General features: G+C 66.2%; 51 protein-coding genes and 1 tRNA gene (2 of these 52 only partly in view). 26 read left to right on the top strand and 26 right to left on the bottom strand.

All coding sequences use genetic code 11. The features are described 5' to 3' along the window. A protein-coding gene (uvrC, locus tag RSE14_RS14645) for an excinuclease ABC subunit UvrC (protein WP_324074912.1) crosses the window boundary here: on the bottom strand, window positions 1-1,781 show its 5' portion. It extends 181 nt beyond the left edge of the window; the window shows 1,781 of its 1,962 coding nt (coding positions 1-1,781); it begins with the start codon at window positions 1,779-1,781; the stop codon falls past the left edge of the window. Window positions 1,782-1,869: 88 nt separating this feature from the next. Here uvrC and RSE14_RS14640 point away from each other — a divergent pair, with 88 nt between their 5' ends. From RSE14_RS14640 to RSE14_RS14625, 4 genes are all read left to right on the top strand, one after another. After that, window positions 1,870-3,192: an APC family permease gene (locus RSE14_RS14640; protein WP_324074910.1), complete on the top strand. Its 1,323-nt coding sequence runs from the start codon at window positions 1,870-1,872 to the stop codon at window positions 3,190-3,192. Continuing rightward, the gene (locus tag RSE14_RS14635; RefSeq protein ID WP_324074908.1) at window positions 3,179-4,387 is read left to right on the top strand and encodes a BaiN/RdsA family NAD(P)/FAD-dependent oxidoreductase; all 1,209 of its coding nucleotides are present in this window, start codon (window positions 3,179-3,181) and stop codon (window positions 4,385-4,387) included. Before RSE14_RS14640 ends, RSE14_RS14635 begins: the two co-directional genes overlap by 14 nt. A gap of 164 nt (window positions 4,388-4,551) precedes the next feature. Beyond that, window positions 4,552-6,036 carry a WS/DGAT/MGAT family O-acyltransferase gene (locus tag RSE14_RS14630; RefSeq protein ID WP_324074906.1) on the top strand — a complete coding sequence of 495 codons (1,485 nt, stop codon included), beginning with the start codon at window positions 4,552-4,554 and terminating at the stop codon, window positions 6,034-6,036. After that, complete coding sequence (locus tag RSE14_RS14625) at window positions 6,033-6,842, top strand: esterase/lipase family protein (RefSeq protein ID WP_324074904.1); 810 nt, start codon at window positions 6,033-6,035, stop codon at window positions 6,840-6,842. Before RSE14_RS14630 ends, RSE14_RS14625 begins: the two co-directional genes overlap by 4 nt. 16 nt (window positions 6,843-6,858) lie before the next feature. Here the strand turns inward: RSE14_RS14625 and RSE14_RS14620 are convergent, their stop codons facing one another. Then, complete coding sequence (locus RSE14_RS14620; protein WP_324074902.1) at window positions 6,859-10,155, bottom strand: TonB-dependent receptor; 3,297 nt, start codon at window positions 10,153-10,155, stop codon at window positions 6,859-6,861. Window positions 10,156-10,402: 247 nt separating this feature from the next. On the opposite strand from RSE14_RS14620, the gene infA reads away from it, so the two are divergent. From infA to RSE14_RS14580, 8 genes are all read left to right on the top strand, one after another. After that, entirely contained in the window at window positions 10,403-10,648 is a 246-nt protein-coding gene (gene infA / locus RSE14_RS14615) for a translation initiation factor IF-1 (protein ID WP_007163491.1), read from the top strand. An 18-nt stretch (window positions 10,649-10,666) separates the two neighbouring features. Further along, entirely contained in the window at window positions 10,667-11,239 is a 573-nt protein-coding gene (locus tag RSE14_RS14610) for a Maf family protein (protein ID WP_324074873.1), read from the top strand. Next, window positions 11,232-12,182, top strand: coding sequence for a ribonuclease E/G (locus RSE14_RS14605; protein ID WP_324074871.1), 951 nt, complete (start codon window positions 11,232-11,234; stop codon window positions 12,180-12,182). Before RSE14_RS14610 ends, RSE14_RS14605 begins: the two co-directional genes overlap by 8 nt. Beyond that, window positions 12,179-12,361, top strand: a complete 183-nt coding sequence (locus RSE14_RS14600) for a DNA gyrase inhibitor YacG (protein WP_324074868.1) — start codon at window positions 12,179-12,181, stop codon at window positions 12,359-12,361. The genes RSE14_RS14605 and RSE14_RS14600 overlap by 4 nt, the downstream gene beginning before the upstream one ends. A 130-nt stretch (window positions 12,362-12,491) precedes the next feature. Further along, window positions 12,492-12,566: transfer RNA gene (locus tag RSE14_RS14595), tRNA-Phe, on the top strand. 39 nt (window positions 12,567-12,605) lie between these two features. Next, window positions 12,606-13,409: a phosphoribosylaminoimidazolesuccinocarboxamide synthase gene (gene purC / locus RSE14_RS14590; RefSeq protein ID WP_324074866.1), complete on the top strand. Its 804-nt coding sequence runs from the start codon at window positions 12,606-12,608 to the stop codon at window positions 13,407-13,409. A gap of 114 nt (window positions 13,410-13,523) precedes the next feature. Further along, a complete protein-coding gene (locus RSE14_RS14585) occupies window positions 13,524-15,584 on the top strand; it encodes a DUF3857 domain-containing transglutaminase family protein (RefSeq protein ID WP_324074864.1) in 2,061 nt (686 codons plus the stop codon). Window positions 15,585-15,673: 89 nt separating this feature from the next. After that, the gene (locus RSE14_RS14580; RefSeq protein WP_324074862.1) at window positions 15,674-18,547 is read left to right on the top strand and encodes a M16 family metallopeptidase; all 2,874 of its coding nucleotides are present in this window, start codon (window positions 15,674-15,676) and stop codon (window positions 18,545-18,547) included. Between the two features lie 71 nt (window positions 18,548-18,618). On the opposite strand, the gene RSE14_RS14575 is transcribed toward RSE14_RS14580, so the two are convergent. Next, window positions 18,619-20,838: a TonB-dependent receptor gene (locus RSE14_RS14575; protein ID WP_324074861.1), complete on the bottom strand. Its 2,220-nt coding sequence runs from the start codon at window positions 20,836-20,838 to the stop codon at window positions 18,619-18,621. Window positions 20,839-21,136: 298 nt separating this feature from the next. Here RSE14_RS14575 and purS point away from each other — a divergent pair, with 298 nt between their 5' ends. Together purS and purQ are read left to right on the top strand one after the other, a co-directional pair. Beyond that, the gene (purS, locus tag RSE14_RS14570) at window positions 21,137-21,385 is read left to right on the top strand and encodes a phosphoribosylformylglycinamidine synthase subunit PurS (RefSeq protein ID WP_324074858.1); all 249 of its coding nucleotides are present in this window, start codon (window positions 21,137-21,139) and stop codon (window positions 21,383-21,385) included. Window positions 21,386-21,389: 4 nt separating this feature from the next. After that, on the top strand, window positions 21,390-22,079 hold the full coding sequence (gene purQ, locus RSE14_RS14565) for a phosphoribosylformylglycinamidine synthase subunit PurQ (protein ID WP_324074856.1): 690 nt from the start codon (window positions 21,390-21,392) through the stop codon (window positions 22,077-22,079). Window positions 22,080-22,082: 3 nt separating this feature from the next. On the opposite strand, the gene RSE14_RS14560 is transcribed toward purQ, so the two are convergent. Both RSE14_RS14560 and glmS read right to left on the bottom strand, forming a co-directional pair. Then, window positions 22,083-24,437, bottom strand: a complete 2,355-nt coding sequence (locus RSE14_RS14560) for a putative bifunctional diguanylate cyclase/phosphodiesterase (RefSeq protein WP_324074854.1) — start codon at window positions 24,435-24,437, stop codon at window positions 22,083-22,085. Window positions 24,438-24,523: 86 nt separating this feature from the next. Beyond that, window positions 24,524-26,359 carry a glutamine--fructose-6-phosphate transaminase (isomerizing) gene (gene glmS / locus RSE14_RS14555; RefSeq protein ID WP_324074852.1) on the bottom strand — a complete coding sequence of 612 codons (1,836 nt, stop codon included), beginning with the start codon at window positions 26,357-26,359 and terminating at the stop codon, window positions 24,524-24,526. Between the two features lie 247 nt (window positions 26,360-26,606). On the opposite strand from glmS, the gene RSE14_RS14550 reads away from it, so the two are divergent. Continuing rightward, complete coding sequence (locus RSE14_RS14550) at window positions 26,607-28,154, top strand: TadA family conjugal transfer-associated ATPase (protein WP_324074850.1); 1,548 nt, start codon at window positions 26,607-26,609, stop codon at window positions 28,152-28,154. Window positions 28,155-28,331: 177 nt separating this feature from the next. On the opposite strand, the gene RSE14_RS14545 is transcribed toward RSE14_RS14550, so the two are convergent. Then, window positions 28,332-28,574, bottom strand: coding sequence for a hypothetical protein (locus tag RSE14_RS14545; protein ID WP_324074848.1), 243 nt, complete (start codon window positions 28,572-28,574; stop codon window positions 28,332-28,334). Between the two features lie 65 nt (window positions 28,575-28,639). Between RSE14_RS14545 and RSE14_RS14540 the strand changes: the two genes are divergently transcribed. Together RSE14_RS14540 and RSE14_RS14535 are read left to right on the top strand one after the other, a co-directional pair. Further along, window positions 28,640-29,563 carry a DMT family transporter gene (locus tag RSE14_RS14540; protein WP_324074846.1) on the top strand — a complete coding sequence of 308 codons (924 nt, stop codon included), beginning with the start codon at window positions 28,640-28,642 and terminating at the stop codon, window positions 29,561-29,563. A 45-nt stretch (window positions 29,564-29,608) separates the two neighbouring features. Continuing rightward, a complete protein-coding gene (locus RSE14_RS14535) occupies window positions 29,609-29,740 on the top strand; it encodes an Entericidin EcnA/B family protein (protein ID WP_324074845.1) in 132 nt (43 codons plus the stop codon). Window positions 29,741-29,922: 182 nt separating this feature from the next. Here RSE14_RS14535 and RSE14_RS14530 read toward each other — a convergent pair whose 3' ends face one another. Then, the gene (locus RSE14_RS14530; protein WP_324074844.1) at window positions 29,923-30,333 is read right to left on the bottom strand and encodes a MerC family mercury resistance protein; all 411 of its coding nucleotides are present in this window, start codon (window positions 30,331-30,333) and stop codon (window positions 29,923-29,925) included. Between the two features lie 83 nt (window positions 30,334-30,416). On the opposite strand from RSE14_RS14530, the gene RSE14_RS14525 reads away from it, so the two are divergent. The 3 genes from RSE14_RS14525 to RSE14_RS14515 are packed head-to-tail and all read left to right on the top strand — an operon-like array spanning window position 30,417 to window position 33,756. Beyond that, window positions 30,417-31,661 carry a GTP-binding protein gene (locus RSE14_RS14525; protein WP_324074843.1) on the top strand — a complete coding sequence of 415 codons (1,245 nt, stop codon included), beginning with the start codon at window positions 30,417-30,419 and terminating at the stop codon, window positions 31,659-31,661. Continuing rightward, complete coding sequence (locus RSE14_RS14520) at window positions 31,648-32,982, top strand: TonB-dependent receptor plug domain-containing protein (RefSeq protein ID WP_324074841.1); 1,335 nt, start codon at window positions 31,648-31,650, stop codon at window positions 32,980-32,982. Before RSE14_RS14525 ends, RSE14_RS14520 begins: the two co-directional genes overlap by 14 nt. Next, the gene (locus RSE14_RS14515) at window positions 32,983-33,756 is read left to right on the top strand and encodes a TonB-dependent receptor domain-containing protein (RefSeq protein WP_324076941.1); all 774 of its coding nucleotides are present in this window, start codon (window positions 32,983-32,985) and stop codon (window positions 33,754-33,756) included. Between the two features lie 112 nt (window positions 33,757-33,868). Here the strand turns inward: RSE14_RS14515 and RSE14_RS14510 are convergent, their stop codons facing one another. From RSE14_RS14510 to RSE14_RS14440, 15 genes are all read right to left on the bottom strand, one after another. Next, window positions 33,869-34,477 (bottom strand): DUF938 domain-containing protein, encoded by a 609-nt coding sequence (locus RSE14_RS14510; RefSeq protein WP_324074840.1) that lies wholly within the window; start codon window positions 34,475-34,477, stop codon window positions 33,869-33,871. Beyond that, on the bottom strand, window positions 34,477-36,039 hold the full coding sequence (locus RSE14_RS14505) for a long-chain-fatty-acid--CoA ligase (protein ID WP_324074838.1): 1,563 nt from the start codon (window positions 36,037-36,039) through the stop codon (window positions 34,477-34,479). The genes RSE14_RS14510 and RSE14_RS14505 overlap by 1 nt, the downstream gene beginning before the upstream one ends. Window positions 36,040-36,107: 68 nt before the next feature. Further along, window positions 36,108-36,560 (bottom strand): ABA4-like family protein, encoded by a 453-nt coding sequence (locus tag RSE14_RS14500; protein ID WP_324074836.1) that lies wholly within the window; start codon window positions 36,558-36,560, stop codon window positions 36,108-36,110. After that, window positions 36,557-37,285, bottom strand: coding sequence for an NAD(P)H-binding protein (locus tag RSE14_RS14495; protein ID WP_324074835.1), 729 nt, complete (start codon window positions 37,283-37,285; stop codon window positions 36,557-36,559). Before RSE14_RS14495 ends, RSE14_RS14500 begins: the two co-directional genes overlap by 4 nt. Continuing rightward, window positions 37,278-38,450 carry a deoxyguanosinetriphosphate triphosphohydrolase gene (locus RSE14_RS14490; RefSeq protein WP_324074834.1) on the bottom strand — a complete coding sequence of 391 codons (1,173 nt, stop codon included), beginning with the start codon at window positions 38,448-38,450 and terminating at the stop codon, window positions 37,278-37,280. Before RSE14_RS14490 ends, RSE14_RS14495 begins: the two co-directional genes overlap by 8 nt. Before the next feature lie 369 nt (window positions 38,451-38,819). Then, window positions 38,820-39,524, bottom strand: a complete 705-nt coding sequence (locus RSE14_RS14485; protein WP_324074833.1) for an aspartate/glutamate racemase family protein — start codon at window positions 39,522-39,524, stop codon at window positions 38,820-38,822. A gap of 86 nt (window positions 39,525-39,610) precedes the next feature. Beyond that, a complete protein-coding gene (locus RSE14_RS14480; RefSeq protein ID WP_324074831.1) occupies window positions 39,611-40,603 on the bottom strand; it encodes an alpha/beta fold hydrolase in 993 nt (330 codons plus the stop codon). Continuing rightward, complete coding sequence (locus RSE14_RS14475) at window positions 40,600-41,613, bottom strand: SO2930 family diheme c-type cytochrome (protein ID WP_324074829.1); 1,014 nt, start codon at window positions 41,611-41,613, stop codon at window positions 40,600-40,602. Before RSE14_RS14475 ends, RSE14_RS14480 begins: the two co-directional genes overlap by 4 nt. Beyond that, window positions 41,610-42,809, bottom strand: a complete 1,200-nt coding sequence (locus RSE14_RS14470; RefSeq protein WP_324074827.1) for a parallel beta-helix domain-containing protein — start codon at window positions 42,807-42,809, stop codon at window positions 41,610-41,612. Before RSE14_RS14470 ends, RSE14_RS14475 begins: the two co-directional genes overlap by 4 nt. A 65-nt stretch (window positions 42,810-42,874) precedes the next feature. Beyond that, window positions 42,875-43,216 (bottom strand): hypothetical protein, encoded by a 342-nt coding sequence (locus RSE14_RS14465; protein ID WP_324074826.1) that lies wholly within the window; start codon window positions 43,214-43,216, stop codon window positions 42,875-42,877. A 13-nt stretch (window positions 43,217-43,229) separates the two neighbouring features. After that, window positions 43,230-44,690: an NAD(P)(+) transhydrogenase (Re/Si-specific) subunit beta gene (locus tag RSE14_RS14460; RefSeq protein ID WP_416379353.1), complete on the bottom strand. Its 1,461-nt coding sequence runs from the start codon at window positions 44,688-44,690 to the stop codon at window positions 43,230-43,232. 2 nt (window positions 44,691-44,692) lie between these two features. Then, window positions 44,693-44,974, bottom strand: coding sequence for an NAD(P) transhydrogenase subunit alpha part 2 (locus RSE14_RS14455; RefSeq protein ID WP_069309790.1), 282 nt, complete (start codon window positions 44,972-44,974; stop codon window positions 44,693-44,695). Between the two features lie 13 nt (window positions 44,975-44,987). Beyond that, entirely contained in the window at window positions 44,988-45,782 is a 795-nt protein-coding gene (locus RSE14_RS14450; RefSeq protein ID WP_324074823.1) for a hypothetical protein, read from the bottom strand. Beyond that, complete coding sequence (locus RSE14_RS14445) at window positions 45,779-46,900, bottom strand: NAD(P) transhydrogenase subunit alpha (RefSeq protein WP_324074822.1); 1,122 nt, start codon at window positions 46,898-46,900, stop codon at window positions 45,779-45,781. Before RSE14_RS14445 ends, RSE14_RS14450 begins: the two co-directional genes overlap by 4 nt. A gap of 12 nt (window positions 46,901-46,912) precedes the next feature. Further along, window positions 46,913-47,035, bottom strand: coding sequence for a hypothetical protein (locus RSE14_RS14440; protein ID WP_324074820.1), 123 nt, complete (start codon window positions 47,033-47,035; stop codon window positions 46,913-46,915). A gap of 283 nt (window positions 47,036-47,318) precedes the next feature. On the opposite strand from RSE14_RS14440, the gene RSE14_RS14435 reads away from it, so the two are divergent. After that, entirely contained in the window at window positions 47,319-48,755 is a 1,437-nt protein-coding gene (locus RSE14_RS14435; RefSeq protein WP_324074818.1) for a sigma-54-dependent transcriptional regulator, read from the top strand. A 46-nt stretch (window positions 48,756-48,801) separates the two neighbouring features. Further along, window positions 48,802-49,563 (top strand): SDR family NAD(P)-dependent oxidoreductase, encoded by a 762-nt coding sequence (locus RSE14_RS14430; protein WP_324074816.1) that lies wholly within the window; start codon window positions 48,802-48,804, stop codon window positions 49,561-49,563. Window positions 49,564-49,662: 99 nt separating this feature from the next. Here RSE14_RS14430 and RSE14_RS14425 read toward each other — a convergent pair whose 3' ends face one another. The 4 genes from RSE14_RS14425 to RSE14_RS14410 form a co-directional block, all read right to left on the bottom strand. Then, window positions 49,663-50,820, bottom strand: a complete 1,158-nt coding sequence (locus RSE14_RS14425) for an alkaline phosphatase D family protein (RefSeq protein ID WP_324074814.1) — start codon at window positions 50,818-50,820, stop codon at window positions 49,663-49,665. 80 nt (window positions 50,821-50,900) lie between these two features. After that, window positions 50,901-52,013 (bottom strand): dihydropteroate synthase, encoded by a 1,113-nt coding sequence (gene folP / locus RSE14_RS14420; protein WP_324074813.1) that lies wholly within the window; start codon window positions 52,011-52,013, stop codon window positions 50,901-50,903. Window positions 52,014-52,027: 14 nt separating this feature from the next. Beyond that, the gene (locus RSE14_RS14415; RefSeq protein WP_324076937.1) at window positions 52,028-53,053 is read right to left on the bottom strand and encodes a site-specific DNA-methyltransferase; all 1,026 of its coding nucleotides are present in this window, start codon (window positions 53,051-53,053) and stop codon (window positions 52,028-52,030) included. 357 nt (window positions 53,054-53,410) lie between these two features. After that, window positions 53,411-54,034, bottom strand: coding sequence for a ribonuclease HII (locus RSE14_RS14410; protein WP_324074812.1), 624 nt, complete (start codon window positions 54,032-54,034; stop codon window positions 53,411-53,413). Here RSE14_RS14410 and RSE14_RS14405 point away from each other — a divergent pair. The 4 genes in view from RSE14_RS14405 to RSE14_RS14390 are tightly spaced (at most 42 nt apart) and all read left to right on the top strand, a layout consistent with a single transcriptional unit that may run on beyond the window. Beyond that, window positions 54,033-55,196, top strand: coding sequence for a PQQ-dependent sugar dehydrogenase (locus RSE14_RS14405; RefSeq protein WP_324074811.1), 1,164 nt, complete (start codon window positions 54,033-54,035; stop codon window positions 55,194-55,196). The two genes, RSE14_RS14410 and RSE14_RS14405, sit on opposite strands and share 2 nt — an antisense overlap. Beyond that, complete coding sequence (locus RSE14_RS14400; RefSeq protein ID WP_324074809.1) at window positions 55,196-55,738, top strand: GNAT family N-acetyltransferase; 543 nt, start codon at window positions 55,196-55,198, stop codon at window positions 55,736-55,738. The genes RSE14_RS14405 and RSE14_RS14400 overlap by 1 nt, the downstream gene beginning before the upstream one ends. A gap of 42 nt (window positions 55,739-55,780) precedes the next feature. After that, the gene (locus RSE14_RS14395) at window positions 55,781-56,335 is read left to right on the top strand and encodes a DUF1285 domain-containing protein (protein WP_324074807.1); all 555 of its coding nucleotides are present in this window, start codon (window positions 55,781-55,783) and stop codon (window positions 56,333-56,335) included. After that, a protein-coding gene (locus RSE14_RS14390) for a CoA pyrophosphatase (RefSeq protein ID WP_324074805.1) crosses the window boundary here: on the top strand, window positions 56,332-56,800 show its 5' portion. The gene runs 158 nt beyond the window's last position; the window shows 469 of its 627 coding nt (coding positions 1-469); the start codon lies at window positions 56,332-56,334; the stop codon falls past the right edge of the window. The genes RSE14_RS14395 and RSE14_RS14390 overlap by 4 nt, the downstream gene beginning before the upstream one ends.

Here is a 56,800-nt window from a genome sequence, read left to right as displayed (position 1 = left end):
ATCGCCTTCGAGCGCTTGGCCCGGTGCGCGCCGATGACATAGCGGTGCACCTCGTCGCGCAGGTTCTGCAAGTGGAACAGCAGCGGCGAATTCACCGGAAGCATCTTCTCGCGCCCGTCGGGGAAGTGGAACACCTCGCGGCCCTCGCGCCCGTGATGCGGCCCCTTGGCGATGCCGATCACCGCGATCTCGTTGGCAATGCCGATATCCTCCAGCACCGCCATGACGCTGGAGAGCTGGCCCTTGCCGCCGTCGATCAGGATCAGATCGGGCAGGATGGTCTCGTGGCCGCCCGCCTTGGCCTCGGGGTTCTCCTCGCCTTCCGCAAAACTACGGAACCGCCGCGCCATCACCTCGCGCATCATCGCGAAGTCGTCGTTCGATTGCGCCTCGCGGATGTTGAACTTGCGATACTGGCCCTTCTCGAAGCCCTCCGGCCCGGCGACCACCATCGCGCCGACCGCCTTGGCGCCCTGGATATGGCTGTTGTCATAGATCTCGATCCGCTGCGGGGCTGCGTCGAGATCGAGGAATTCGGCCAGTTCGCGGTTGAGGCGCGCCTTGGTGCCGGTCTCGGCCAGCCGCCGCTCCAGTGCCTCCACGGCATTGCGCTGGGCCTGCGCCATGAGCTTGCGCCGGTCACCGCGCTCGGGGACAGAGAGCCGCACCTTGCGGCCCGCAAGCTCGCTCAGTGCCGCTTCGATCAGCTCTGCCTCGGGCAAGATGCGGTCAACCAGAATGGTCGGCGGCGGCGGCACTTCCTCGTAGAATTGCAGCATGACGTCGGCCAGCACCTGCGCCTCATCGACATCGGCCGTGTGGCGCGGGAACAGGGCGCGGTGGCCCCAGTTCTGCCCGCCGCGGATGAAGAAGGACTGGACGCTCATCTGCCCGTTCTTGGCGGCGAGAGCGAAGACATCGGCATCGCCCAAACCTTGCGCATTGATCGCCTGCGAGCCCTGAATGAAGGTCGCCGCGCGCAGCCGGTCACGCAGCATCGCGGCGGTCTCGAAATCGAGGTTCTCCGCCGCCTCGGCCATCTGCCGCTCGAGATCGGCCTGCACCGCGCCCGATTTGCCCGAGAGGAAATCCTTCGCCTGCCGCACCAGCGCGTCATAGCCGCCCTCGTCGATCCGGCCGACGCAGGGCGCCGAGCAGCGCTTGATCTGGTAGAGCAGGCAGGGCCGGTCACGATTGTTGAAGAAGCTGTCGGTGCAGCTTCTCAGCAGGAACAGCTTCTGCAGCGCATTCAATGTGGTGTTGACGCTCCCCGCGCTGGCAAACGGCCCGTAGTAATTGCCCTTGGCCCGCCGCGCGCCGCGATGCTTCTGGATGCGCGGATAGGCATGGTCGGCGCGCAGCAGGATGAAGGGGAAGCTCTTGTCGTCGCGCAGCAGCACGTTGAAGGGCGGGCGAAACCGCTTGATCAGCTGCGCTTCCAGCAGCAGCGCCTCGGCCTCGGAATTGGTGGTGATGATCTCCATCGAACGGGTCTGGCTGACCATCCGCTGGAGCCGTCCGGAGAGCTGGGCGATCTGGGTGTAGTTGGCAACGCGGGCCTTCAGCGAGCGCGCCTTGCCCACGTACAGCACCTCGCCCCGGGTATCGAGCATGCGGTAGACGCCGGGGACGGGCTTCAAGACCTTCACCGTCTCGCGGATCGCCTGCACCCCGCCCTCCAGATCGGGCTGGGCACTGGCGACCGTATAGGCGGCGCGCTCCTCGTTGAAGCGATCGCCCCCTCGCGGATCATGGGGAGTGCCTGCGGGAGTTCTGGCCATGGCGGCGGAGATAGGAAAGCCGCGCGCATTTGGCAAAGCTTGTGCTGGCCGGATGGCGGGCTAAGGTGGGCAAAAGCAGCCGGGGGGTGTGCAAATCATCGAAAATCAGGCGGAACTGCCGCGGACGGTCGGCTTCTGGGGTGCGGCGCTGCTGCCGGTCAATGGCATGATCGGTGCCGCTATCTTCGCCCTGCCGGCCTTGCTTGTCACCGGGGTGGGCAGTTTCGCGCCGTGGATGATGCTGGTCGGCGCGCTGCTGGTGCTGCCGATCGCGCTGGTCTTTGCCGCGCTGGCAGGGCGCTTCGAGGCGCATGGCGGGCCGGTGCTCTATGCGACGCAGGCATTCGGTCCGTTCCTTGGCTTTCAGGCCGGCTGGTCGCGCTACGCCTCGGGCGTGGTGTCGGTCGCGGCCAATTCGCACGTCGCCATCGCCTATCTCGCGGTGCTGTTTCCGGTGCTGGCCGACCCGCTCCTCAAGACCGCCGCGGCGGCCGGTTTCATCATCGCGATCACCGCGATCAATCTTGTCGGGATGCGGGCCTCGGTGGGCGTGCTCGGGGTGATCACCACCGGCAAGCTCGTGCCCCTGATCGGCCTCGTCATCCTCGGCCTTGCCACGCGCGATCCGGCCATCGGCTTCGCCCTGCCCGAATTCGGCGATCTCGAGAGTGTGGTGCTCTTGTCCTTCTATGCCTACACCGCCTTCGAGAATGCGACCTTCGCGGCGGGCGAGACAAAGGACCCGCGCCGCACCATTCCAAGGGCGCTGATGGTGACGCTCGTGGCAGTCACACTGTTCTACATGCTGGTGATCTGGGCCTATCTCGCGGTCGGCCCTGTCTCCGGAGAGGGGGAAAACGCCCTCGCCGCCGCCGCGCAGGTGCTGGCCGGGCCTGCCGGAGCGATCGCGCTCGCGGTCGCCGCAGTGTTCTCGATCGCGGGCAACACGCTGGGCGGCGGGATCGTTATTCCGCGCATGACCTACGGCATGGCCGAAAGCGGCCTGCTGCCGTCGGTCTTCGGACACATCTCGCGGCGCTTCCTCACGCCGGACGTGTCGATCCTGTTCTTCGGCGCGGTGGCGGTCGGCTTCAGCCTTTCGGCCGGTTTCGCAACGCTCGCGGTGGCGAGCACATTGTCACGGCTGATCACCTATCTGCTCACCGCTCTTGCCCTGCCGGTGCTCAACCGGCGCGAGACGAGCCCTTCGCCTGCCTGGCACCTGCCGATCGCTGTGCTGGCTGTAATCACGACCTTGTGGGTGGCGAGCCAGGCCTCGGGCGAGGCCTACCGCATCCTCGCGCTGATGCTGGCGGTGGGCTGCGGCCTCTATTTCCTCGCCCGGCGCGGCATCGCACCGGCTGGACAAGCCGCCCACAAGCGGCCAACTGCGCGCGATGGATCAGCATGACGTCATCATCCTCGGCGCAGGTGCGGCCGGGCTGTTCTGTGCGGGGCAGGCGGGGCAGCGCGGGCTCAAGGTCGCGCTGCTGGAGAAGGGCGAGGCGCCGGGCAAGAAGATCCTCATATCCGGCGGCGGGCGCTGCAACTTCACCAATCTGGGCGCAGGGCCGGCCAATTATCTCTCCGCCAACCCGCATTTCGCCAAGAGTGCGCTGGCCCGCTACACCCCCGCAGACTTCATCGCGCTGGTCGAACGCTACGGGATCGCGTGGCATGAAAAGACGCTGGGGCAATTGTTCTGCGACGGCTCTGCGCGCCAGATCGTCGATATGCTGCTGGAGGAATGTCCGCCCGAGCGCGTGACCCTCACCTGCGGGGTCGATATCGCCAGCGTCGCACGCTCGGCTGAAGGCCAGTTCACCGTCGCCGCCGCCGATGGCCGCTCATGGCAGGCCCCTGCGCTGGTGATCGCCACCGGAGGCCCCTCGATCCCCAAGATGGGCGCAAGCGACTTTGCCTATGGCCTCGCCCGCCAGTTCGGCCTCAAGGTGGTCGAGCCCCGCCCTGCCCTCGTCCCGCTGACGCTGGGGGGCGAGGATGTGCTGTTCCGCGAGCTGTCAGGCGTCGCCGCGCCGGTGCTGGCGCGCGCGGGGGCCGACAAGCGCAAGGCGGAATTCGCCGAAGCCGCGCTGTTCACCCACAAGGGCCTGTCCGGCCCCGCGATCCTGCAAGTCTCGTCCTACTGGCGGCACGGCGAGCCGATCGGCATCACCTTCCTCCCCGAGGCGGCCAGCGACTGGCTGCTGGAAGCCAAGCGAGATCGCCCGCGAACGCACCTGCGCTCGCTGTTGCGCGAGCGTCTGCCTGACAGGCTGGCCGATGCGCTGGCGGACCGGCTGGCTATCGAGCGAGAGCTTGGCAATTGCTCCGACAAGGACCTGCGTGCGGCACAGGCGAAGCTGGCCGACTGGCGCTTTTCCCCCAATGGCACCGAAGGCTACGCCAAGGCGGAAGTCACCGCCGGCGGGATCGCGACGGCGGAGCTTTCCAGCCGCACGATGGAAGCGGCGAAAGTCCCCGGCCTCTATGCCATCGGCGAGGCGGTGGATGTGACCGGATGGCTGGGCGGCTATAACTTCCAATGGGCCTGGGCGAGCGGGTATGCCGCAGCAGAGGCAGTGGCGGAGAGCCTCCACGCGTAACATTGTTACGCACAACCTTCCCTCACGGCAATTCCTGCCGTTCGCGTCAGGTTGCTTTGCGCGGGCCAAGCGCCTAGCCCTTGTTCCAGAGCCCGAAAACGGGCCGAAGCCGCCTCACCACGCAGGTCGGCCAGCGGGAGAGACCCTTGCGGCAGTTGCAAGGCATGGATTCCTCGTTCGTTGCGCTGGAATCGCCGAATTCGCCGATGCATATCGGCTCCGTCCTGATCTATAATCCGGCGACAGCCCCGGGGGGCTTCGTCCGGTTCAAGGACATTCTCCAGTTCATCGGATCGCGCATGCAATTGTCGCGCACGATGCGCCAGCGGCTGGTGCGCGTGCCCTTCGATCTCGATTATCCCTACTGGATCGAGGATCCCGATTTCGATCTCGAATATCACGTGCGCCATGTCGCCTTGCCCAAGCCCGGTGACTGGCGCCAGCTGTGCATCCAGGCCGCGCGCATCCATGCCCGCCCATTGGATCTGAACAGGCCCCCGTGGGAGTTCACAGTGGTCGAGGGGCTCGATGCGGTGGAAGGCTATCCGCCCGGCTGCTTTGCCTTCGTCACCAAGGTCCACCATGCCGCGATCGACGGGATGAGCGGCATCGATCTGATGGAGGCGCTCCACACGCTCACCCCCGATGCCGGGCCGCCGGCCAAGCCCGATACGTGGAAGCCCGAGCGCGTTCCCGGCCCTGTCGAGCTGCTCGGCAAATCCTATGTCAACGCGCTGCTCAATCCGCTGAAGCAGGCGCAGGTCGCGGCCAAGGCGGTGCCGGGGGTGGCGGGCGTGATCAAGGGGCTGGTGGCGCGCGAGTTCAAGCTCAGCACCGATCTTGTCCCGCCGCGCACGCGCTTCAACCGCACCATCTCGCCGCACCGCGTGGTCGAGGGGCGCACCTTCGATCTCAAGGAATTCAAGGCGATCCGCGCGCTGCTGCCGGAGGCCAAGGTCAATGACGTTGCCATCGCGGTGATCGGCGGGGCGCTCAACAAGTACCTGTCGGCCAAGGGCGATCTGCCCAAAAGCACCATGACGGCGATGGCGCCGATTTCGGTGCGCGCATCGGACGAGAAGGGCGACATGGGCAACCAGGTCGCCGCGATGATCGCCCCGCTCGGCACGCATATTGCCGATCCGGCCGAACGGCTCGCCTATGTCTACAGCCAGACCAACAATTCCAAGGCGATGACCAACGCGCTGGGCGCGCGGCGGATGACCGAGGTGAGCAAGGTCAACCCGCTGTTCTACATGGCGCTGGGGGCGCAATTGTTCAGCCGCGTCAGCCTCGCGCACCGGCTGGCGATGCCGTTCAATACGGTGGTGACCAACGTGCCCGGTCCGCCGGTGCACATCTATTCGAGCGGCGCGCGGCTTGAGAGCATGTCGCTCTCGCTGATCTGCCTGACCGACGGCCTCGGCCTTGCCCATGTCGTGCAGTCCTATGTCGATGAAGCCTATATCAGCTTCACCGCCTGCCGGGACATCCTGCCCGATCCCGAATTCTATTCGCAGTGCTTGCAGGACTCGTTCGACGACCTGCTCGCCGTCGCGCGGGGCGTGGCTTCGCCCGAAGCCGCCGCTCCCAAGAAAACCAGAAAACAGCCCGCGAAGACGGGTCGCAAATCCCAGGAGAAACAATGATGGCCAGCATCGCTATGACACATGGGCCGGATCGGGCCGCAGAGCCGCCGCACCGCTTCTGGACGCTGGCGGAAGGCCGCGCGATGTTCGAGCTTGGCCTGTTCTATGCGGCGCGCCCGTTGATGGCTGCCCTACCCAAGGGTGATGGCCATGCAGTGATGACCCTGCCGGGCTTCATGGCGTCGAATTCCTCGACCGTGCCGATGCGCGGCGTGCTCGGCCGGCTCGGCTATGACGCGCATGGCTGGGCCTCGGGGCGCAATATCAAGGTCGATAATGCACTGCTGATGCGGCTCGAAAAGCAGCTGACAGGGCTGTTCGACAAGAGCGGCCGCAAGGTCTCTTTGGTCGGCTGGAGCCTTGGCGGGGTGTTGGCGCGCGAGCTTGCCAAGCTCCACCCGGAAAAGGTGCGGCTGGTGATCAGCCTCGGCAGTCCGATTTCGGATGATCGCGGCCACACCAATGCCGCGCGCCTGTTCGAGTTTCTCAACGGCAAGGAGCCCGAGCCGATGCAGGGCGGGCGGTTCCGCGGGCTCGATCAGGCGCCGCCGGTGCCGACCACCTCGGTCTTCACCCGCACCGACGGGATCGTCCACTGGCGCGGCTCGGTGCAGCACCCCGACAAGGCGAGCGGCGGCCACCCGACCGAGAATATCGAAGTCCACGCCAGCCATTGCGGCCTCGGCGTCAACCCGAGCGTGATGGTCGCCATTGCCGACAGGCTGGCACAGGCCGAGGGAAAATGGCAGCCCTTCGCGCCCGCACCCACCCATCAATGGATGTTCCCGCGCACCAGCCTAGACTGATGCGCGGGCGCAGGCCCTAGAACAGCTTCCGGAAGTCCAGCCCGACATAAAGCCCGATCGGATCGATCAGGAAGGGCTGGTAGTTGATCGGCGTGTTGCCGGCCTCGTCCCGCACGCGGCGCTGGGCATCGAACAGGTTGTCGGCGCGCAGGGACACGCGGGTGTCCTTCAGGAAGCCTTCGTTCTTGCCGGTGATCTCGCCGATATTGGCGAAGATGCGCAGGTTGAAGGTGACGATATCGTCGAAGAACAGATCGGTGCTGCCCGGCAGGCCCGAACCGTCGATGCGGGTGGTGCCGGTGTAGATGCCCGAAAGGCGGAAGCCCACGCCCTTGCCAAACAGACCCGCTTCAAGCCGGCTCGAATGGCGCGGCAGGCCGAAGGCCCCGGTCGCCTGACCGTCAAGCTGGTCGAGCGGATTGAGGCCGTTGGCGATCAGGATCTCGTTGTCGAGCTCGATCGCATGAGTGAGGTTCACGAAGTAGCGGAAGCCCTGCATGTTGCGGCCGCCCGCCAGCGGGTTGAAGGCCGGAGGCCCACCCGCCGGAGCGCCGCCGCCAGCCGCAGGCGCACCGCCTGCCTGTGCAGGAGCGGGCATCATCGCGCAGAAGCGCTGCTGGAACTGGGCCAGCGCTTCGGGCGGGATCGTGCCATCGGGCGCGCGCGAACGATCGATCGCCATCTTGATGAAGGCCGGATCGACGCCGGGCATCTCGGCCGAGACATCCTCGCCGCGCTCGATCTTGCCGATCAGCTCGGCAATCGCCTTGGTGCCGTCAGGGCCGCAAGCCCGCTCGCGGAAAGCGGCAAGCTGCGGATTGGCCGCAGGCGCACTGCCCGGCGCACCGCCGGGTGCGCCGCCGGGTGCTCTGGCCGGAGCGCCGCTGCCAGCCGGTGCCCCGCCCGGTGCGCCGCCGCCCATCATCATCGACGGATCGAAGCTGCAGATGCGGGTGCGGAAACTTGCCAGACGGGCCGGATCGACCTTGCCGTCCTCACCCCGCAGGCGCGACAGCATCGGCGCGAGGCGCGACGGGTCGATCCCGGGGAATTCGGCCGAAAGGTCCGCGCCGCTGTCAATCGCGGCGACCAGCTTTTCGAGGAAGGCGAGGCCATCATCGGCGCACAGCCGGGTGCGGAAGGCCATGAACTGCTCGCGCTGCTCAGGGCTCGGCATGCCGCCGGCACCGAAGCGCGGCGGGCCGCCCGCAGGCGCTGCACCTGCCGCAGGCGCTGCACCTGCCGCAGGCGCTGGGCCAGTGGTCGGCGGAGCCGGGGTCGCTGCTGCTGGCGCTGCGCCTGCAGGAGGCCCGCCCGCGCCCGCCGGACGACCGCCGCCGGGGCCGCCAAAGCCGCCGCCAGCCGGTGCGCCGATGCTGCCATTGGTCGAGAAGATGAACTGCACCCGGTTCGCCCGCGTCTCGGCAAAGCTCACCGAACGCCGGTCAACCGCGGTCAGGCGGCCCGTCGCATCGCGGGTGACACGGCCCGGGAAGGCCGCCTCGATCTCGGGCGTGATCTGCGGGAAGGCGCTCACCACATTGTCCGAACGGTTGCGGATATACTCCACTGTCAGACGGGTGTTTTCCCAGAACGGCAGCGACCAGTTGGCAGCAAACTTCCAGTCGCGCTGCGTTTCCGCCGGAAGCGCGGGATTGCCGCCGGTGGTGACATCGGCCAGCACAGTCTCGCCGCGGGTGAAATCGAACACCGGCACGTTGAAATTGGTGATCACCGGATTGCCCAGCGCGCCCAGACCCGGTACAACCTCGCGGAAGATATAGGTGGCCGATAGGTCCAGCCCGTCAACCGGCGACCAGTTGAGCCCCGCGTTCCAGTCTCCCAGCACGCCGAAATCGCTGAGATCCTCGATCCCCGCCTGCAGGTTGAGCGTGAAGGTGCCCAGCGCATCGGCCACGCCCGCACGGCGGCTGGTGATCGGGATCACCACGTTGGCGCCGGTCGAAAGGTTACGGCGCGTCAGAGTGACGTTCTGATTGCTGCGGGTGTCGCTGCTCTCGATCTGCTGCCAGTCGAGTCCGGCATCGAAGGTCGCCAGCACTTCGCCTGCCGGAAGCTCGCCCAGCGGCCCTTCGAGCGTGGTGCGCGACTGGCCGGTAATGTTGCGGCTGCGGGCGATATCGAAGCCGGCATCGGCATCGGTCGGCAGCGGACCGGTGGGCGAAAGCGTGCCGGCCAGCGCGGCATTGACGAGCCCGCGCGTGTCGAAGCGGCGGTCGATCTCGGTCTCGCTCTCGGTCAGCGAGGCATCGAAAGTGGTGGTGAGGCGGAAGGAATTGACCGGCTTGGTCAGCGATCCCGCGGTCGAGAAGCGATCGGTCGAATTGCGGCGTGCGAGCGGCGTGTCCTCGCCGAAGGTGCGGGTGATGCCCGGCACCGCCGGATTGCTCGTCAGCACCACGGTGTTGAGACCGTCGAGGCTGCGGGTTTCGTTGCGCTGGTAATTCAGGTTGGCGCTCAGCGCCGTGCCGCTTTCGATATAGGCCTTGGCCCAGCTGACATTGCCTTCAAGCCCGAAGGTGTCGGCAGCAAGGCTGCGATATTCGGCCTGCGCCGGATCACCCGGCACAGTGGAGACCGAACCCGGCGTCTGGCGCACATCGCGCTCGTCTTCGGTCAGCAGCGAGGAATCGCTGATCTCGAAATCGACGTTGAAGCGCCCGCCATCGGCAATGCGCAGCGTGCCGAAATCCTGCTCAGTGCGGGTAAGGCCCCCGCGCGAGGGGGTTTCGAACTCCAGCTCGACTTCGCGGTTGGAGTAGTTTTCCTTGAGGATCAGGTTGATGACGCGGCGATCAGGCGGAAAGCCGAAGCGCTGGGCGACTTCTTCAGGGAACACCTCGACCCGCGCGAGCGCCTCGGGCGGATAGGAGGCGAATTCGCGGAAAGAACCGATGCGGATGCCGTTCACCAGGATCACCGGCATGCCGCCGCCCCCGCGGCCGCGGGCCGAGCCGGTCTGCGCGCTGATCTGGGCGATGAGATCGGTGATCGAGGTCACGCCCTCGGCGGCAATCGCGGCTTCATCGAGCTGGAGCAGCGGGGCCTGTTCGACCAGCAGCTGGCCGCGGATACGCTTGCCGCTGACGATGATCTGGTCGCCGGAGACAGCCGTGCCGCTGGCGCTGTCAGGCTCTTCGTCCGCCGTCGGCTGCGGGACGGCCACCGGCTGGGGCTGGGTCGTCTCGCCAAGGGCGGTGTTGGCGCTGGCGAGCACCGGCATGGCAACAGCAAGGCTGGCAGCGCAGGTGCCGGCGCGCAAGAGAGCGCGGGAGAGCGGCGAGAGGTTCATGGTGTCCCTTCAAATCATAAAAATCGTCTCGGGCCGGCTATTACCGGTCCCGGGTGTTCGGGGCAGGAACGCGGTGCGTCCGCAAACCCTGCATATGTCGCCCGAAATCAGGCCCCGAATCAGACATCGCGCGGCCCTTAAAGCTGGAGCCTTCCCTTTTGGTTCCCGCATCGCTAAAGCGCGCTTGAATTTCGACCGGCGTATTGTGCGCCGCGTCATAGACACACTGCACACACAAAGGAATTTCATGGCCAAGGAAGAACTCCTCGAAATGCGCGGGCGCGTGGTTGAATTGCTGCCCAATGCGATGTTCCGGGTGGAGCTTGAAAACGGCCATGAAGTGCTCGGCCACACCGCAGGCAAGATGCGCAAGAACCGCATCCGCGTGCTGGTGGGTGACGAGGTGCTGTGCGAGCTGACCCCTTACGATCTCACCAAGGCGCGCATCACCTATCGCTTCATGCCGGGTCGCGGCGGCCCCGGCCCGCAATAAGGGCCACGGGCCCACCACATGGGCTCTCACCATCTAACCTTGGCATCAGCCTCGCCCCGGCGGCGCGAATTGCTCGCGCGGCTGGGTCTTGCCCCTGATGCCGTGGTGCCAGCCGATATCGACGAGACCCCGCTCAAGGGCGAACTGCCCCGCGCCTATGCCCTTCGCATGGGCCGCGAGAAGGCGTCTGCGGTGGAGGCGCCCGGCTTCGTGCTGGCGGGCGATACCGTGGTCGCGGTCGGCCGCCGGATCCTGCCCAAGACCGAGACAGAGGATGAAGCGCGCGCCTGTCTCGAACTGATGAGCGGGCGGCGGCATCAGGTGCTCTCCAGCGTCGTCCTGCGCGCGCCCGACGGCAGTTTGCGCGAGCGGCTCGATGAAACCGTGGTGTGCTTCAAGCGCCTCTCGCCAGAGGAAATCGCCGCCTATCTCGCTGGCGGCGAATGGCAGGGCAAGGCCGGCGGCTATGCCATTCAGGGCCCTGCGGAAGGCCTCATCGCGTGGATCAGGGGCAGCCATTCGGGCGTGATGGGCCTGCCGCTCTATCACACCCGCGCGCTGCTCAAGGGAGCGGGTTTCTCCATTGGCTGAGTGGCTGATCGAGCACGGCATCGGCGAGACCCGCGCGTTGCTGGTCGAAGGCGACAATGTGCTCGCCGCCCGCATCCAATGGCCGGGTGAACTGGTCGTCGGGGCGCGGGTCTCGGGCCAGCTTGTCACCAAACTTGCGGGCAAACGTCGCGGGATTGTGCGGCTGGACAATGGCGCAGAGGCGCTGGTCGATCACCTGCCCGCCAATGTGACCGAGGGCCAGCAGCTCGACTGCGTGATCACCCGCGCACCCATTGCCGAACGCGGGCGGCTGAAGCGTGCGCAGGCGCGGGTGGCGGGCAGCGATGCGCCGGTCTCCGCCTTCCCCGAAGGCCAAACCCTGCACCGCTTTCCCGCCGGGCTGTGGGACGAGGTGTGGCACGCCGCCAGCGCGGGCGAGATCGCCTTTGCGGGCGGCAGCATCCTTGTCAGCACCACGCCTGCGATGACGGTGATCGACATCGACGGCAACGGCAGCCCCCGCGATCTGGCGCTGGCCGCCATCCCCGCCATCGGACAGGCGCTGCGCTGGTTCGATATCGGCGGCAATATCGGCATCGACTTCCCGACCATTCAGGACAAGGCCGAGCGCAAGGCGGTGGACGCCGCGCTCGACGTGGAGCTGGCCGACTGGCCGCATGAACGCACCGCGATGAACGGCTTCGGCTTCGTCCAGCTGGTCGCGCGGCTCGAAGGCCCCTCTCTGCTGCACCGATTCGCGACTTCGCGCACCGGAATGTGCGCGCGCCATGCCCTGCGGGTGGCCGAACAGGCGCAAGGCCACGGCCCGGTGCTCGAATTGCGGGTGCATCCGGCGCTGAAAGCCAAATTGAAGCCCGAATGGCTCGCCGAGCTCACCCGCCGCACGGGCCGCGAGGTGCGCGTGGAGAGCGATCCCGGCCTTGCACTCGAAGCGCCGAGCGCGCAGATCGTGGCGGCATGACAAAATCCCGCACCTGCCCCATTTGCCGCAAGGCCCGCAGCGAGGCCTTCACCCCCTTCTGCTCGCAGCGCTGCAAGGATCGCGATCTGGCGCGCTGGTTCTCCGATTCCTATGCGGTTCCCGGCCCTCCCGCCGATCCCGAGGAACTCGCCCGCGAGGATTGGCGCGAGCAGGATTGAGCGCAGCGCAATATTCCTCTCGCGCTTTCCACAAATCCCCCTTGCCAACCCCCGCCGCCTTCGCCATAGGGCCGCTCTCATTTGCTCGCCGGGGCAGCCGCAAGGCTTCATCCCGTCGCTCGCAGCGAATGCCCGAGTAGCTCAGGGGTAGAGCAGCGGATTGAAAATCCGCGTGTCGGTGGTTCAAATCCGCCCTCGGGCACCATTCGCTGAAAAGGGCCAACCGCCCAAAGGGAAAGTGCCGATGTCCCGCCGCACCAAGATCTACGAAGGCAAGGCCAAGATCCTCTACGAAGGCCCGGAGCCGGGCACGCTCATCCAGTATTTCAAGGATGATGCCACCGCCTTCAACGCCGAGAAGAAGGGCACGATCGCGGGCAAGGGCGTGATCAATAATCGCATCAGCGAGCATGTCTTCACCCGCCTCGGCCATATCGGCATCCCGACCCACTTCATCCGCCGCCTCAACATGCGCGAGCAGCTGATCCGGCAGGTCGAGATCATTCCGCTGGAAGTGGTGGTGCGCAATGTCGCAGCCGGTTCCATCTCCAAGCGCCTCGGCATCCCCGAAGGCGAACCGCTGCCGCACACGCTGATCGAATATTACTACAAGGACGATGCGCTCGGCGATCCGCTGGTGGCCGAAGAGCACATCGCCTGCTTCAACTGGTGCAGCAACGAGGAGATGCATGACATGTCCTCGATGGCGATCCGCATCAATGATTTCCTGTGCGGGATGTTCGCGGCGATCGACATCCGCCTCGTCGACTTCAAGCTCGAATTCGGCCGACTTTACGATGGCGATTACAGCCGCGTAATCCTGGCTGACGAGATCAGCCCGGATGGCTGCCGCCTGTGGGACATGGCGACCGGCGAAAAGCTCGACAAGGACCGCTTCCGCCGCGATCTGGGCGGCGAGGAGGAGGCGTACCGCGAAGTCGCCCGCCGCCTCGGCCTGCTGGGCGCGGAAGACAATGGCCCGGGCGAGGTGTTCGACCTGTCGCACGCCCGCTCGCGCCTGCGTGGCCCCCCGCCGCTCAAGAAGTAATCCCGAACAGAATTAGCCCCCTTCACAGCCTCGCGATCCTCGCATAGGTTGACCGAAGTCCTTGTCGCTGCGGCATTATCCGCCCTGCCGACGGACCAGCATGGGGGCGTTTGCATGTATTGGAAATCCGCGGTGGTGGCAGGGCTTCTGGCCCAGTCGGGCCTTGCTTTGGCACAGACCCAGCAGGCCATCGCGGTTGCCCCCGCCCCAACGTGGGCGACCCTCTCCGAGCCGCTCGACGTGCCGCCCGATACGCAAGGGACAACCTTCCTGCGGCGGCAGGCGAGCTTCGTTCGCCTCACTGCGACCGGGCACGAGCTTTTCAGCAGCCAGATGATCCGCGTGCTCCAGCCGCAAGCGCTCGAAATCGGCAATATCGCGATCGGCTGGAACCCGGCTGCGGGCGAGGCGCGGGTGCACAAGGTGGTGATCCACCGCCGCGGTCAGATGATCGACGTGCTCGCCAAGGCCGGCTTTGAAATCCTGCGCCGCGAAGACCAGCTCGAAGCCGCGATGCTCGACGGGATGCTCACCGCGGTGCTGCGCGTGCCGGATCTGCGCGTGGGCGATGATCTGGAGGTCGAATACTCCGTCCCCTTGCACGATGCGACCCTGCGCGAGGCGAGCCACGGGCTCCTGTTCATGGGGCCAAGCCCGCCGCCCGGACGCTACAAGCTCGATCTGTCGTGGGAGGACGGGCAGGCGCCGCGCACCCTCATCACCCCCGATCTGGCGCCGCTGGTCAAGCGCGAGCCCAATCGCATCGTCATCACGGTCGACAACCCCGCCCCGCTCACCCCGCCGCGCGATGCCCCGCCGCGCTATGAATGGGCGCGGATCGTCGAGTTTTCGGACTTTGCCGACTGGCAGGCGGTCTCGCGCCGGTTCCACACCCTGTTTGCCGCAGCATCCACCCTCGCCCCCAATTCGCCGCTGCGCGAGGAAGCCGCGGCCATTCGCGCTTCCACGCCCGATCCGGTCAAGCAGGCGCAGGCCGCGCTCGAACTGGTGCAGCAGCAGGTGCGCTACGTCTATGTCGGGCTGAACGGCGGCAATTTCACGCCCGCCAGTGCCGACGAAACATGGGAGCGGCGCTACGGCGACTGCAAGGGCAAGACCGTGATGCTGCTGGCGCTGCTGGCGGAACTCGGCATCCCGGCCGAAGCTGTGCTGGTCAACAATTCCGCCTCGACCGACGGGCTCGACCAGCGGCTCGCCAACCCGGGCATGTTCGATCACGTGCTGGTGCGCGCCAAGGTGGGCGGCAAGACGCTGTGGCTCGACGGGACCCTGCCCGATGTGATCGAAGCGCGGGCTGAGCCGTTCCTGCCCTATCAATGGGTGCTGCCGCTGTCGGCCAAGGGCACCGCACTCGAACGGCTGGCGGACAAGCCCTTTGCCCTGCCGCAGGTGATGGAGCTGTTCGATATCGACGCCAGCGCCGGCTTCGATACGCCCGCCACGATCAGCCTCACCACGGTGCGGCGCGGGGCCGAGGGGCTGGGGCAGCACCTGCAATTCTCCTCGGTCAGCGCGGCCCAGCTGGAAACGGCGTTCAAGAGCCAGCTGACCGGCTCATCGACATGGGACCGGATCGACACGGTCAAATATCGCTATGACCGCGCGACCCAGGCGGCGATCCTCACCATCACCGGCACAGGGCCGGTGGAATGGGAAAAGGAAGGCGCGCAGGGGCGCTATTACCGCCTGCCCGGCGGCGGCTTCAATCCGCCCGGCCGGCGCCAGCGCAGCGAAACCGGCGCGGGCGCGATCCCCTTCTATCAGGCCCCCGATTACACCTGCCACGTCACCACGGTGCGCCTGCCGCAGGGCACCGAAGTGGCCGATTGGGGCTTCAACTCCGTGTTCGATACCATGCTCTATGGCGAGACCTATTATCGCATGATGGAGCTGCGCAAGGACGACCGGACGCTGCGCCTTGTGCGCGGGAACCGGGTGGAGCAGCTGGAGATCCCGCCGGAAAAGGCCGAGCGCGACAATGCCCGGCTTGGTGATTTCGACAACTCGATGGCGATCCTGTCCTACAGTCCGGGCGAAATGGGCGAGCCGTGGGGCGGGCTGAAACCGGTGCCGGCGGTAGCGGAGATCGACTGGGCCGCCGCCAATCCGCCGTGCCTGCCGGCCGACGTCATCGCCCCTCTCCCCAAGCGCTGACAGCTTTGTCGCAATGCGGGGCTGACAGCTTGCGGCATTGCGCTAGTCTGCCGCGTCCGAAACCCTCTTTACGGGATACCCTGCCTGCCATGATGCCCCATTTCCGCGCGCTCTCTGCCGGGCTCCTGCTCGCCCTCTCGCCGCTGGCGCTCACCACCGCGCTTGCCGCGCAGGAGGCGGCCCCTGCGGCTGCGACAGGCAGCGCCGAAGCCGCGCCCGCGCCGGTCTGGGCCTTCGAGAAGAGCGATGTCCCGGCGGATCAATCCTACGTCTACGGGCGGCTCGCCAACGGAATGCGCTACATCATCCGCCGCAACGCCACCCCGCAGGGCACGGCGATGGTGCGGATGCGGATCGATTCCGGGAGCCTTGCGGAAAACGATGACGAGCGCGGCCTCTCGCACTTTCTCGAACACATGGCCTTCAACGGATCGAAGGGGATTCCCGAGGGCGAGATGGTGAAGCTGCTCGAACGCGAGGGGCTGGCCTTCGGGGCGGATACCAACGCCTCGACCGGCTTCGAGGCGATCACCTACATGCTCAACCTGCCGCGCAACAACGAGGCCCTGCTGGGCACCGCGCTGATGCTGATGCGCGAAACCGCGAGCGAGTTGACGATCTCGCAGGACGCCGTTGCGCGCGAGCGCGGCGTGATCCTGGCCGAAAGGCGTGACCGCGCGGGCTACCAGCAGCGCAATTACGAGGACAATGTCGCCTTCCTCGCCCCCGAGGCGCGCTATGCCAGCCGCCTGCCGATCGGCACGCTGGAGGTGCTGGAGAACGCCGGGGCGGATCGCATCCGCGGGCTCTACAGCCGCACCTATGTGCCGGCCAACACCACCGTCGTTGTCGTGGGCGACATCCCGGTCGAGACCGTCGAGGCAGCGATCAACGCGCGCTTTGCCGATTGGGCCGCAGCGCCTGCGCCCACCAAGCCGGTCGCCGGGCCGATCGACACAGGCGCCAAGGGCCGCACCGACATCTATCTCGATCCGGCCCTGTCCGAGAGCGTCACCATCAATCGCTTCGCCCCGTGGCGCGACGAGCCCGACACCATCGCCAACCGCGAGGCCTCGCTCATCCGCCGGATCGGCTATGGCATCATCAACCGCCGCCTCGTGCGGCTTGCCATCGGCAGCGATGCGCCGTTCCGCAGCGCGAGCTTCGGCACGGGCGACATCTTCGAGGATGCGCAGGTCACCAGTATCAGCGTCGATAGCGCCGATGGCGAATGGAAGAAGGGCGTGCTCGCCGCCGTCCGCAGCGTCAACGAGGCGCTGACCTATGGCTTCACCCGCGCGGAACTCGACGAACAGCTCGCCAATCTGCGCAGCGGATATGAGGACGCGGCCAAGGCAGCCGAGACCCGCAGCCATTCCGCCTTCATGGGCGCAGCCCTCGCGCTCGCCAGCGACGAGCGGGTGCCCACCACCCCGCAATGGCAGCTCGCCGAGTTCGAGCGGATTGCCCCCACGCTCACGCCGCAAGCCGTGTGGAACGCAGTCAAGGCCGATGCCGTGCCATTGGATGATCCGCTGATCCGCTTCACCGGCCGCACCGCGCCTGCGGGCGGCGAGGCGGCCCTGCGCAGCGCCTATGCCGAAGCCATGGCCCTGCCCATCGCCGCGCCTGCCGACAGCGGCCCGCTGGCCTTTGCCTATCAGGACTTCGGCGCGCCCGGCACAATTGTCTCGGACACCACCGAACCGCGCCTTGGCCTGCGCCAGATCCGCTTTGCCAACGGCGTGCGCCTGACCCTCAAACAGACCACCCTGCGCGAGGACCGCATTGCCTTCACCCTCGCGGTGGACGGGGGCGATCTGATGAACACCAGCGAAGCGCCGATGCGCGTGGCGCTGGTCGATTCGCTCGCATTGGGCGGGCTCGGCAAGCACAGCCGCGACGAGCTTTCGAGCGTGCTCGCGGGCCGCTCGGTCGGCTTCGGCATCGCCAGCGCGGCGGATGCCTTCACCACCTCGGGCAATATCACCAAGCGCGATCTCGCCCTCCAGATGCAGGTGCTCGCTGCGACCCTCACCGATCCGGGCTATCGCCCCGAAGGCGAGGAGCGGTTCCGCAAGGGGCTCGACAATTACTTCGCCACGCTCGATTCCACCCCCGGCCGTGCGCTGGGATCGGCGCTGGGCGGCATCCTGTCGGACAATGATCCTCGCTTCACGCTCCAGCCCAAGGAAGCCTTCCTCGCGCTGAACTATGCGTCCTTGCGCGATGCCATCGGCGACCGGCTCGCCAAGGGCGCGATCGAGCTGGCGCTGGTGGGCGATTTCGACGAACAGGCCGCGATTGACGCCGTGGCGGCTACGCTCGGCGCGCTGCCTCAGCGCGAGGCCGAATTCCTGCCGCGCGAGGAGGCGCGCACCCGCCCCTTCACCGCCACCCGGGCCCCGCGCACCATCACCCACAAGGGCGAGGCCGATCAGGCGCAGCTGCAATGGACCTGGCCCACCACCGACGACAGCGATCTCGCCCAGACCCTGCGATTGGGTCTGCTCGCCCGGGTTGCCCGCATCGCGCTGACCGAAAAGCTGCGCGAGGAGCTGGGGCAGGCCTATTCGCCCTCGGCCGGAGCCTCCAACAGCCGCATCTACCGCGATTTCGGCACCTTCACGCTCTCGGTCTCGGTCGATGTCGCACAGGCCGACAAGGCGCGCGCGGCGGTCGAGGCGGTGGTCGCTGCCCTGCGCGATGCCCCGCCGTCAGCCGACATGATCGAACGCGCGCGGCGCCCGCTGCTCGAGGACTATGACAATGCCCTGAAGGATCTGGGCGGCTGGATGGGCCTCGCCGCCAGAGCCCAGAGCGATCCGGCGCGGATCGACCGCTGGTTCGCCTCGCCCGATCTGATCCGCGCGATCACGCCCGAAGAGCTTCAGGCGACCGCCGCCAAATGGCTCGCTCCGGGCGGCGCGGTGCAGGTCTCGGTGGTGCCGGAAACGAAATAGCCCCCCGCACGCGCAACAAAAAAGGCCGGCAGGATCGCTCCTGCCGGCCTTTTTGTTGGTCGCCTGAGCGATCAGTAGTTGACGTTGAACGACACGCCGATGACGCGCGGTTCGTTGACGAAGGCGGTGTTGTTGTTGAAATCAATCACGCCCAGCACGTTGTCTTCATTGGTGATGTTGCGGGCGAAGGCCGCCAGTTCCCACTCGCCATTGCCGCCCGAATAGCCGACGCGCAGGCCGCCTTCGATGCGGCTCCCGGCGTTGAATTCGCGGCTGGTGTAAAGCAGGAAGTTCGTCTCGCCGAGGTAGGTCCAGTCGGTGAAGATGAAGAACTCGCCGCTGTCACCCATCGGAATGCCGTAGCGCGCAGTGAAATCGCCGCTCCACTCGGGCGCGTTGGGGAAGGGATTGCCGTCGATCAGCGCGCGGGTGCTGCCGCCGATCACGCGGGTCGGATCGGTCACGTTGCACTGCGCACAGATGCCCACCGCAAGGTTGGGATCCTGGATCTCGGTGTTGTTGTAGGCCATGCCCAGCGTCACAAGGAAGTTCGGCGTGATCTGGAAGGCGCTGTCGAGTTCGAAGCCATAGGCCTCGCCCTTGTTGGCGTTGATCAGCTGGACGAGGTTGCCCGCACCGCCGACAGCGGTGAACTGCGGATCTTCGACAGTGTAGTAGAACACCGCACCGTTGAGACGCACCTTGCGATCGGCCAGCTCGGTCTTGAAGCCGGCTTCCCACGAGGTGATCTTTTCCGACTGCGCGATCGAGGGCGCACCGAAGAAGGCGACGTCACGGCCCTGGATGGTCGGCGCGCGAAAGGCGTTGGCGACCTTAGCATAGACGCTGGCATCATCCGACAGATCGGCAAACACCGCGAGGTCCCAGCTCAGGCGGCTGTCACCCACGCTGCGCGCTTGCGGCGCGCCGGTGCGCACGAAGAAGTCCTTCTGGTCGTCGGTGTAGCGCAGACCGCCGGTGACCTTGAGCATGTCGGTGAGCTGGTAGGACAGCTGGCCGAACGCCGCCCAGGCTTCGTTGGTGTGGTTGACGGTGGCCGGCGGCGGGAAGGTGAAGCCGACGGTGGTGACGTCGAAATCGCTGTCGAAATAGAAGCCGCCGATCTGCCAGCTGAGCGCACCATCGCCGTTCGAGGCGAGGCGCACCTCCTGCGTGGTCTGCTTGAGATCGATCGAATCCTGCGTATCGGACGGGAAGGGAATGAAGCCCGGGCCCATGCGCGGCAGGAACACGGCGCCGAAGCCGCCGTCGATATCGCCGCGGCCCGAACCATCAGTGGTCCAGCGGCTGGTGATCGAGGTGAGCGTCGCGCCGTCGAATTCATAGGCCGCAGTCAGCGTCGCGCCGAACTGCTTGTAGTTCACCCGGTTGCCGCCGCCGCCATCGTAGAACACGGTGCCACGATCATAATTGGCGTTGAGGTTGTTGTTGTTCGGCCCGAGCACGTTGGCGCGGAAGAAGGTCGAAGCGCCGTCGAGATCACGGAAGTTGACCGAGGCAAGGATGCTCGCCCGCTCGGTCGGGGTGAACAGCAGCTGGCCACGGATGGCGAAATCGGTGAAGCTGCCCAGCACGTTCTTCTGGTTGGTGAAGCCGTTGTCGATCCAGTCGCCGCGGCGCTGCAACTGGGTCGCGACACGGAAGGCAAGCTTGTCTTCGATCAGCGGTCCGCCGACCGCGCCGCTCAGGGTGATCGTGTCGAGGCTGGCAAAGGACAGGCCGGCGCGCACGTCCATTTCCTGACCCGGCTTGATGCTGTCGACCTTGACGATCCCGGCCGGGGTGTTGCGGCCGAACAGCGTGCCCTGCGGGCCGCGCAGCACTTCGACGCGCTCGACATCGAAGATCGGGAAGCTCTTGAGGGTGACGTTCTCCATCACGACATCGTCAAGCAGCACCGAGACCGGCTGCGAGGCGGCGAGATCGAAATCGGTGTTGCCGAGGCCGCGGATATAGAAGCGCGGGGCGACACGGCCGTTCGAGCTTTCGACGTTGAGGCCCGGAACCGAACCGGCGAGCGCCGTCACATCGCCCGAGGCGCTGAAGATCGTGTCGATGCGCTGCTGATCGAGAATCTCGGCCGACACCGCGACGTCCTGGAGGTTTTCCTCGCGGCGGTTGGCGGTGACGATGATGGTGGCCAGCTGGCCCTCTTCGCTGGCGGTGGCTTCGGCATCCTGCGCCGCGGCAGGTGCGGCAAAGGCAAAGGCCGCCGCCAGAATGGTCGAACCGGCCCATGCGGCGCGGATGGCAGTGATACGCTGAGACATCGAACAAGCCCCTTTCGGAATGATCACAAGGAGAGTGGAACGGGTGCCGCCCCGCTGGCAGTTTCTGCGCAGATTTGCGACAAGGCTTTGCAATTGTGCAGCGCACAAGCCCGCCGATGCGCCACTATGTTTGCGCATGTTGCATCAAGGTTACAGGTTTGCCCGCTATGCGACCGGACTGCGACAAACGCCGCCCCCCGCGCGCGGTGCACAATCACGCGCGGGGCGATTGCGCCGCGCCCGCTTCGCGCTATAGCGGCGCCCAGATCCCTAAGCGCCCGGCGAGGAGTCCCGCCCCATGAAAGTCCGTGTTCTTGTCCGATTGAAGCCCGGCGTGCTCGACCCGCAGGGCCGCGCGGTGCACCATGCGCTCGAAGGCCTCGGCTTTGATGGTGTCAGCGACGTGCGCATCGGCCGGCTGATCGAGCTCGATGTCGCCGACGGCACCGACCATGCCGCGCTCACCCAGATGTGCGAAAAGCTGCTCGCCAACACCGTGATCGAGAACTTCTCGATCGAAGTTTCTGGCTCAACCGAAGGAGCCTGAGGCCATGGCTTTCCGCGCCGCAGTGATCACCTTCCCGGGCTCCAACTGCGACCGGGACATGGCAAGCGCCCTCGAGGCGCTCTCGGGCCAGAAGGCCATCCGCGTGTGGCACGGCGATGCCGATCTGCCTGACGGGCTTGATCTCATCGCCCTGCCCGGCGGCTTTTCCTATGGCGACTATCTGCGTTCCGGCGCGATGGCCGCACAAAGCCCGATCATGCGCGCGATTGTCGCGGCGGCGGAGCGCGGGGTGCCGGTGCTCGGCGTGTGCAACGGCTTCCAGGTGCTCACCGAAGCGCGCCTGCTGCCCGGCGCGCTGATGCGCAATGCTGGCCAGCGCTTCATCTGCCGCACCGTCGCGCTGACGGCAGAGAACACCGACACGATGTTCACCAGCGGCTTTGTGAGGGGCGAGACCCTGCACATCCCCGTCGCCCACCACGATGGCAATTACTTTGCCGATGCCGAGACGCTCGACCGGCTCGAAGGCGAAGGCCGCGTTGCCTTCCGCTATGCCGAGGCCGTCAATGGCTCGGCGCGCGATATTGCCGGGGTGCTGAGCGCCAATGGCCGGGTGCTGGGCATGATGCCGCACCCCGAACGCGCGATCGAACCGGCAGCCGTGGCCGCGCTTGGCGGGGCCGATGGTCGGCGCTTGTTCGAGAATATCCTCGGCGCGCTCGCCAGCGCGTAAGCCTTACGCCCGCAGAATGCGCGGGTTGTTGAACAGGCGCTGCGCTTCGATGCTCGCCATCGGGCGGCCGAAGTAATAGCCCTGGATCTTGTCGCAGCCGAGGTTGCGGATCAGTTCGGCTTCCTCGGCGGTTTCCACGCCTTCTGCCGTGGTGGTCATGTCGAGGCTCTTGGCCATGGCGACCACCGCGTTGATGATCGCGAGGCTTTCCGCACTGCCTTGCGCTGCGCCCTGCACGAAGGTGCGATCGACCTTGATGGTCGAGAACTTGAGCTTGCGGATGTAGCCGAGCGAGGAATAGCCCGTCCCGAAGTCGTCGAGCGCGACCGAGCAGCCCAGCGCCATGACCTGCTCCAGCGCATTGCGGGCCACGCTCGCATCGCGCAGGAAGATGCTCTCGGTCACTTCCACTTCAAGCCGTTCGGGGCGCAGGCCGCTCGCCGCCAGCGCTTCGACCACTTCCTGATGGAAGCCGGGTTCTAGCAGCTGTTCGGGCGAGACGTTGACGTTGACCTTGACGTGCTCGGGCCAGTTGCGCGCTTCCTCGCAGGCCTTGCGCATCACCCACTTGCCGATCGGCACGATCAGGCGGGTATCCTCGGCCAGCGGGATGAACTTGCCGGGGCTGACAAAGCCGTGATCGGTGCTGTTCCAGCGCACCAGCGGCTCGAAGCTGACCACAGTCTCGCTGCGCGAATCGACCACCGGCTGATAGTGCAGCTCCATCTCGTCGCGGCCCAGCGCCTTGCGCAGCGCGACTTCGAGCTGGCGGCGTTCCTCGGCGGAGGCGTGGAGCATCGGCTCGAAGCGGCAATGCTCGCCCCCGCCCGCATCCTTGGCGCGGTAGAGCGCAAGGTCGGCGTTGCGCATCAGTTCCTCGACCGTGCGCCCGTCACGCGGACCCATCGCCGAGCCGACGCTGGCGCCGACATAAAGCGTGTGCTGATCGACCTGATAGGGTTCGGACAGCTGATCGATCACCAGCCGGGCGAGCGTGTTGATCTCGTCGGCCTTGGAGAGATCGCGGATCACGATCGCGAATTCGTCGCCGCCCAGACGGCCGCACAGCTGGTTTTCGCCCATCAGCGATTTGAGCCGCGCCGACACCTGCGCCAGCAGCTTGTCGCCGGTCATGTGGCCGAGCGAATCGTTGACCGACTTGAAGCGGTCGAGATCCACCATCAGCAATGCGCAGCGCGTGCGCCACTGCTCGGCATAGCGCAGCGCCTCGCCCAGCCCCTCGGTCAGTTGCAGGCGGTTGGGCAGCTGGGTGAGCGTATCGAAGCGCGCAAGGAACGCGATCTTTTCCGACGACTTGCGCTGTTCGGTGACATCCGAGCCGACGCCGCGGAAACCGATAAAGCGCCCGCGATCATCGCGGATCGGGGTGCCCGAAAGCTCCCACCAGCGCTCCTCGCCCAGGATCGAGACCTGCACGAGGATATTGGAGAAATTCTCGCGGTTCTTGAGCCGCTCGGCCAGATCGTGAAGGCTGGGCGGGAATTGCCCGGTATCCCAGTTGCGCCCCGCCACCAGCTCGAGCAGCGGCATCCCCTCGACCTCGACCTGAGGACGGCCCAGCGCATAGGCGAAGCGCGGCGACACCGAGCGCAGACGGCGGGTGGTATCGATCTCCCACAGCCAGTCGGCCTCGTTCTCCTCGAACTCGCGCAGCAGCAGCGAGACGACCTCTTCCTTCTCCACCACGGCCGCTTCGGCGAAGCGCGCGGTCAGGAAGGTGCGCCCGACCTCGACCGTGCCGAGCAGCGCGACGATGGTGAACAGCACCGCGCCCACCGCGCCCAGCCACAGGCCCGCAAAGGCGAAGTGGAGCACGGTGGACACACCGATGATGCCGATGAAGCAGACAATCCCGAATGGCGCGGCAGTGTAGAAGAACACCGATCCCGACACGAGGATCGCCACCACCATCAGCATCGCCATCAGATCGCCGGGATCGCCGAAGAAGGGGAAGATGACGATGGCCGCGCCCCACACGAGGGCCGAGAGCACGGCAGTGTTTGCCTGCCGCATGAATTCCGCGCGGGTGACCCGCCGCCGGTCGACATCGGCCAGCGCAAGGTCGACTCGGGTGCCGTGCCAGTGCACGATCGCCATCACCGCCATCCACAGGCCCATGCCGATGAGGCCCACCTCGGCGACAAAGATTTGCGCCACGAACACCGCGAGAATCGCCTGGGTGAAGGTGCGATAGAAGGCCAGCTTGGCAAGCGCGGGATATTGCAGACCGCGCAGGCGCGCCCAGTCGTAATCGCCCTTGTCCGACAGGCCAAGCACGGCCGAGACCGGCAAATCAGCCGGTCGGGTGGCGCTATTGGGGGATGGCAGTTCGGTCACAAGAGCAACCTTAACTGCCAAAGGTTAGATTGCGGTAAATTCCCCCGCTAATCCCGAAAGGCGATAGTTAACAGCACCCTGAGGGCTTATTCAACGGTCACCGACTTGGCGAGATTGCGCGGTTGGTCGACATCCGTGCCTTTTACCAGGGCCACGTGATAGGCCAGCAGCTGGACGGGAATCGCATAGACCAGCGGCGCGATCAGCGGGTGGACCACCGGCATCTCGATCGTCGCGATGCAGCCCTCGCCCGCTTCGGCAAGGCCCTTGCCATCGGAAATCAGCACCACCTGCCCGCCGCGCGCGCGCACTTCCTCCATGTTGGAGACGGTCTTTTCGAACAGCGGGCCCGACGGCGCGATCACCACCACCGGCACGGCTTCGTCGATGAGGGCGATGGGCCCGTGCTTCATCTCGCCCGCAGCATAGCCTTCGGCGTGGATGTAGCTGATTTCCTTCAGCTTCAATGCGCCTTCCAGCGCCAGCGGATAGTCCTGCCCGCGCCCGAGATAGAGCACATCGCGGGCCGGCGCGATAAGGTGCGCCATCGCCGCGATATCATCATCATGATCGAGCGCGGCGTTGAGGGCAGCGGGCGCTTCGAGCAGGTGGTGGACGATCTCCGCCTCCTGTTCGCGCGACAGCCGGCCCTTCTTCACCGCCATATGGGCCGCGAGCGCCGCGAGCACGGCAAGCTGGCAGGTGAAGGCCTTGGTCGAGGCGACGCCGATTTCCGGCCCGGCGTGGGTCGGCAGCAGCAGATCGGCCTCGCGCGCCATGGTGCTGGTGGGCACGTTGACGACCACCGCGATGGTCTGGCCATTGGCCTTGCAATGCCTGAGCGCGGCGAGCGTATCGGCGGTCTCGCCGCTCTGCGAGATGAACAGCGCCAGGCCGCCCTCTTCCAGCACCGGCTCGCGGTAACGGAACTCGGACGCCACATCGATGTCCACCGGCACGCGGGCGAACTGCTCGAACCAGTACTTCGCCACCATCCCGGCATAGAAGGAGGTGCCGCAGGCGACGATGGTGAGGCGGCGGATCTGCGACAGGTCGAAATCGATCTGCGGCAGCGCCACGGAATTGTCCGAGCGGCGCAGATAGGAGGCGAGCGTCTGCGCCACCACGGTGGGCTGCTCGTAGATCTCCTTCTGCATGAAGTGGCGGTAATTGCCCTTCTCCACCGCCGCCGCCGAAGCGCCCGAGGCGCGGATCTCGCGGGTGACGGGCCGGTTCTCGGCATCGTAGATCTGCGCGCAATCGCGGCGCACCACCACCCAGTCGCCCTCTTCGAGATAGGCGATGCGCTGGGTCAGCGGGGCGAGCGCCAGCGCATCGGAGCCGAGATACATCTCCGCCTCGGCGCCTTCGGGGCCATAGCCCAGCACCAGCGGCGAGCCGAGACGCGCGCCGATCAGGAGGTCCGGGTGCTGACGGAACGCAATCGCCAGCGCAAAGGCTCCGCGCAGGCGCGGCAGCACGGTGCGCACCGCCGTTTCCGGATCGGCGCCGTTCTCCACCTCTTCGGAGATCAGGTGCGCGACAATCTCGGTATCGGTCTCGCTCTCGAACTTGCGGCCCTTGGCGGCGAGCTCGGCGCGCAATTCCTTGTAGTTCTCGATGATGCCATTGTGGACGATCGCCACTTCGCCGGTCGCATGGGGGTGGGCATTGGCCGAAGTCGGCGCGCCGTGGGTGGCCCAGCGGGTATGCGCAATGCCGACAAGGCCGGGGGCCGGATCGCCCGCCAGCACCGCGGCCAGATTGGCGAGCTTGCCCTCCGCCCGGCGGCGCACCAGCGCGCCATCGTGCAGCGTGCAGATCCCGGCGCTGTCATAGCCGCGATATTCCATGCGCTTCAGTCCATCGACCAGCCGGTCCGCCACGCTGGCGCTGCCAACAATCCCGATGATTCCGCACATAGGCCTATCGTCCCTTCTGCTGCCCGAGTGCCGCTCTAGCCATTAGTGCCTGTTCGGCAAGGGCCTGCGTGCCGCAAGCGATGCCTCGGCTGCCCGCGCGCACCAGTCTGATACAGCCGCGCAGGCGAGCCTGACGGCTTTAGGGAAAAAATAAGCTTTCCCCAATATTCACCATTTTTCGGAAGATACCCTTCGCTTCAATGGCGAAAGACGGGTGGAACAGATTTATGAGCCTTGGGGGCTGGGAATGAGCGCATTCGGCAAGAAGGGCAACGCTGGCGGACTGAAGCCGGGCGCAAGGCCTGCTTTCGGGGTCGCGCGTCCGATGAAGGGGGCCGGCGTCCCCGGCGTCGCCCCGCGCGGTGGCGAACAATTCCCGCCGATCCCGGGCGAAGGCTCGGCCGAACGCGTCGCTCCGGCGCCGTCCGCTGCCCCCGCCGCACCCTCGCGGCCGGCCTCCAGCGCAGAGGCGATGGACCGCCTCAACGAACGCATGACTTCGGTCAACGAAGGCAATTCGGAAGTCGGCGGCTTTGAAGCCAGCGTCCACGAGATCAAGGAACAGGTGCTCCCGCGCCTGCTCGAACGCGTCGATCCCGAAGCGGCGGCGACGCTGTCCAAGGAGGAACTCTCCGAGGAATTCCGCCCGATCATTCTCGAAGTGCTGGCCGAGCTCAAGGTCACCCTCAACCGCCGCGAGCAATTCGCGCTGGAAAAGGTGCTGATCGACGAGCTGCTGGGCTTCGGCCCGCTCGAAGAACTGCTCAACGATCCCGACGTGTCCGATATCATGGTCAACGGGCCGGATCAGACCTACATCGAAAAGAAGGGCAAGCTCCAGCTCGCCCCGATCCGCTTCCGCGACGAACAGCACCTGTTCTCGATCGCGCAGCGCATCGTGAACCAGGTCGGCCGCCGCGTTGACCAGACCACGCCGCTGGCTGACGCCCGCCTCAAGGACGGCAGCCGCGTGAACGTGATCGTCCCGCCGCTGTCCTTGCGCGGCACCGCGATCTCGATTCGTAAGTTTTCCGAAAAGCCGATCACGCTCGATATGCTGCGCGACTTCGGCTCGATGTCGGACAAGATGTGCACCGCCTTGAAGATCGCGGGCGCGTGCCGGATGAACATCGTCATCTCGGGCGGTACTGGTTCGGGTAAGACGACCATGCTCAACGCCCTGTCGAAGATGATCGACCCGGGCGAGCGCGTGCTGACCATCGAAGACGCGGCGGAACTTCGCCTGCAGCAGCCGCACTGGCTGCCGCTCGAAACCCGCCCGCCGAACCTTGAAGGCCAGGGCGCGATCACCATCGGCGACCTTGTGAAGAACGCCCTGCGTATGCGTCCTGACCGGATCATCCTGGGCGAAATCCGCGGCGCGGAGTGTTTCGACCTCCTCGCCGCGATGAACACCGGTCACGACGGCTCGATGTGTACGCTCCACGCCAACTCCCCGCGCGAGTGCCTTGGCCGTATGGAGAACATGATCCTGATGGGCGACATCAAGATCCCAAAGGAAGCCATCAGCCGCCAGATCGCCGAATCGGTCGATCTGATCGTGCAGGTGAAGCGTCTGCGCGACGGCTCGCGCCGCACCACCAACATCACCGAGGTGATCGGGATGGAAGGCGACGTGATCGTGACGCAGGAGCTGTTCAAGTTCGAATATCTCGACGAGACCGACGACGGGAAGATCCTCGGCGAATTCCGCGCCTCGGGCCTGCGCCCCTACACGCTCGAAAAGGCGCGCCAGTTCGGGTTTGACCAGGCTTACTTGGAGGCGTGTCTCTGACACGCCGATCCGGACCCTCCGGCCCGGATCTTTCGGCCTAACCGGCCGGCGGCCGTTCGGCCTTGCGGACCCTTCGGGTCCGGTTACCTGTCGATAGAGGTTGCTTCTTCAGTCCCTCCCTGTTGCCTAGCAATGGGGAGGTGGCACGTGCCGCTGGCGCGTGACGGAGGGGTAATTCTACAAACTCCCCAACACCACCGGCAGGCTCATCGCCAGGCATCCGCCGCCGATGATCGCGGCGATCATGAACAGGCCGGTCCACGGCACCCAGCCCACCTGCTCCAGCCGTGCCACATCGCGGCGGCGGGCGCGGCGGCGCTCCATCAGCATCGCCAGCGCAGCAAAGGCCCAGAACGCGCCCCCCACCGCGGCAAGCTGGGCGGCATCGCTGAGCAGGGCAAATTGCGCGAACAGGTTCATGGCGCGCTGATGTAGGGGCTGTGCGCGCTTGCACAAGCCTCGCGCCTCGGCCAAGCCATCGGGCGATGGATGGCTCGATCGCCCGCCCCCGCCCGCTGCTCGCGCTGTTCGTGCGGCTGCTTGCCGCCTTCGCGCTGGCGACGATGGCGATGCTGGTGAAGCTCGCAGGAGAGCGCGGCGCGCATCTGGTCGAGCTGATCTTCTGGCGCCAGCTCATCACCATGATCCTGCTGGGCGCAGGGCTCGCCATCACCGGCCGGATCGCCTTGCTGCGCACCAAGCGCCTCGGGGCGCACGGACGGCGCGCGGCCTCGGGCCTGTTCGGCATGATCTTCACCTATGGCGCGGTGCTGCTGCTGCCGCTGGCCGAAGCGACGACGCTGGGCTTTACCGCGCCGATCTTTGCTGTGCTGATCGCCATCGCCCTGTTCGGCCAGCGCATCGGCCCGTGGCGCTGGGGCGCGGTGGGGATCGGCTTTGCGGGCGTGCTGGTGGTGATGCAGCCTTTCGGCACCGCGCATGAAGGCGTGACGCTGGCGGGCGTGGCGGTGGGCCTCGTCGCGCCCTTCATGGTCGCGCTCATCAGCTTCCAGTTGCAGGATCTCAACACCACCGAAAACCCGTGGAGCATCGTCTTCTGGTTCGCCGCGCTGACGACCCCAGTCGCCGCGCTGGCCCTGCCCTTCGTGATGGCGAGCCACGATCCGCTCACCTGGGCGCTGATCCTCGGCATGGGAGTAGTCGGCGGGGGCGCGCAGATGCTGCTCACCACCTCGCTGCGGTTCGGCTCGGCGGCGGTGATCCTGCTGATGGACTACACCTCGCTGCTGTGGGCGAGCGTATATGGCTATTACGTCTTCGACCGCGCCGCACCCGCCAGCCTGTGGCTTGGCGCGCCGTTGATCATTGCCGCAGGGGTGATCATCGCATGGCGCGAACGGCGTCTCGCAAAGGGTCTGGCCAGCGCTTCACGCGCGGGTCAGGAATAAGGGCCTAGCCTCGCGCGTTGAAGCCTTGAACGATTGGAGCCTCTCATGATTCGCAAAACGATTTTCGCCGTGGCGCTCGCCGCCCTGACGGTCACGACCACCGCCTGCAACACGGTCGACGGGCTGGGGGACGACATCAAGTCGGTCGGCCGCGCAGGCAAGCGCGCGATTGATTAAGCGGCTCTATAGACGAGGATGATGTTGTTCGCCGGAAGCGCATATCGGGCGCTTCTGGCCATGCCCAGCCCGGCAGCAACCGCGTCCAGCGCCTCGGCCTCGATATAGGGGCCATGCGAAACGGCGGCTCACCCCCCGTCTCGCTGCGCTCAGATTGTGATCGGGCCGCCTTGCACCATCGCTTAGGCCAATCCGCAAGGTCCATGCTGATGGCCTCGTCGCAGTCTCGCCCCGTGTGCGGCCAGCAACAACGCCGCTCCGGTTACTGTCAGCATTTGATCGGCCACCTCGCTTGCGGTGAACAGCGCGCCGATCAATGCGGCGAAGGCTGCCAGCACCAGTCCGCTCTGCCAATGGCCCGGCTTGCCGCGCAGCAGCACTGGCCCGCTGACGAAGATCACCGGGATGATCAACGCAGCGTGGAGCCATTCTTCGTCGCGTAACGCCTCTGGCAAAGCGGCGAGCATCACCACTGGCAAGCTCGCGAGCAGCCACGGAAGCGCAAGGCAATGCAAAAGGCAAAGCGCCGAGAGGCCGATGCCCAAGCGGTGCCACGGCGCCTCGCCGCCCGCCGATGGAAGTGAAGTTGCCATCCCACGCCCCTATTGAGTTATGATACAACATAACGTAATGGCCTCGCGCCCCGTTTCAAGTATCAGCCGACAGGAGTTGACGCATGAATGCAATCTCCCTCTCACCTGCCGATCGCCGCTTGCCCGTCACCGTGCTGTCCGGCTTTCTCGGCGCGGGCAAGACCACGCTGCTCAACCACATTCTTGCCAATCGCGAGGGAAAGCGCGTGGCGGTGATCGTCAACGATATGAGCGAGATCAATATCGATGCCGATCTGGTGCGCGGCGGCGAGGCAGCGCTGTCCCGCGCGGAAGAAACGCTGGTCGAGATGACCAATGGCTGCATCTGCTGCACCTTGCGCGACGATCTGCTCAAGGAAGTGCGCACACTCGCCGAGGAAGGCCGCTTCGACTATCTCGTGATCGAAAGCACCGGCATTTCCGAACCCCTGCCGGTCGCCGCCACCTTCTCGTTCCGCGATCAAGATGACGAGTGCCTTGGCGATGTCGCACGGCTTGATACCATGGTGACGGTGGTTGATGCGCTCAACCTGCTGGCCGATTATTCGAGCACGGATCTGCTCTCTGCGCGCGGCGAAACGGCGGGCGAAGGCGATGATCGCTCTCTGGTGGGCCTGCTCGTCGAACAGATCGAATTCGCCGACGTTGTGATCGTCAACAAGGCGAGCGCTGTAAGCCCCGAACAGCTCGCCACAGTCAAGCAGGTGGTCGCGTCATTGAACGCCGATGCACGGATCATTGAGGCGGACTTCGGCATGGTCGCGCTCGACACGATCCTCGATACCGGACTGTATGATGAGGAGCGTTCCGAACAGCACCCGCTGTGGATGAAGGAGCTCTATGACTACGCCAGCCACCGCCCGGAGAGCGAGGAATATGGCGTCGAAAGCTTCGTCTACCGCGCGCGGCGGCCGTTCCACCCGGCGATGTTCTACCGCTTCCTGACCGGCGATGCGCTCGACAAGGTGATCCGCGCCAAGGGCCACTTCTGGCTCGCCACTCGCACCGATTTTCTCGGCGAGTTGGCGATTGCCGGGCATCAGAAAAGCGTCAGCCGCATGGGCCGCTGGTGGGCCGCCGTCCCGAAGAACCGCTGGCCGGATGATGGCAGTTTCGAGGAATTCGTGATCCGCCACTGGGACGCCGTTTGGGGTGACCGGCGGCAGGAACTGGTGTTCATCGGCATCGGGCTGGACAAGGCTGCGATCACTGCGGCGCTCGACGATTGTCTGCTCCCCACGGACGAATTCACTCCGGACAAGTGGGAGCGCCTCAACGATCCCTTCCCAGCTTGGGGAGAAGCGCAGACCGTGCTTGAGCCGGTTTGAGGTGACGGGATCGGTCAAGACCCGGCTGGTGGTTGCTGCGGGCGCAATGCTGGTCTCGCTCGCCCATTGCGCCCCGTTGGCGGCACAGGATGACACGGCGCCGCCCCCGCCTGCACCTCCACCTGCCGCGGCGGTCGAGGCCTATCCGCGTGCCTTCTTTGACCGCTTCTACCCCCAGACCGCACTCGAACTGCTGGAACGCGTGCCCGGGTTCAGCCTCGATACCGGCGCAGAGCTGCGCGGGTTTGCAGGTGCGGCGGGCAATGTGCTGGTCGATGGCGAGCGGCCGACGATCAAAGCGGGCGGGCTCGAGGACTTCCTCAGCCGCATCCCCGCCGATGCGATCGACCGGATCGAGGTGACACGCGGTGCCCAGCGCGCCGGGGAAACTGCCGGACAGGGCCTGATCGCCAACGTCATCCGCAAACCGCAGAGCTTTGCCGGCACCTGGTCGGGCGAGCTGGAACGCAATCCGGCAGGCCTTGTCTACCCGCGCGGCGAGGTGTCCTTCACTGCACCGCTGGGCGCATGGTCAACCACCACGAAAGTGAACGCTTTCTGGGAACAGTTCACGTTTGACAACATCGACCGCATCCGCCGCGATGCGGGCGGCAGGCTCGTAGCGTTTGAGGAGGAGACCCTGCCTTCGACCTTGCGCGATGCCTTCATCGCGACCGAGGCCAAGCGTCTGCTGGCGGGCGGAACGCTGACCATCAACGCGCGCTTCGGCAACAGCCGTTACTACCAAGAGACCGGACGCGATGGTTTTCTGGGTCGCGAACCCGATGGCGGCCCCGCAGACCGCCGCTCGGATATCCGTCTCGATTCCGAATTCTGGCAAGGCGAGCTGAGCGCAGATTGGACGGGTCAGGTCGCACATGGGTGGGTGCTGAAGCTGCTCGGCCTCGGTTCGGTGCAGGCTAGCGAGGTCAGATCGGCCAATGTCATCTCGCAGCCGCCCGCCAGCCCGCCGATAATCAACCGCTTCGCCGCCCAACGCATGCCCATCGAGGCGCTCACGCGCGTTACGATCGGCAAGCTCGAAGGCGGTTTGCGGCCCGAATTCGGGGTGGAGCTGGCCTATAACCGGCTCGATTCCCGCATCGCGCTTGAGGTGGAAGATGCAGGCGGGGTGCGTCCGATCGCGCTGCCTGCATCGGATGTCGCCGTTTCCGAATGGCGCGGCGAGACCTTCGGCAATCTCACCTGGGTGCTCGCCCCCCGCTGGACGCTGGAGGCTGGGATGGCGGCGGAATTCTCGCGGATCACTGTTTCCGGCGATACCAGCGGGCGCAATGAATTCACATTTCTCAAGCCTTAGCTGGCGCTGACCTGGCAGGCTTCGGGATCAGTGCAGCTGCGTGCCGCGATGCGCCGCACTGTCGGCCAACTGGATTTCAACGATTTCGCCGCCTCCGCCAATGCCGAGGATGATCGCTTGCTGGCGGGCAATCCCGATCTCGGCCCCGACCAGACCTGGCGTGCCAGTATAACCGCCGACCTGCGTCTCCCCCGTGGCTTCGCGCTCAATGCGCAAGCCTTCCACGAATGGCGCGCAGACGTGCTCGAACAGGTGATCCTGCCGAGCGGAGTGCCGGGCCTCGCCAATGCCGGTTCGGCGCGGGTGTGGGGGATCGAGACCGAGGCGGCGCTGCCGCTCTCCGGCTTCATCAAGGGCGGACTAATCGAGATCTCGGCCAATTTCCGAGACGCATCTTTCCGCGATCCGATCACCGGAGAAACGCGGGTGGTGACGGGCCTTGCCAATCCCGACATCGCCATCGATTTCCGACAGGATCTGAGCGACGCGCGGATCGCCTGGGGCATGACTTATGAACCCGCGCGGCGCACCAGCACCGTCTTCGCCAACGAGTCGATCATTGACCGACGCGGACGGCGCATCACCGCCTTCGCAGAAACGACGCGGTTCTTCGGGGTCAAGATGCGACTGGAGGCAAGCAACCTGTTCCAGACCCGTTTCCCGCGCGACCGCCAGCTTTTCGCATCCGACCGCAGTGGGGCCTTCATCGGAACCGAGGTGCTGGACCGGGAGCGCGGCGAGTTTGTGACCTTCACGATTTCGGACCAGTTCTGATACTGACACGGCTCCCGCCGAGTCCTTCCCGAAGGCCGATATGGGGTCGATCGCCGAACGGCAGCTTTTTTCGCGTCCACAAAAAGCGGACACTGCGAGGCCGTTCCATGCTCTACGGCGAACGCTTTCTGTAGACGAGCGTCAGGTTGTTGGCTGGCATTTCGTACCGGCTGGAGCGCTCGAAACCATGCTCCGATGCAACGCGATCTAGATCCTCAAGGCGGCGCAGGCCCCAAGCGGGGTTGCGCGACTTGAGGCTGGCATCGAAGTCGAGATTGGAGGGCGCGGTTTCCACGCCTGCCTCGATATAGGGGCCATAGAGCACCAGCGGGCCGCCGCTCGCCCCCAGCACCCGCGCCGCGCCTGCAAACAGGCCAAGGGTCGCCTCCCACGGGCTGATGTGGACCATGTTGATGCACACCACCGCGTCAGCCTGCTCGATCGGCCAGCTTTCGGGTGCGGCGGCATCGAGCATCAGCGGGGCGGCGAGATTGCGGCCCGCGTAATCCTCCCGGTAGGCCGCGATCGAGGCCAGCGCCTCGGCTGAAGGATCACTCGGCTGCCAGCGGAGCGCGGGGAAATGGCCCGCGAAGAACACCGCGTGCTCGCCCGTCCCCGCCGCGATCTCAAGCACCGCGCCCTGCGTCGGCAATTCACGCGCCAGCACATCGGCAATCGCTGCGCGGTTGCGCAGGGTGGCAGGCGCGTGCTGCTTCGCCATCAGGAGACCTGCCGCTCCTGCCCTTCCCAATAGGGTGCGCGCAATTCGCGGCGCAGGATCTTGCCAGAGGCGTTGCGCGGCATCAGCGGGATGACCTCGACGCTCTTGGGCGCCTTGAAGGCCGCGATCCGCTCGCGCGCCCAGGCGATGACGTCGGCCTCGTCCACTTCCATGCCCGGCTTGGCGACGACACAGGCCTTCACCTCCTCGCCCCACTTGGCGCTCGGCACGCCGATCACCGCGACCTCGGCGATGGCGGGGTGGCCGTAGATCGCGCTCTCCACCTCTGCGGGATAGACGTTCTCGCCGCCCGAGATGATCATGTCCTTGATGCGGTCCTGGATGTAGACATAGCCGTCCTCGTCCATCACGCCCGCATCGCCGGTGTGGAGCCAGCCGTCGGGATCGATGGTCTTGGCGGTGGCTTCGGGCAGCTTCCAGTAGCCCGCGGTGTTGGAGGGCGAGCGGATGCAGACCTCGCCGATATCGCCGCGCGGCACCTCTTTGTTGTCGCTCCCGCGCACTTCGATCTCGACGCCCGGGCAGGCCTTGCCCGCCGAGCGCATGCGCTGGTTGCCTTCGAGGGAGTGATCCTCGGGCGGGAGGATCGAGATCGTGCCGCTGGTTTCGGTCATGCCGTAGGCTTGCAGGAACTTGGTGGTGGGCATGGTGCGCACCGCTTCCTTGAGCAATTCCAAGGGCATGGGCGCAGCGCCATACATCAGATATTTGAGGTTGGAGAAATCCGTGGTCGCCGCGCGCGGGTGCTGGACCACCATCTGCAAGGCGGCCGGCACGATGAACATATGGGTCGCGCCTGCCTCGATCGCTTCGAGCACGCCGACGGGGGAGAATTCCGCCTGCACGAGGCTCCTCACCCCGCTCGCCACCGCGATATTCACCAGCCCCGTCCCGCCAATATGCGCGCAGGGCATGGCGACGAGCATGCAGTCACCCGGCTCGTAGAACTGCCAGTCGAGCCCTGCCGCAACCCCCGCATTGCGCAGGCCCAGCAGATTGGTGTTCGACAGCATCGCCCCTTTGGGATTGCCCGTGGTGCCCGAGGTGTAGAGCTGGAGCACCGGATCATGCGGGCCGGGCGGGGTATAGTCAGCAGGCTCGAAGCCCGCCGCTGCGGTGCGCGCGGCCTCGGCCTCGATCACTTCGGGATTGGCCGGAACATCGCCCGCCACCTGATGCGCCGTCTCGACGAAATCGGCATCGGCAAACAGCAGCTTCGCGTCGGTATCGGTGAGGATATAGGCAATCTCGCGCGGGGCGAGGCGCCAGCCGATTGGCACCATCACCGCCCCCATGCGGGCCGCTGCGATATAGAGCAGGAAGTAGATATCGCGGTTCTTGCCGAGCCACGCCACCCGGTCCCCCGCAGCAATGCCGCGCGCCTGCATCAGCGCGATCAGCCGCCGCGTCAGATCATCGGCCTCGGCATAGGTGGTGACCCGCCCCTCCTGATCGAAGGCGTGTCCATCAGGCCGCTCCTTCGCCCAGAAGTGCATGATCGCATCGAAGGTCTGATGATCGTGAAAGGCGTTACGTGCCATGGCCGTGCTCTCTCCCAAAAGCGTTTGCGAGAGTTAAGCGGAAGCGGCCGCGCCGGTCTACCTGCGATTTAGCGAAACCGGCCCTGTTTGCGCGCGGCAGGCTCGCGGATCAGCAGCCACAGGCCCAGCCCCAGCGGCCCGGCCATGAAGGTCGCGAACAGCACCGGCGCCTGGATGAAACGCGAGATGTTCTTCGCATCGCCATCGCGCGCGATCCACAGGCCGACGAACAGATCGAAGGCGAGATAATGCGTCCAGCCGATCGTCACCCCCGGATCGCTGGCGAAGATCGAACGCACGCCCGCAATCGTGGTGAAATCCGCGCCACCGCCCTGCGGTTTGGGGATGAGGCCCGAGAGCAGCCCGATCAGCCCGGTCGCATAGATCAGGCACAGCAGGCCCACGCCCAGATAGAGCACGCCCGAAAGCAGCGCCGGCCAGCGCGGCAGGAATATCAGCCCCACCCACGCGATCAGCGCGAGCAGATTGACCATGGAGAACACCGCGTTCCAGTCGATCATGCCTCTTCCCCCGTCTCGCGCACCCGCCGCCATTCGCGCGCGGCGCGGCGCATCGCCTCGTTATCATGGGTAAAGCGCCCGCCTGCCCGCCGCAGCGCAAGGCCCAATGCCGCCTCGGCCACCAGCGCGGCATCGATCGAGCGGAACCGTTCCCACTTGCCCGACAGCAGCGGATCGATCAGCGGCGCAGCGATGATCGCGGCGCGCTCGGCAAAGCGCAGGTCGTACACCCGCTCGCCGCGCAGCAGGCCGGGATGGAGAATGTCGAGCCGCTTGAAACCCACACGCGAGACGGCGTCTTCGGCCTCGCCCTTCACCCGCATGTAGAAGCTCTTGGAGCGCGCATCGGCCCCCGCCGCGCTCACCAGCACCATGTTGGGCACGCCCGCCGCCTTGGCCGCCTCGGCCGTTTTCAGCACCAGATCGAAATCGACCGCGCGGAAGGCCGATTGATCGCCGCCCGCCTTCTTCATCGTCGTGCCCAGCGCACAGATCAGCGCGCGCGGGCGCACGGCTTCGAGCACCTCGGCCCATTTGTCCGGCTCGGCGACGAACATTTCCATCCGCGCACCCGGCGGCAGCGGCGCCTCGCGCCGGGCAATGCCGAGAATGCGCGCCTCGTCTCCAAGGCTCGCGATTGCGATCACCTTGCGCCCGACAAGACCGGTCGCGCCGACCAGCGCGACGCGAACGGGCCCCCGCGCCAAAGACCGCGCGTCAGACATTGATCAGCCCCGCCGGCCGTTCGCCATAGATCGCGGTGCAGGCCTGCATCGCAAAGCGATCGCTCATCCCCGCGATGAAATCGGCGATCACCCGCGCGCGGCCCGGATCGGCGGCGGGCAGGCGCGCCTGCCAGTCCTCGGGCATCAGCCTGGTGTCCTGCGCATAGGCCGCAAACAGCCGGGCGACGACATCGCGCGCGCGCTCTGCCGCAGCCACTTGCTCGGGGTGGTAATAGAGCCGTTCATACATGAAGGACTTGAGGCGCCGCTCCTGCGCGGCCATCGCGGGCGAGAAGCCGGCCAACTGCCGCCCGGCCTCGCGCACTTCGGCGACCGAGCGCAGGCCCTTCACCTGTTCTCGCGTATGTTCGAGCACATCGTTCACCATCAGCCCGATCGAATCCCGCACCATCTCGCGCAGCAGGCGCTCGCGCGGGGCATTGGGGAAGCGCTTTTCGACCGCACGCCACTGGTCCGCGACGAAATCGAGGGTGAGCAGGTCATCGAGTTCGAGAAACCCTGCGCGCAACCCGTCGTCGATGTCGTGATTGTCATAGGCAATATCATCCGCCACCGCCGCCACCTGCGCCTCAAGCGAGGGCCATGTGCCGAGCATCAGCGGGAAGGCCTCGTCGAGCTCCGCCAGCGCCCAGTTCGGCGCGATCACCGGGCCGTTGTGCTTGGCGAGGCCCTCGAGCAGATCCCATGTGAGATTGAGCCCGTCATGCTGGGGATAGGGACACTCGATCCGCATCACCGTGCGCAGCGCCTGGGCATTGTGATCGAACCCGCCGTGGCGCGTCATCGCTTCGGAGAGCGCCGCCTCGCCTGCATGACCGAAAGGCGGGTGGCCGAGATCATGCGAGAGGCACAGGGCCTCGGTCAGATCCTCGTCCAGCCCCAGCGCGCGGGCAATCACGCGGCCGATCTGCGCGACTTCAAGGCTGTGGGTGAGGCGGGTGCGATAGTGATCGCCCAAGGGCGCGATGAAGACCTGCGTCTTGGCCTTCAGCCGCCGGAAGCTCATCGAATGGATGATGCGGTCGCGGTCACGCTGGAAGGCGCTGCGCGGCCCGCGCTGTTCGCCGGACGCGGCGGAGGATTCTCGCCCGAATTCTCTGGGGCCATGGGCGTCAGGATCGGCGGCGTAGGGGGCGCGGGTCATCTCACAAGCGCTTAGGTGAGGACAGGAAAGCGCTCAACCGGAACACAGCGGGAACCCTGCACAAAGGGGCGGATGAACAGCGGCTGGAAGCGGGGAGATATGGGGCCGCCTACCGGTGTTGGGGGGGAAGGTGAGGCGGCCCCAAGGGCCTGTCGGTGCGACCCGAAGACCCGGAACCGCCATCGCTTGTCGCTCTGACAAATTCCGAGCGTGCCCCTAACGTCAACGTTAAGGGGTTGCACCCCTTGCAACCCGGCCATGCGCCGGAACGTTTCAGTTTAAGGACGAGCCGGTAATTCATGCACTTTCCGGCAACGTTGTATCATTTCAATCACAGGGATCCGGCGGGATCCGGCTGTCCGGGCGCGCTCAGTGGACCCCTTCCTGATCGAGAATCCAGTTCGCCGCCGCCTCGCAATGGATGCGGGTGCTGTCGAACACCGGCAGGACATTGGCATCGACATCGACCACCAGATCAAGTTCGGTGCAGGCGAGCACAATCGCCCGCGCCCCGTCCTGCGCCATGTTGGTGATGATGGTCTTCATCTGGCGCTGCGCCTCGCGGGTGACCTTGCCCACCATCAGCTCGTCATAGATGATCTTGTCGAGCATCTCGACGAAGGCCATCTCCGGCGGCAGCAGATCGATCCCGTGGGCGACGAGACGCTTGCGATAGAAGCTCTCGGTCATGACGTTGCGGGTGCCGATCAGGGCGGCATTGGTGTGGCCGGCACGCTTGATCGCCATGCCGACATATTCGGCGATGTGGAGGATGGGGATGTTCACCGCCGCCGCGACATCATCATAGAGGCGGTGCATCGAATTGGCGCCGATGATCAGCGCTTCGGCCCCTGCCCCTTCCAGCCGCCTTGCGCTTTCGGTGAGCACAATCGCGGCGCGCTGCCAGTCACGCTCTTCGCGCAGGGCATAGAGCTGGGCGAAATCGAGGCTTTCGATGAGGAGCGGAGCAGACGCCATCGGGGCGGCGCGTTTCTGGACGATGCGGTTGATCCGGTCATAATACATGGCGGTCGACACCCAGCTCATGCCGCCGATGATCCCGAGTTTGCGCAAATCCGCGTCCCCTTTTTATGTGCAGGTGCGAAGAGGTGTAGCGAGGTTTTTTCCCTCGCGTCCATAGGCCCGCAAAACGGTGCGTCTTACCGCGCGGGCAGACTGCCGGAATGGGCCGCGAGCCACGGCGTGAGATCGCCCAGCGTCGCCTCCACCGCCTCTTCCTGCGGCAGGTGGCCGATCCTGGGATAGACCACCAGTTTGCTGCCCGGGATGGTCTTTTCGAGCCAGTATCCCGCCTCGACCGGGATCACGCGGTCCTCCTCGCCCCACAGGATCAGGGTCGGCACCTTGACCGCGGCAATGTCCTGCGCAGCGAGCGGGTCATAGGGCTGGCTGAAGCGCGTGAGCGTCGCCCGCCGGTTGCCGGGATAGCGCAGCATTTCCCAGTAGCGATCCACCGCCGCCTCGCTCGCCACCGACTTCACCGATACGCTCTGTTCGAGGCTCTGCTGGATGAGGAAGCGCGGGGTGATCTGCTCGGCAATGCGATTGAGGCCCGGCATGCGCGCGATGGTGAAGCCGATATTGCCGCCGCCCTTCTTCTCCTCTTTCTTGTCGCTCGCGACCTTGAGCATCGGCCCGCCGCTGCCGTCGACCAGCACGAGGCCCGTCAGCCGCTCGGGATGGGCGATGGCATAGGCAAGCGCGTGCTTGCCCCCCATCGAATTGCCGCCGATCACGAAGCGCTCAAGGCCCAGCTTGTCCGCCACCGCGCCGATATCGGCGACGAAATTGGCGGTGGAGTAATCATCCTGCGGATCAGGCCCGGTGAGGCCATGGCCGACCTGATCGAAGCGGATCACGCGGTATTGGCCCTTCAATGCCTCCACCCACGGCTGCCAGGTGTGGAGATCGGCATTGGAGCCGTGGAGCAGGATGATCGCGGGCGCGTCTTTGGGCCCCTCGTCGCGCAGGTGGACAGTCACCCCGCCGCCGATCTCCACGAATTGCGACGGGGGAGCGCCGTATTTCGCGCGCATCTCCGCGACATCCGTGTCGGGCGTGCGCAACACGAGGAAGGCAATCAGGAGGATGCCGAAAAGCGCTAAACCTGCGCGCACAAGCCACTTTTTCATTTCATCTCCGCAATCCAGCGCCGCACCACTGCCACGCCATCCTTGTCGACGCTCGATTTGCCGAGTTCGGGCATGGCGATGCCCGGCTCGGCGCTGTCCATCCGGTAGAGCAGGATCGAGGCGTCGGGCGCGCCCGGCACGACCGAGAAATCATGTCCGCCAGCCCCGCGGCCCGCCGCGACCGGGCGCTTGGCGATGCCGATCGCGTGCGCGTCCTGCTGCTCCCAGCGCAGATCGAGGCCCGAATTGGACGCGCCCCCGCCCGGCTGGTGGCAATGGGCGCAGTTCACATCGAGATAGGCGCGCGCCAGCGGCGCAGCGGGGCCGGTCGCATGGGTGCGCCAGTCGGGCAGACGATTGCCGCCCGCAATGTCGCCCGCCAGCACGCCCTTGGCGCTCATGTCGCCCAGCCAATCGGCGGAGAGATTGCGCGCCTTGGGGCCGATCGGGATCACCGCGCCGTCCTTGGAATGGCAGGTCTTGCACTGGTTCTTGTTAGGGATGGCATAGGAGATCGCCTCCCCCGCCGGTGTGGTGAGGTCGACCCGCCCGCCCGCCAGCGCCAGTGTCGCGTCGGTCTGCTCGATGTTCCAGCGATAGGGCAGCGCCACCCAGCCTTCCGCGCGGTGGAGCAGCACGCGGGTCTCGATCAGGCGGCGCTCGGCCCCTTCGCCAAAGGCAAAGGTCTTGATGATCGCCGCGCCGACCGGAAAGCGCAGCAGGCCCTCCCCGTCGGCGGCAAGCTGCGTGCCTGCGGGCAGGTAGATGAAGCGCAGCTTCTCCGCCCCGTCCGACCACAGCGGGGTGTTGAGCGCGTAAGGGTGAACCCGCGCGCCCGGATCCTGCCTGCGCCCATCCTGAAAGAAGGCATATTCGCTTAAGGATTTGGGAAAACCCGAGCCCATAATCGCCGCATCATTGACCGGCGCCGGCTCCAGCACCGTCGCATCGGCCAGCGCCGCGCCAAAGGTGGCGCAAGCGAGCGCAAGGAGGCCGAGGCCGCGCTTCACTTCAGCCGCGCCTCCAGCTCGGCGGGCGCGCCGACATCGGGGAAGGCCCAGCTTTCCAGCGGGGTCAGCTCCAGCGGCCCGGGCTGGGCTTCGGCAAGGCTCTGGCCAGGCTTCGAGAGGTTGAGCGTCCAGCCCGTCACCCCCTCGGCAATCCTGAGGCCGGTGTCCTCGTCCTCCTTGATGCCGTCCCAGAGCACCGGCGGCAGCGCTCCGCCGAAAGCGGCAAGCAGCGCCTCCTTGCCATCAAGCTGCGGATCATCCCCCCCGCGCCCGAAGGCGTTGGGCCCGACGATCACGTTGCGGGCATAGGGGTTGTAGCGCGGATCCTCGAAGAGCTGGACATAGGCCACCACCATCACGTGGGCGGTGGGGTTGTTGTCGAAGGCGTTGTCCTCGATCAGCACGCCGTCATTGGCCATCACCAGCACGCCGGTGCCACGCCTGACGCTGGCGACGATATTGCCCGGAGGCGCGAAGTTGGGCGTGTCGTTATCGGACACCACATTGCCGCGCAGGATCACATTGCCCCCGCCCATGACGGGCAGACCGGGCAGGTCGAACACCAAGAGGCCGCCGGTATTGCGTGTGGCGACATTGCCCGTGACCAGCGCGTTGCGGCTGTTCTCGATCTCGATCCCGGCGACGTTGAACTTGGCGATATTGCCCTGAACCGTGATGTCGCGGCTCTGGCCGACATAGATCCCCGCATCCGATGCGCCCGAGACGATCGAGCCCTGCACCAGCACGCCGGTGCTTTCGACAGGATAGATGCCATAGGCGCCGTTGGTAGCCTTCGGCCCGCCAGTCCATTCGACCCGGATGGCATGATAGACGATATTGTCTGCGCCCTTGGACTTGATCCCGTCGCCCTTGGGGTTCTCAACCGCGAAATCGCGCAAGGTGACATTGTCGCTTGTGACGAGAAGCCCCTCGCCCGCGCCCGCCTGGGTGGTGAAGTCGAGCACCGACTTGTCCATGCCCGCCCCGCGCACTGTCACCCCGTCGACATCGAGGCTGAGCCCGTCGGTCAGCGCAAAGCGACCCTCGCCCAGTTCGATCACATCGCCGGGCGCGGCCAGAATCAGCGCCTCCTGCAAGCGCTGGCCTGCGCCCTCGCCCGCCTCGACGCGGTGGGTTTCGGCAGCCAGCGGCGCGGTGCTCGCGAGCAAGGCGGCGGCAAAAGCGATGCGGTTCATGATGTTCTCCCTCTCCGCTGCGCAGTGTGGCGCATTGGGGGGAGAAAAGGCAAGCGCGGAGCTTCTTACCCCAAACCGATGGCGCACAGCCCCGCGCTCGTGGTCAGCACGGCGACCGCCTCGCCGTCGCCCACGCGCCGCAGCCGCTTGATCATCTCGCCAAGGCCCTCGGCATTCTCCGGCTCGCCTTCCTGCGGGGCCATGCCTTGCCGCAGCTTCCACAGCTGGCCGAGCGTCAGGCGCTCCACCATCCGGTCGGCCATGCACTCGGCGCGGTTCTCGCCGAGGCCCGAGGCCACCAGCGAGCCCTTGACCTGCCAGGCGACCAGCGGATCGGCAAGGCCCGAGGCCAGCGCTCCGCCCGCCAGTCCGGCCAGCACGACAATCCAGAGCAGCAGCTTCTTCATTGCAGCGTGGCCCTTAATCGAGCGACTTGACGATTTCCTCGACCATCTTCTTCGCGTCGGCGAGGAGCATGACGGTCTGGTTCATGTAGAACACGTCGTTATCGACCCCGGCATAGCCCACGCCGCCCATCGAGCGCTTGATGAAGAACACCTGCTTAGCCTTGTCGACGTCGAACACCGGCATCCCGTAGATGGGGCTGGACTTGTCGGTCTTGGCGGCCGGGTTCACCACGTCGTTCGCGCCGATGATGAAGGCGACGTCGCACTGGGCGAATTCGGAGTTGATGTCTTCGAGTTCGAACACCTCGTCATAAGGCACCGAAGCCTCGGCCAGCAGCACGTTCATGTGCCCGGGCATACGGCCGGCGACGGGGTGGATGGCATACTTCACCTCCACGCCCTTTTCCTTGAGCTTGTCGCCCATTTCCCTGAGCGCGTGCTGGGCCTGGGCGACCGCCATCCCGTAGCCGGGGATGATGATGACCTTCTCGGCCTGTTCGAGCATGTAGGCCGCGTCTTCAGCCGAGCCCTGCTTGTAGGGCCGCTGTTCGCGCGCGCCGCCAGCACCGCCGCCAGCGCCCGCGTCGGCACCAAAGCCGCCCGCGATCACCGAGATGAAGCTGCGGTTCATCGCGCGGCACATGATGTAGCTGAGGATCGCCCCCGAGGAGCCGACCAGCGCGCCGGTGATGATCATCGCGCTGTTGCCCAGCGTGAAGCCCATCGCCGCCGCCGCCCAGCCCGAATAGGAGTTGAGCATCGACACCACGACCGGCATGTCCGCCCCGCCGATCGGGATGATCAGCAGGAAGCCGATGATGAAGGCGAGCACGGCGACCGCGATGACCATCCAGCCCTCGCCCGCCCCGCCAGCCGGCGAGATGGTGTAGGCGGCAATCAGCCCGAGGATCGCGGCCAGCGTGCCGAGGTTGATGACATGGCGGCCCGGCAGCATGATCGGCGAACCGCTCATCCGGCCCGAAAGCTTGAGGAAGGCGATGATCGAACCCGAGAAGGTGATCGCCCCGATGGCGATGCCAAGGCCGAGTTCGACGCGGCTCACGGCAAGGATCTGCCCGGCTGCGTCAACGATCCCGAAGGACTGCGGATCGAGCCACGCGCCAAGGCCGACGACCACGGCCGCGAGACCCACGAGGCTGTGGAAGCCCGCGACGAGTTCCGGCATCGCGGTCATCGCGATGCGGCGGGCGACAACCACGCCGATCGCGCCGCCGATGCCGACCGCGATCAGGATTTCGACGATGTTGGCGATGTTGTGGGTGACAAGCGTCGTACCCACTGCCAGCGCCATGCCGATCATGCCGTTGCGGTTGCCGGTGCGCGAGGTGGCGGGGCTCGAAAGCCCGCGCAGCGCGAGGATGAAGAACACGCCCGAAACGAGGTAGGCGAGCATCGCCCATGCCGGGGTGCCGCCTTCACCGGATGCGGCTGCGGAAAGCAGGGAGAAGTCCATGCTCACTTCTCCTTCTTCTTGTACATCGCGAGCATGCGCTCGGTCACGGCGAAGCCGCCGAAGATGTTGATGCTGGCGAGCACCACCCCGAACAGGCCGAGATATTTGGCGATCGGGCTGGCGGCTTCCGCCGACGCGATCAGCGCGCCGACGATGATCACCGAGGAGATCGCGTTGGTCACCGCCATCAGCGGAGTGTGAAGCGCCGGGGTCACCGACCAGACGACGTAATAGCCCACGAAGCAGGCCAAGACGAAGATCGACAGGATAGAGATAAAGTCCATGGGCTCGCTCTGGTTAGCGCAGCAGGAACGCGGCATTGCGCTTGGGCTGCGTCAATTCGTAGGTGACCTGGCCCGGGCCCGCCGCCGTCGCGGTGAGCTTCAGGCCGAAGAATTCGACAAAGTTCTGGGTTTCGGCGGGAAACAGATCGAACTGCCGCCCGTAAGTCAGCGTGGCAGAGCCGAGCGGCGCGCCGTTGGGCTTGATGACGCTAAGGCCGATATAGACCCGGCAGCGCAGGCGCGGCTTGGTCTTCTTGTCGATCTCCTTGCACTTCTGCGAGGAGACGACCCATTCGAGCTTGCCTTCCATCCCGGTGCGCTCGGCCTTGGCATATTTGCCGCCGGTCAGCGCCAGACGCTCGCCCGACACCGACTGCAAGGGGTTGAAGAAGCCCTGCTTGTCGCCCTGCCGGAAGAAATACTTGTCGAAGGTGCCGCCCTGGTTCTCGTCAACGAAGCACAGGTGCCGGTCCGCGCCCCAGGCCATGATCGCAGCGCCCGCGGCCAGCTTGGGCGGGAAGATCGCGCAGGCCCCGCCGCGCACGAAGGCAAGGCCGATCAGCTGCGTGCCCGCAGGCGCGGCGATGCGGCCATTGTCCTGAAACACGTCCTCCGACAGCGTGAACATCTCCATCGGAAGCATGTTCACGCCATAGAGCCGGCCCTGGAATTCATGCGCCACCGGCGCCGGAGCGGCCTCGGCCTTGTACTCGTCCATCGTCCAGAACGGCAGCAGCAACTGCGCCTGGGCCGCAGCCGGCATGAACGCCGCGAGCACTGCGGCGAGATACCACTTGAGGAGCTTCACCCCGCCAGCCGTTCGTTGACGACCTTGCCGCCCTGCGTCAGCCGGATCGCGCCGCCGATTTCATCGTCGAGCACGGGCTTGCCGGCTTCCTTGTCCCAGAAGGCGCTGAGGAAATTGTAGTGGTTGCGCGCAAACAGCGCCGAAGCGTCAGCGGGCAGGTGCGCAGGCGTGTTCGAGAAGCCGATGATGAACACGCCGTGCTTCACCACGACTTCATCCGCCACCGAACCTTCGACATTCCCGCCCTGCGCCACCGCGAGATCGAAGATCACACTGCCCGGCTTCATCGTCGCGATCTGCGCATCGGTGATCAGGCGCGGCGCAGCGCGGCCCGGGATCAGCGCGGTGGTGATGACGATGTCCTGCTTGGCGATGTGCGAGCTCACCAGTTCGGCCTGCGCCTTCTGGTATTCCTCGCTCATTTCCGTGGCATAGCCGCCCGAGCCTTCGCCTTCGATCCCGGCGACATTCTCGACGAAGATCGGCTTGGCACCCAGCGACTGGATCTGTTCCTTGGTGGCCGAGCGCACATCCGTGGCCGAAACCTGTGCGCCCAGACGCCGCGCCGTCGCGATCGCCTGAAGCCCCGCCACGCCCACACCCATGATGAAGGCGCGCGCGGCCTGCACCGTGCCGGCCGCCGTCATCATCATCGGGAAAGCGCGGCCATATTGCGCCGCTGCCGCCAGCACCGCCTTGTATCCGGCAAGGTTCGACTGCGAGGATAAGACGTCCATCGACTGCGCGCGGGTGATGCGCGGCATGAACTCCATGCTCAGCGCCTCAAGGCCGGCGGCCGCATAGGCATCCACCACATCGCGCTTGGCAAAGGGATCGAACAGCGCGGCGACCCATGCGCCGGGCTTTGCGCCCTTGAGCAGCGCCACATCGGGCGCCTGAATGCCGAGGATGATATCGGCATCCTTCACCGTGGCCGCAGCATCCCCTACGCTCGCGCCTACCTCTTCATAGGCGGCATCGGTGATCGAGGAGATGGCCCCCGCTCCCGCCTCGACCGCGACCGCCAGCCCGAGGGCGGCGAACTTCTTGGCCGTTTCCGGCGTCACAGCAACGCGGGTTTCCCCGGCGGCGCGTTCCTTGAGGATGGCGATCTTCACTGGCAGGCGCGCTTAGTTCGCGATCGCCGCGACAACCGCGAAGGCGATCAGCGCGATCACCGGCACGGCCCACTTCAGCGTGGCCATGAACCCGCCATAGGTTTCGTTGGCCTTATCCATGTCGTGAACAGTCATTTTCTCTTCCCCTTGGGTTCCTGAACACCGCAGGCGGCAATTGGTTGCCACAAATCTGGCGGCATAGATTTTTCTGCCTGCCCCCGTATCGAAGCAGAGCCGTGCGCTCAAGTCACCTTTAATGGCAGGATGCGTCTCTCCCCAGCCCGCAGCGCCTGCCGCCGATGTGTCCCGCGCCGGGACGGTCTTAATCCCGTCTTTACCCGCACGTCCTATGACCGAGCCGTGTCACCGGGGACAGGCCCCGGCGAAGGAAAGGCGAGCGGCAAGGCGAATGGCGGAGATGGATAGCCACCCCGAAGCGCACAGCGATGCGCGAATCGTGATGCTGATCGACGACGAGCCGGCCCAGTCGCGGCTGATCTCGGCGATTGCAGCGCGCGAGGGCTGGCGCACGATCGTCGCTCCCGATGCCGAAACCGCGATTGCCGTACTGGGCACGCGCGAAGGGATGCAGCTTTCCGCCATCCTGCTCGATCAATGGGTGCCGGGCGATGATGCCTGCGCGCTGATTGCCGAATTGAAATCCCGCCGCCCCGCGCTCCCCATCCTGATGCTCACCACCAGCGCCTCGCCGCTGCTCGCGGTCGAAGCGATGCGGGCGGGCGCGAGCGACTATCTGGTCAAGCCTGTCTCGCCCGACCGGCTGATGGAAGCCCTGCGCTCTGTCACCACCCGCGAGACCCCGCGCGACGAGCTTGCCCCGCTGACCGAGAAAATGTCGGCCAGCCTCGATTTCGATGCGATGATCGGCACCGCCCCGCAATTCCGCACCGCGCTGGCGCAGGCCGCCAAGGCCGCGCGCGGCCAGGGCCATGTACTGATCGAAGGCGAAAGCGGCACGGGCAAGGAAATGCTGATGCGCGCGATGCATGGCGCATCCCCGCGCGCCAAGGATCCGCTGCGGATCATCAACCTTGCCTCGATCCCCACCGGCTCGATCGAATCGGTGCTGTTCGGGCACGAACCCGGCAGCTTCCCCGGCGCTTTCGATCGCCAGATCGGCGCCTTCCAGCATTGCGACGGCGGCACGCTGATCCTCGACGAGATCGACCGGCTCACCCCGGCGCTCCAGCAGCGCCTGTGCGAAGCGCTGGTGAGCGGCATCATCCGCCCCGTGGGCGCAAGCTACGGCTTCCGCGTCGATGTGCGCCTGCTCGTCACCAGCAATGCCGGGCTCGACCGGCTGGTGGAGGCCGGACAATTCGACGAGGAGCTGGCAGCCAAGCTCGGCGCGACCCGCATCCGCCTGCCCGCTTTGCGCGAACGCACCGGCGATATTCCTGCCCTCACCCGCCATTTCCTCGCCCGCATCGGCGAACAGCCGGGCCTCAATCACCTCTCGATTTCCGAGAGCGCGCTGGCGCTGCTCGCCGCCTATGACTGGCCGGGCAATGTCCGCCGGCTGCAATCGGTGCTGTTCCGCGCGGCGGTCTATTGCGAAAGCAACACGCTGACCGAAGACAGCTTCCCGCAGCTTTCGGAGATGCTCGGCGAACAGGACAACAGCCGTTCACTCGCATCGCATGACGGGGTGGGCGTCATGCTCTACACCGAGGACGGCAACCTGCGCCCGCTGGAAGAGATCGAGGCCGACGTGATCCGCCTTGCCATCGGCCATTATCGCGGCCGCATGACCGAGGTGGCGCGCAGGCTCGGGATCGGGCGCTCGACGCTCTATCGCAAGCTTTCCGATCTGGGCATTGATAACGCGGCTTGATCGGCGCGGCTTGATTAGCGGGCCGCGCGCGCCTAGCCGCGCTGGCATGACAACACTTCAGGATTTCAAGGGGCGCTCTGCGCTCGTCACCGGGGCAGCATCGGGGATCGGTGCGGCCTGTGCGACCATGCTGGCGGAGCGCGGAGCAGCAAAGCTGTTCCTCGTCGATGTGGACGGGCCGGGGCTCGACGCGCTCGATTTTCCCGGCGTGGAGGTGCACCGCATCGTCGGCAGCGTCGCGGACGAGGCGCTATGGCAGGCGCTAGAGCCACGCCTCGCCGGGCTTGACCATGCCGTGGTCAATGCCGGGATCGGCGCAGGTGGGCCTTTGGCGAGCCTTAGCCTTGCCGAATGGCGCCGCGTCATGGACGTCAATCTCGACGGGGCTTTCCTGACTTTGGCGACATCGCTGCGGGCCATGGCGGGCAAGAGTGGCAGCGTGGTCGTGGTGTCCTCGACCACCGGATTGAAGCCGCTGCCGGGGATCGGGCCTTACGGCGTCTCCAAGGCGGCAGTCGCCCACATGGCGCGCATCGCAGCCGCCGAGAACGCGAAAGCCGGCATCCGCGTCAACGCGATTGCGCCGGGCGGGGTCGACACCGCGATCTGGGAAAGCGGCCCGGACTTCCTCGCATCGGTCGAACGGATCGGGCGCGAGGCGACGCTGAAGGCGATGGCCAAGACCACGCCTTCGGGCCGCTTTGCCTCGCCTCAGGAGATGGCGGAGAGCATTTGCTTCCTGCTGTCAGACGCCAATTCCAACATTACGGGCCACGTGCTGGTCTCGGACGGCGGCTTTACCCTCTGATTTGCAGAGGATTTTTCGCGCCATTCCAACAGGGCCAAAAATGTTTCACGTGAAACATTGCAAGAACGGGTGTTTTTGCTGTTTCACGTGAAACAGGTGTCACCAGCTGAAGGCCTGCTCCGCCAGCGTGGCGCTGGTGTTGCCCTTGAGGGTCATGGTGAGCGTCTTCGCCTTCCAGTCGATATCGATCAGGCCGTAATTCTCGATCGGGAAAAAGGGCGTGACGCGGGCGGGATCAGGCTCGCGCGAAGTGGCGCGTTCGATGTCGCTGCCGAAGGCGAGATTGAGCGAGGAGCTGGTCAGCTCCCACATTGTTTCGCCTTTGATTTCAGTCTTGTAGATACCCGCAGCGTGGCGGTCGCCCGAAAGCATGACCAGCCCGCTCGCCTCGCGGCCCGCCAGCATTTCGAGCAGCTTGGTGCGCTCGGCGGGGAAGTTGGTCCAGCCCTCGAACTGGTGGGCCTGGGTGATGACCTGGGTCGAGGAGACCACGATGCGCAGGTCCGCGGGCTTGGCCAGCTCGGCCTTGAGCCAGGCCCACTGGTCCGCGCCGAGCACAGTCTTTTCCGGAGCATCATCAGGAACATAGCCACCAAGCGGCGGGCGGTCCTTCGACCACGGGGCCTTCTTCAGGTCAGAGCGGAAGAAGCGGGTGTCGAGCAGGATCACCTGCACGCGCTTGCCCTCGGGGCCGGTGATGGAGCTTTCATAGATCCCGTCCCGCCCGCGCACGGCATCGGAGGACCCCCAGAAGGTCTCGAACAGCTCTTCGGCCCAGCGCCGCATCGGGAAATTGCCGCCCGCGTCATTGAGGCCGAAATCATGGTCGTCCCAGGTCGCCATCATCGGGAATTTCGCGCGGAAGCCCTTGAATTCGGGGTGCGAAGCCTGAAGCGCGTAGGAACTGCGCAGGCTCTCCAGCCCGGCGTCGGCATCCCAGCCGGTATCGCCGTAGACATTGTCGCCGATCATCAGGAACAGCTGCGGATTGGCCGCCGCGATCTGCGCCCACATGTGCTGCGGCGCGTTCTGGTGGTTGCAGCTGCCAAAGGCGATGCGGGTCAGCGTGGTGGCGGGGCTGAGCGCAGGCGTCGGCCCGGCGACCGGCATCGCAACCTTCTTGCGCAGCTCGGCATAATAGGGCGCAAGCAGTTGATCCGGCGTGAGATTGACGCCCGGGGGCACATCCCTGCTCTGGGCCAGCACGGGGCTGGCGGCGGCGGCAAGAACGGTAGCGGCAAGCAGCGACAGGCGCATCGAGGGGCTCCCTGAATCGGTGGGGTGTGAGAGTGTTCTGGCCGCGCTGAGTGACAGAAGAGCGACGCTGTGGGAAGGGTTCAGACTGGCGCGACCTGATTGAAGGTCGTCAGCGCCGCATCGCGCAAGCCCCGCCAGACATTGCGGGCCTGCACCGTCTCGGGAACATCATGCGCCCTCAGCAGGTGGACACCCGCATCCATGCCCTTCACCGCCAGCGCGATCGAACCGGCGAGCCGTGCATCAGCCGCCTCCTCGTTCGACAGAGCGCCGATCATGCGCTTGCGGCTCGCCCCCAGCAGGATCGGGCTGCCGAGCCCGTGGAACATCGGCAAGGCATTGATGAGCGAAAGGTTTTCAGCCAGCGACTTGCCGAAACCGATGCCCGGATCGAGCAGGATGCGCTCCTCGGCAATCCCAGCCGCAATCGCCCGGGCGCGCGCCAGTTTGAGGAAGTCATAGACCTCGCTCGCGGCGTCCTTGTACTGCCCGCCCGCGTGCAGATCCTCGCCTGCGCCCGGCGCATGCATCAGCACCACCGGGCAGCGGTGCGAGGCGATCAGCTCGGTCGTGCGCGGATCATAGCGCATCGCCGAGACGTCGTTGATCATATGCGCGCCCGCCGCCAGCGCGGCCTCCATCACACCCGCGCGACGGGTGTCGACGCTGATCGCGGCGCCCATGGCCGCACAATACTCCACCGCCGGAACAACGCGGCGGATTTCCTCGTCCTCGAAGGTCGCCGCAGCGCCCGGACGGGTGCTTTCCCCGCCGATATCGATGATCGCCGCGCCCGCCTCCAGCATCGCGGCCGCATGATCGCGCCCAATCTGGGGATCATCATTGATGCCGCCGTCGGAGAAACTGTCGGGCGTCACATTGAGGATGCCCATCACCTGCGGCTGATCGAGCCGGATGGTGCGATTGCCGAGCTGCAAGGGCGCGTGAACCTTGCGGAAATTGGCGAATTGCTGCGCCGCGTCGCGGGCCAGCACATCGGGCAGCAGGCCGATCGCCTCGTCCATCCCCGCAGGCGTGGTGATGATCCGCTCCACCAGCACCCCGTCAAACCGCATCACCAGCACGAATTCGCTGGCATAGGCCATCGTCCCGCCGAGCCGCACAGCATCGCCATCGACCTCCTGCGGGCCGGTGACGAAGGATATGGGGTAGAGATAGACGGCGTCGGTCATGGGCTTGTGGGCGGTCAGTCCTCGCTGGCGAGAAGGTAAAGCTGGCGGGCAGCGTCAATCGGCTGAATATCGCCTCCGGTCTGGTAATGCCAGAACGACCAGCCATTGCACGAGGGCGCGCCCTGCAAGTCCTTGCCGAGCCCATGGATCGAGCCGGTCTTGCCGTCCCATTCGAGCGAGCCGTCGGCGCGTACCGTGGCGATCCAGCGGCGCTTCTTGTCGAACACCTTGCTGCCTGGAGGGATCAGCCCGGCCTCGACCACAGCGCCGAAGGCCACTTTGGGCGCGGAACGTGGGCTCTGCATGGTCGTGAGAGCGCTCTCATCAAGCGGAAGCTCCTTGGCGATCCGCTTTTCGGCAACGCCGCGGTAGAAGTCCTCGCGCTCGCAGCCGATCCACTGGCGGCCAAGCCGCTTGGCCACCGCTCCGGTGGTGCCGGTGCCGAAGAATGGATCGAGCACGACGTCGCCCTTCTCGGTCGTCGCCAGCAGCACGCGGTAGAGCAGCGCCTCGGGCTTCTGGGTGGGGTGCGCTTTCTTGCCGTTTTCCTTGAGCCGCTCGGCCCCGGCGCAGATCGGCATGACCCAGTCGGAGCGCATCTGCAGCTCGTCGTTCAGGGTCTTCATCGCGCGGTAATTGAAGTGGTAACGCGACTTCTCGCCCATGCTCGCCCAGATCAGGGTTTCATGCGCATTGGTGAAGCGGGTGCCCTTGAAATTGGGCATGGGATTGGTCTTGCGCCAGACGATATCGTTGAGGATCCAGAAGCCGAGATCCTGCAGGATAGAGCCGACGCGGAAGATGTTGTGGTAACTGCCGATCACCCACAGCGCGCCATCGGGCTTCAATACGCGGCGCGCCTCGGTCAGCCATTCGCGGGTAAACTTGTCATAGGCCGCCATGCTGTCGAACTGGTCCCAGTGATCGGTAACTGCATCGACATGGCTGCCGTCCGGGCGATTGAGATCGCCGCCGAGCTGGAGATTATAGGGCGGATCGGCGAACACGAGATCGACGCTGGCCGACGGCAGCGAGCGCATCGCCGCGATGCAGTCCCCCGGCAGGATGCGGCCCAGCGGCAATTCTGGCGTACGCACTGATTTAACCGCTTTTTCAGCGATTTCAGAACGCAATCTCGCCTTTTCTATCACACTCACCGGAATGTCCCCGCTGTTCTCGCCTGCAACTTATCCACAGGCATGAGTCCTTGAGGAGTCTGCGTCAAGCGCCTAATTTTACGGCAAACATGGTTAACGGGTGGTAAAACCCCCGCCTCGGTGGTGGAACGAAGCGGGACCGACACAAGATGTTGAGTCCGCGCCCATCGCCGGGACTCGATATGCAGCGGTGTGGCCCGGAGGACTCACCCGCCCTGCGAAGCCGCACAATTTTTCCGATCAGAGCAGGCTGGCCTGCGCGACGGGAGCAAAGCTGCGGCGGTGCAGAGGGCTGGGGCCGTGGATGCGCAGGGCCTCCATGTGTTCGGCCGTGCCATAGCCCTTGTTGCGCTCCCACCCGTAGTGCGGGTGCGCGGCGGCGGCCTCCAGCATCAGCCGGTCACGCCATTCCTTGGCGATGATCGAGGCGGCGCTGATGGCAGGCTCGATCCCGTCCCCGCCGACGATCGCGCGGGCCGGCCAGCGCCAATCGCCGCAGCGGCAGGCAGGGGTCATGTTGCCGTCGATCAGCACTTCGCCCACCGCTCCGCCGATCGCGCCGGCAAGGCTGGCGACCGCGCGGGTCATGGCGAGCATGGTGGCCTGGAAGATGTTGACCCGGTCGATCTCTTGCGGATCGACCACCGCCACCGCCCAGCAGCAGGTCTCGCGGATCGCCACATCGAGCACGGCGCGGCGCTTTGCCGAAAGGCGCTTGGAATCGTCGAGCCCCGCAGGTATCGCGCGCCCAAGCACAACCGCCGCGGCCACCACCGGCCCGGCGAGCGGCCCGCGGCCAGCCTCGTCGACCCCGATGATGATCGCCTCGCCCTGACCTGTGAAACCCGGAGTGACCCCCAGCATGATCCCCTCGTCCCGCCTGCTCGCTGCTCTTTCCGTGTCCGCGCTGATGCTGGCAAGCTGTGCGAATGCCGAAACCGGGGACAGCGCAGCTGCCGCCTCGGCCGAGGCCGCGCCCTTCACCACCAGCGAAGTCGCGACGTTCGAGGAGCCCTGGGCGATCGCCTTTGCGCCCGGCACCAGCGTGCTGTTCGTCACGGAAAAGGCGGGCGCGGTGAAGTTCATCGACACCGCCAGCGGCACCACGGGCACTGTCAGCGGCGCGCCCACGGTGGCCTATGGCGGTCAGGGGGGGCTCGGCGACATCGCCTTCCTGCCCGCGGAAGCCTCGGCGAAGCTTGGCGGGCGCACGATCTATCTGAGCTGGGCCGAAGCGGGCGAGAACGACACCCGCGGCGCGGCGGTCGGCAAGGGCACGCTGGTTTGCGCCTCGGCCACCGCTTGCACCATCGAAGGCCTCTCGGTGATCTGGCGCCAGACCCCCAAGGTGACGGGGCGCGGCCACTATTCGCATCGCCTCTCGATCTCGCCCGATGGCAAGTATCTCTTCATCGCCAGCGGCGAGCGGCAGAAGATGCAGCCGGCGCAGGATACCGGCACGACGCTGGGCAAGATCGTACGCCTCAATCTCGACGGCACGCCCGCTGCGGGCAATCCCATGGCTGACAAGGGCGGCGTTACCGCGGAGATCTGGTCGCTCGGGCACCGCAACATCCTCGGTATGGATTGGGACGCGGCTGGCCGGCTGTGGGAGGTCGAGCACGGCCCGGCAGGCGGTGACGAGCTGAACCTCGTCAAGCCCGGCGCCAATTACGGCTGGCCGATCCGCTCGAACGGCGAGCATTACAACGGCGATCCGATCCCCGATCATGAGCCGTCCGACGGCTTCGCCCAGCCCGCCCTCAGCTGGACCCCGGTGATCGCGCCGGGCGACACGCTGATCTATTCGGGCACCATGTTCAAAGGCTGGAAGGGCCATGCGCTGATGGCCGGGCTCGGTTCCCAGGCGCTGGTCGATGTCGCCTTCGATGGCGAAAGGGCGCGGGAGGCCGCCCGCTACGATTTTGCCAATCGCCTGCGCAGCCTTGCCCAGGGGCCGGACGGCGCCATCTGGGTGGCCGAGGACGGCAAGGGCGCACGGCTCCTGAAGCTCACCGCCCGCTGATGGCCTCCACAACGGCAACCATTATCCCGCTCGAGGCGGTCGATCCCGCCATGATCGAGGAGGTGCTGGACCGCGCCTTCGGGCCGGAGCGCCACGCGCGCACTGCCTATCGCATCCGCGAGGGCATGCCGTGGCTGCCCGGCCTCAGCCTCGCCGCGCTCGACGAGAATGATCTGTTGGTCGGCACGATCCAGTGCTGGCCGATCGCACTCCAGACCAAGCAGGGACAGGTGCCGCTGGTGATGGTCGGGCCGGTCGCCGTGGTGCCCGAAAGGCAGGGCGAAGGCTTCGGCGTGGGCCTGATGAGCGCGATGATCGCCGAGGACGCGCGGCTGGCGGGCACAGGTGGCCCCGCCCTTCCTCAGGTGCTGATCGGGGACGCGGAGTATTACGGCCGCTGGGGCTTTTCCGCGGCGATGACGGGCGGCTGGCGCTGCCCCGGCCCTTACGAACCCCACCGCCTGCTGGCGCGCGGCACGGCGCTTGCCGCAATGCCGGCCGAAGGCATGCTGAGGCCTTGGGAGGCGACGGGGCAAAGCTAACCCCTTCCCGTTCGCCGCCGCATCTGCCATCCCCGATCCGCAATGCCCTACGAACCGCCGCCCTATCTCGCCAGTCTGACGCTCGCCGAAATCGCGGGCCTTGTGGCGGAGCGCAAGCTGCCGCCGGTCGAAGGCTGGGCGCCGCAAAAGATCGGCGACAGCTTCATGCGGATCGCGGCTGACGGCACCTGGTATCACGAGGGCGGACCGATCCGCCGCGAGGCGATGGTGCGCGCCTTTGCGGGCTTGCTCACCCGGGACGAAGCGGGCCAGCACTGGCTGGTCACCCCGTTCGAGAAACTCTCGATCGAAGTCGATGATGCCGCCTTCGTGGCGACCGACTGCGCGCGCGCCGATGATGCCCTCGCCTTCCGCCTCAACACCGATGACCTCGTGATCGCCGGGCCGGAGCACCCCCTGCGCGCGGCGGGCGATGCCGACAATCCGGCGGTCTATCTGCACGTCCGGCGCGGGTGCGAGGCGCGGCTCAACCGCTCGACCTGGACCCAGCTGGTCGATCTGGCGCTGGCCGAGGGGGCCGAGAACAATGGCTGGCGGATCGCCAGTCAGGGCGCGGAGTTTGCGCTGCTGCCATGACTGTGTCTGCCCGTCCCAGCCTCTACGAGCCGCTCGCCCGCCTGTTTGCCGAAGGGCACGCGCGCGAGATCCCCGATCTCCTGTCCGATGCCCATTTTGCGATGGATGGCAGAGCCACGCCGGCCGCGGTGCTGATCGCGATCACCGACGTGCCGCATGATCCGCAGGTGATCCTCACCCAGCGCCCCCGCGGGATGCGCGATCATCCCGGTCAGGTCGCCTTTCCGGGCGGCAAGATCGATCCGGGCGAGGATGCCGTCACCGCCGCCCTGCGCGAGGCGGAGGAGGAACTGGGCCTGCCGCGCGAAGCGGTGCGGGTGATCGGCACCAGCGATGTCTATCACACCGGCACCGGCTTTCTGGTGACCCCGGTGCTGGGCGTGGTGCCGCCGGACCTTGAACTGACCCCCGATCCCATCGAGGTGGCGGACTGGTTCCAGGCCCCGCTCGCCCTGCTGCTCGATC

Origin of the sequence: Erythrobacter sp. (assembly GCF_035194505.1) — a bacterium.
In the GTDB taxonomy this organism is placed as follows: Bacteria; Pseudomonadota; Alphaproteobacteria; order Sphingomonadales; family Sphingomonadaceae; genus Erythrobacter.
Note: the sequence above shows the minus strand (reverse complement) of the source record. Positions and strands in the feature narration are given on the sequence as shown.

Bases quoted from the DNA above. Each gene is read 5' to 3' on its own strand.
- RSE14_RS14635 (WP_324074908.1), top strand. From the start codon at position 3,179: ATGGATCAGCATGACGTCATCATCCTCGGCGCAGGTGCGGCCGGGCTG.
- RSE14_RS14630 (WP_324074906.1), top strand. From the start codon at position 4,552: ATGGATTCCTCGTTCGTTGCGCTGGAATCGCCGAATTCGCCGATGCAT.
- RSE14_RS14625 (WP_324074904.1), top strand. From the start codon at position 6,033: ATGATGGCCAGCATCGCTATGACACATGGGCCGGATCGGGCCGCAGAG.
- RSE14_RS14620 (WP_324074902.1), bottom strand. From the start codon at position 10,155: ATGAACCTCTCGCCGCTCTCCCGCGCTCTCTTGCGCGCCGGCACCTGC.
- infA (WP_007163491.1), top strand. From the start codon at position 10,403: ATGGCCAAGGAAGAACTCCTCGAAATGCGCGGGCGCGTGGTTGAATTG.
- RSE14_RS14610 (WP_324074873.1), top strand. From the start codon at position 10,667: ATGGGCTCTCACCATCTAACCTTGGCATCAGCCTCGCCCCGGCGGCGC.
- RSE14_RS14600 (WP_324074868.1), top strand. From the start codon at position 12,179: ATGACAAAATCCCGCACCTGCCCCATTTGCCGCAAGGCCCGCAGCGAG.
- purC (WP_324074866.1), top strand. From the start codon at position 12,606: ATGTCCCGCCGCACCAAGATCTACGAAGGCAAGGCCAAGATCCTCTAC.
- RSE14_RS14585 (WP_324074864.1), top strand. From the start codon at position 13,524: ATGTATTGGAAATCCGCGGTGGTGGCAGGGCTTCTGGCCCAGTCGGGC.
- RSE14_RS14580 (WP_324074862.1), top strand. From the start codon at position 15,674: ATGATGCCCCATTTCCGCGCGCTCTCTGCCGGGCTCCTGCTCGCCCTC.
- RSE14_RS14575 (WP_324074861.1), bottom strand. From the start codon at position 20,838: ATGTCTCAGCGTATCACTGCCATCCGCGCCGCATGGGCCGGTTCGACC.
- purS (WP_324074858.1), top strand. From the start codon at position 21,137: ATGAAAGTCCGTGTTCTTGTCCGATTGAAGCCCGGCGTGCTCGACCCG.
- purQ (WP_324074856.1), top strand. From the start codon at position 21,390: ATGGCTTTCCGCGCCGCAGTGATCACCTTCCCGGGCTCCAACTGCGAC.
- glmS (WP_324074852.1), bottom strand. From the start codon at position 26,359: ATGTGCGGAATCATCGGGATTGTTGGCAGCGCCAGCGTGGCGGACCGG.
- RSE14_RS14550 (WP_324074850.1), top strand. From the start codon at position 26,607: ATGAGCGCATTCGGCAAGAAGGGCAACGCTGGCGGACTGAAGCCGGGC.
- RSE14_RS14545 (WP_324074848.1), bottom strand. From the start codon at position 28,574: ATGAACCTGTTCGCGCAATTTGCCCTGCTCAGCGATGCCGCCCAGCTT.
- RSE14_RS14540 (WP_324074846.1), top strand. From the start codon at position 28,640: ATGGATGGCTCGATCGCCCGCCCCCGCCCGCTGCTCGCGCTGTTCGTG.
- RSE14_RS14535 (WP_324074845.1), top strand. From the start codon at position 29,609: ATGATTCGCAAAACGATTTTCGCCGTGGCGCTCGCCGCCCTGACGGTC.
- RSE14_RS14530 (WP_324074844.1), bottom strand. From the start codon at position 30,333: ATGGCAACTTCACTTCCATCGGCGGGCGGCGAGGCGCCGTGGCACCGC.
- RSE14_RS14525 (WP_324074843.1), top strand. From the start codon at position 30,417: ATGAATGCAATCTCCCTCTCACCTGCCGATCGCCGCTTGCCCGTCACC.
- RSE14_RS14510 (WP_324074840.1), bottom strand. From the start codon at position 34,477: ATGGCGAAGCAGCACGCGCCTGCCACCCTGCGCAACCGCGCAGCGATT.
- RSE14_RS14505 (WP_324074838.1), bottom strand. From the start codon at position 36,039: ATGGCACGTAACGCCTTTCACGATCATCAGACCTTCGATGCGATCATG.
- RSE14_RS14500 (WP_324074836.1), bottom strand. From the start codon at position 36,560: ATGATCGACTGGAACGCGGTGTTCTCCATGGTCAATCTGCTCGCGCTG.
- RSE14_RS14495 (WP_324074835.1), bottom strand. From the start codon at position 37,285: ATGTCTGACGCGCGGTCTTTGGCGCGGGGGCCCGTTCGCGTCGCGCTG.
- RSE14_RS14490 (WP_324074834.1), bottom strand. From the start codon at position 38,450: ATGACCCGCGCCCCCTACGCCGCCGATCCTGACGCCCATGGCCCCAGA.
- RSE14_RS14480 (WP_324074831.1), bottom strand. From the start codon at position 40,603: ATGAAAAAGTGGCTTGTGCGCGCAGGTTTAGCGCTTTTCGGCATCCTC.
- RSE14_RS14470 (WP_324074827.1), bottom strand. From the start codon at position 42,809: ATGAACCGCATCGCTTTTGCCGCCGCCTTGCTCGCGAGCACCGCGCCG.
- RSE14_RS14465 (WP_324074826.1), bottom strand. From the start codon at position 43,216: ATGAAGAAGCTGCTGCTCTGGATTGTCGTGCTGGCCGGACTGGCGGGC.
- RSE14_RS14460 (WP_416379353.1), bottom strand. From the start codon at position 44,690: ATGGACTTCTCCCTGCTTTCCGCAGCCGCATCCGGTGAAGGCGGCACC.
- RSE14_RS14455 (WP_069309790.1), bottom strand. From the start codon at position 44,974: ATGGACTTTATCTCTATCCTGTCGATCTTCGTCTTGGCCTGCTTCGTG.
- RSE14_RS14440 (WP_324074820.1), bottom strand. From the start codon at position 47,035: ATGACTGTTCACGACATGGATAAGGCCAACGAAACCTATGGCGGGTTC.
- RSE14_RS14435 (WP_324074818.1), top strand. From the start codon at position 47,319: ATGGATAGCCACCCCGAAGCGCACAGCGATGCGCGAATCGTGATGCTG.
- RSE14_RS14430 (WP_324074816.1), top strand. From the start codon at position 48,802: ATGACAACACTTCAGGATTTCAAGGGGCGCTCTGCGCTCGTCACCGGG.
- RSE14_RS14425 (WP_324074814.1), bottom strand. From the start codon at position 50,820: ATGCGCCTGTCGCTGCTTGCCGCTACCGTTCTTGCCGCCGCCGCCAGC.
- folP (WP_324074813.1), bottom strand. From the start codon at position 52,013: ATGACCGACGCCGTCTATCTCTACCCCATATCCTTCGTCACCGGCCCG.
- RSE14_RS14415 (WP_324076937.1), bottom strand. From the start codon at position 53,053: ATGCGCTCGCTGCCGTCGGCCAGCGTCGATCTCGTGTTCGCCGATCCG.
- RSE14_RS14405 (WP_324074811.1), top strand. From the start codon at position 54,033: ATGATCCCCTCGTCCCGCCTGCTCGCTGCTCTTTCCGTGTCCGCGCTG.
- RSE14_RS14410 (WP_324074812.1), bottom strand. From the start codon at position 54,034: ATGCTGGGGGTCACTCCGGGTTTCACAGGTCAGGGCGAGGCGATCATC.
- RSE14_RS14400 (WP_324074809.1), top strand. From the start codon at position 55,196: ATGGCCTCCACAACGGCAACCATTATCCCGCTCGAGGCGGTCGATCCC.
- RSE14_RS14395 (WP_324074807.1), top strand. From the start codon at position 55,781: ATGCCCTACGAACCGCCGCCCTATCTCGCCAGTCTGACGCTCGCCGAA.